The 57325-nt window shown below is 57.6% G+C and carries 54 protein-coding genes (2 of these 54 only partly in view); 19 read left to right on the forward strand and 35 right to left on the reverse strand.

Going from position 1 to position 57325, the window contains the following annotated elements; all coding sequences use genetic code 11:
* The 4 genes from ACR0JG_RS00835 to ACR0JG_RS00850 form a co-directional block, all read right to left on the reverse strand.
* Nucleotides 1-633 carry the 5' portion of an NnrU family protein gene (locus tag ACR0JG_RS00835; RefSeq protein ID WP_480567212.1) on the reverse strand. It extends 33 nt beyond the left edge of the window, so 633 of the gene's 666 nt are visible here — the first part of the coding sequence; the start codon lies at nucleotides 631-633; its stop codon lies beyond the left edge, outside the window.
* Nucleotides 634-738: 105 nt separating this feature from the next.
* Nucleotides 739-2802 carry an ABC transporter permease subunit gene (locus ACR0JG_RS00840; protein WP_170625267.1) on the reverse strand — a complete coding sequence of 688 codons (2064 nt, stop codon included), beginning with the start codon at nucleotides 2800-2802 and terminating at the stop codon, nucleotides 739-741.
* A complete protein-coding gene (locus ACR0JG_RS00845) occupies nucleotides 2799-3848 on the reverse strand; it encodes a betaine/proline/choline family ABC transporter ATP-binding protein (RefSeq protein ID WP_170401466.1) in 1050 nt (349 codons plus the stop codon). The genes ACR0JG_RS00840 and ACR0JG_RS00845 overlap by 4 nt, the downstream gene beginning before the upstream one ends.
* A gap of 10 nt (nucleotides 3849-3858) precedes the next feature.
* On the reverse strand, nucleotides 3859-4809 hold the full coding sequence (locus ACR0JG_RS00850; protein WP_170392106.1) for an ABC transporter substrate-binding protein: 951 nt from the start codon (nucleotides 4807-4809) through the stop codon (nucleotides 3859-3861).
* Nucleotides 4810-5143: 334 nt separating this feature from the next.
* Between ACR0JG_RS00850 and ACR0JG_RS00855 the strand changes: the two genes are divergently transcribed.
* Together ACR0JG_RS00855 and ACR0JG_RS00860 are read left to right on the forward strand one after the other, a co-directional pair.
* Nucleotides 5144-5806: a DNA-3-methyladenine glycosylase I gene (locus tag ACR0JG_RS00855; protein ID WP_480567213.1), complete on the forward strand. Its 663-nt coding sequence runs from the start codon at nucleotides 5144-5146 to the stop codon at nucleotides 5804-5806.
* 42 nt (nucleotides 5807-5848) lie between these two features.
* On the forward strand, nucleotides 5849-6535 hold the full coding sequence (locus ACR0JG_RS00860; RefSeq protein ID WP_170635994.1) for a hypothetical protein: 687 nt from the start codon (nucleotides 5849-5851) through the stop codon (nucleotides 6533-6535).
* 5 nt (nucleotides 6536-6540) lie between these two features.
* On the opposite strand, the gene ACR0JG_RS00865 is transcribed toward ACR0JG_RS00860, so the two are convergent.
* Nucleotides 6541-6948: a c-type cytochrome gene (locus tag ACR0JG_RS00865; protein WP_170392112.1), complete on the reverse strand. Its 408-nt coding sequence runs from the start codon at nucleotides 6946-6948 to the stop codon at nucleotides 6541-6543.
* Between the two features lie 97 nt (nucleotides 6949-7045).
* Here ACR0JG_RS00865 and ACR0JG_RS00870 point away from each other — a divergent pair, with 97 nt between their 5' ends.
* Nucleotides 7046-7483, forward strand: a complete 438-nt coding sequence (locus tag ACR0JG_RS00870) for a DMT family transporter (protein ID WP_170818768.1) — start codon at nucleotides 7046-7048, stop codon at nucleotides 7481-7483.
* On the opposite strand, the gene ACR0JG_RS00875 is transcribed toward ACR0JG_RS00870, so the two are convergent.
* Both ACR0JG_RS00875 and ACR0JG_RS00880 read right to left on the reverse strand, forming a co-directional pair.
* Nucleotides 7467-8153 (reverse strand): ABC transporter ATP-binding protein, encoded by a 687-nt coding sequence (locus ACR0JG_RS00875; RefSeq protein WP_170392116.1) that lies wholly within the window; start codon nucleotides 8151-8153, stop codon nucleotides 7467-7469. The genes ACR0JG_RS00870 and ACR0JG_RS00875 overlap by 17 nt on opposite strands.
* Nucleotides 8146-9432, reverse strand: coding sequence for a lipoprotein-releasing ABC transporter permease subunit (locus tag ACR0JG_RS00880; RefSeq protein WP_480567214.1), 1287 nt, complete (start codon nucleotides 9430-9432; stop codon nucleotides 8146-8148). The genes ACR0JG_RS00875 and ACR0JG_RS00880 overlap by 8 nt, the downstream gene beginning before the upstream one ends.
* Before the next feature lie 391 nt (nucleotides 9433-9823).
* On the opposite strand from ACR0JG_RS00880, the gene ACR0JG_RS00885 reads away from it, so the two are divergent.
* Nucleotides 9824-10180 (forward strand): hypothetical protein, encoded by a 357-nt coding sequence (locus ACR0JG_RS00885; protein ID WP_170588431.1) that lies wholly within the window; start codon nucleotides 9824-9826, stop codon nucleotides 10178-10180.
* 30 nt (nucleotides 10181-10210) lie between these two features.
* On the opposite strand, the gene proS is transcribed toward ACR0JG_RS00885, so the two are convergent.
* Nucleotides 10211-11551: a proline--tRNA ligase gene (gene proS, locus ACR0JG_RS00890; protein WP_480567216.1), complete on the reverse strand. Its 1341-nt coding sequence runs from the start codon at nucleotides 11549-11551 to the stop codon at nucleotides 10211-10213.
* A gap of 132 nt (nucleotides 11552-11683) precedes the next feature.
* Here proS and ACR0JG_RS00895 point away from each other — a divergent pair, with 132 nt between their 5' ends.
* From ACR0JG_RS00895 to ACR0JG_RS00915, 5 genes are all read left to right on the forward strand, one after another.
* Entirely contained in the window at nucleotides 11684-13081 is a 1398-nt protein-coding gene (locus tag ACR0JG_RS00895; RefSeq protein WP_480567218.1) for an FAD-dependent oxidoreductase, read from the forward strand.
* The gene (locus tag ACR0JG_RS00900) at nucleotides 13081-14055 is read left to right on the forward strand and encodes an isopenicillin N synthase family dioxygenase (protein WP_480567219.1); all 975 of its coding nucleotides are present in this window, start codon (nucleotides 13081-13083) and stop codon (nucleotides 14053-14055) included. Before ACR0JG_RS00895 ends, ACR0JG_RS00900 begins: the two co-directional genes overlap by 1 nt.
* 90 nt (nucleotides 14056-14145) lie before the next feature.
* Nucleotides 14146-15219 carry an AI-2E family transporter gene (locus ACR0JG_RS00905; RefSeq protein ID WP_170392915.1) on the forward strand — a complete coding sequence of 358 codons (1074 nt, stop codon included), beginning with the start codon at nucleotides 14146-14148 and terminating at the stop codon, nucleotides 15217-15219.
* A complete protein-coding gene (locus ACR0JG_RS00910; RefSeq protein ID WP_170392125.1) occupies nucleotides 15220-15909 on the forward strand; it encodes an HdaA/DnaA family protein in 690 nt (229 codons plus the stop codon).
* A gap of 50 nt (nucleotides 15910-15959) precedes the next feature.
* Nucleotides 15960-17504: a Ppx/GppA family phosphatase gene (locus ACR0JG_RS00915; RefSeq protein ID WP_480567220.1), complete on the forward strand. Its 1545-nt coding sequence runs from the start codon at nucleotides 15960-15962 to the stop codon at nucleotides 17502-17504.
* On the opposite strand, the gene ACR0JG_RS00920 is transcribed toward ACR0JG_RS00915, so the two are convergent.
* The 7 genes from ACR0JG_RS00920 to ACR0JG_RS00950 all read right to left on the reverse strand — a co-directional run bounded on the left by ACR0JG_RS00920 (nucleotide 17505) and on the right by ACR0JG_RS00950 (nucleotide 23771).
* Entirely contained in the window at nucleotides 17505-17876 is a 372-nt protein-coding gene (locus ACR0JG_RS00920) for a hypothetical protein (protein WP_480567222.1), read from the reverse strand.
* 37 nt (nucleotides 17877-17913) lie between these two features.
* Complete coding sequence (locus ACR0JG_RS00925) at nucleotides 17914-18906, reverse strand: endonuclease/exonuclease/phosphatase family protein (protein WP_480567223.1); 993 nt, start codon at nucleotides 18904-18906, stop codon at nucleotides 17914-17916.
* A 3-nt stretch (nucleotides 18907-18909) separates the two neighbouring features.
* On the reverse strand, nucleotides 18910-19590 hold the full coding sequence (locus ACR0JG_RS00930; RefSeq protein ID WP_170392133.1) for a molecular chaperone DjiA: 681 nt from the start codon (nucleotides 19588-19590) through the stop codon (nucleotides 18910-18912).
* Nucleotides 19591-19599: 9 nt separating this feature from the next.
* On the reverse strand, nucleotides 19600-20124 hold the full coding sequence (locus tag ACR0JG_RS00935) for an N-acetyltransferase family protein (protein WP_480562386.1): 525 nt from the start codon (nucleotides 20122-20124) through the stop codon (nucleotides 19600-19602).
* A complete protein-coding gene (locus tag ACR0JG_RS00940) occupies nucleotides 20121-20723 on the reverse strand; it encodes a VOC family protein (protein ID WP_170732941.1) in 603 nt (200 codons plus the stop codon). The genes ACR0JG_RS00935 and ACR0JG_RS00940 overlap by 4 nt, the downstream gene beginning before the upstream one ends.
* A 109-nt stretch (nucleotides 20724-20832) precedes the next feature.
* Entirely contained in the window at nucleotides 20833-22959 is a 2127-nt protein-coding gene (scpA, locus tag ACR0JG_RS00945) for a methylmalonyl-CoA mutase (protein WP_480567224.1), read from the reverse strand.
* Complete coding sequence (locus ACR0JG_RS00950) at nucleotides 22956-23771, reverse strand: hypothetical protein (RefSeq protein WP_480567225.1); 816 nt, start codon at nucleotides 23769-23771, stop codon at nucleotides 22956-22958. The genes scpA and ACR0JG_RS00950 overlap by 4 nt, the downstream gene beginning before the upstream one ends.
* Before the next feature lie 170 nt (nucleotides 23772-23941).
* On the opposite strand from ACR0JG_RS00950, the gene ACR0JG_RS00955 reads away from it, so the two are divergent.
* A complete protein-coding gene (locus tag ACR0JG_RS00955; protein WP_480567226.1) occupies nucleotides 23942-24388 on the forward strand; it encodes a DUF4174 domain-containing protein in 447 nt (148 codons plus the stop codon).
* A gap of 76 nt (nucleotides 24389-24464) precedes the next feature.
* Here the strand turns inward: ACR0JG_RS00955 and ACR0JG_RS00960 are convergent, their stop codons facing one another.
* Both ACR0JG_RS00960 and ACR0JG_RS00965 read right to left on the reverse strand, forming a co-directional pair.
* Nucleotides 24465-26510 (reverse strand): ATP-binding protein, encoded by a 2046-nt coding sequence (locus ACR0JG_RS00960; protein WP_480567227.1) that lies wholly within the window; start codon nucleotides 26508-26510, stop codon nucleotides 24465-24467.
* A gap of 117 nt (nucleotides 26511-26627) precedes the next feature.
* Nucleotides 26628-26831, reverse strand: a complete 204-nt coding sequence (locus ACR0JG_RS00965; protein WP_170392147.1) for a hypothetical protein — start codon at nucleotides 26829-26831, stop codon at nucleotides 26628-26630.
* Nucleotides 26832-27481: 650 nt separating this feature from the next.
* Between ACR0JG_RS00965 and ACR0JG_RS00970 the strand changes: the two genes are divergently transcribed.
* Nucleotides 27482-28633, forward strand: coding sequence for a DcaP family trimeric outer membrane transporter (locus tag ACR0JG_RS00970; protein ID WP_223116802.1), 1152 nt, complete (start codon nucleotides 27482-27484; stop codon nucleotides 28631-28633).
* 86 nt (nucleotides 28634-28719) lie between these two features.
* Here ACR0JG_RS00970 and ACR0JG_RS00975 read toward each other — a convergent pair whose 3' ends face one another.
* The 3 genes from ACR0JG_RS00975 to ACR0JG_RS00985 form a co-directional block, all read right to left on the reverse strand.
* A complete protein-coding gene (locus ACR0JG_RS00975; RefSeq protein ID WP_480567228.1) occupies nucleotides 28720-29073 on the reverse strand; it encodes a hypothetical protein in 354 nt (117 codons plus the stop codon).
* A gap of 136 nt (nucleotides 29074-29209) precedes the next feature.
* Nucleotides 29210-29689, reverse strand: coding sequence for a DUF6497 family protein (locus ACR0JG_RS00980; protein WP_480459624.1), 480 nt, complete (start codon nucleotides 29687-29689; stop codon nucleotides 29210-29212).
* 28 nt (nucleotides 29690-29717) lie between these two features.
* Nucleotides 29718-31250 (reverse strand): acyl-CoA carboxylase subunit beta, encoded by a 1533-nt coding sequence (locus ACR0JG_RS00985; protein WP_480567230.1) that lies wholly within the window; start codon nucleotides 31248-31250, stop codon nucleotides 29718-29720.
* Nucleotides 31251-31431: 181 nt separating this feature from the next.
* Between ACR0JG_RS00985 and ACR0JG_RS00990 the strand changes: the two genes are divergently transcribed.
* Nucleotides 31432-32637 (forward strand): multidrug effflux MFS transporter, encoded by a 1206-nt coding sequence (locus ACR0JG_RS00990; RefSeq protein ID WP_480567232.1) that lies wholly within the window; start codon nucleotides 31432-31434, stop codon nucleotides 32635-32637.
* Between the two features lie 64 nt (nucleotides 32638-32701).
* Nucleotides 32702-34102, forward strand: coding sequence for a helix-turn-helix domain-containing protein (locus ACR0JG_RS00995; protein ID WP_480567234.1), 1401 nt, complete (start codon nucleotides 32702-32704; stop codon nucleotides 34100-34102).
* 56 nt (nucleotides 34103-34158) lie between these two features.
* On the opposite strand, the gene ACR0JG_RS01000 is transcribed toward ACR0JG_RS00995, so the two are convergent.
* The 6 genes from ACR0JG_RS01000 to ACR0JG_RS01025 all read right to left on the reverse strand — a co-directional run bounded on the left by ACR0JG_RS01000 (nucleotide 34159) and on the right by ACR0JG_RS01025 (nucleotide 39986).
* A complete protein-coding gene (locus ACR0JG_RS01000; RefSeq protein WP_170392158.1) occupies nucleotides 34159-34398 on the reverse strand; it encodes an HP1242/YdcH family protein in 240 nt (79 codons plus the stop codon).
* Nucleotides 34399-34531: 133 nt separating this feature from the next.
* The gene (betA, locus tag ACR0JG_RS01005; protein WP_480567236.1) at nucleotides 34532-36190 is read right to left on the reverse strand and encodes a choline dehydrogenase; all 1659 of its coding nucleotides are present in this window, start codon (nucleotides 36188-36190) and stop codon (nucleotides 34532-34534) included.
* Nucleotides 36191-36278: 88 nt separating this feature from the next.
* The gene (gene betC, locus ACR0JG_RS01010) at nucleotides 36279-37787 is read right to left on the reverse strand and encodes a choline-sulfatase (protein ID WP_170401539.1); all 1509 of its coding nucleotides are present in this window, start codon (nucleotides 37785-37787) and stop codon (nucleotides 36279-36281) included.
* On the reverse strand, nucleotides 37784-38356 hold the full coding sequence (betI, locus tag ACR0JG_RS01015) for a choline-binding transcriptional repressor BetI (protein WP_170392164.1): 573 nt from the start codon (nucleotides 38354-38356) through the stop codon (nucleotides 37784-37786). Before betI ends, betC begins: the two co-directional genes overlap by 4 nt.
* Before the next feature lie 57 nt (nucleotides 38357-38413).
* Nucleotides 38414-39346: a DMT family transporter gene (locus ACR0JG_RS01020; protein WP_170401542.1), complete on the reverse strand. Its 933-nt coding sequence runs from the start codon at nucleotides 39344-39346 to the stop codon at nucleotides 38414-38416.
* 40 nt (nucleotides 39347-39386) lie between these two features.
* Nucleotides 39387-39986 carry a LysE/ArgO family amino acid transporter gene (locus tag ACR0JG_RS01025; protein ID WP_170401545.1) on the reverse strand — a complete coding sequence of 200 codons (600 nt, stop codon included), beginning with the start codon at nucleotides 39984-39986 and terminating at the stop codon, nucleotides 39387-39389.
* Between the two features lie 84 nt (nucleotides 39987-40070).
* Between ACR0JG_RS01025 and ACR0JG_RS01030 the strand changes: the two genes are divergently transcribed.
* A complete protein-coding gene (locus tag ACR0JG_RS01030) occupies nucleotides 40071-40964 on the forward strand; it encodes a LysR family transcriptional regulator ArgP (protein WP_480567240.1) in 894 nt (297 codons plus the stop codon).
* On the opposite strand, the gene ACR0JG_RS01035 is transcribed toward ACR0JG_RS01030, so the two are convergent.
* Nucleotides 40961-42235, reverse strand: coding sequence for an MFS transporter (locus ACR0JG_RS01035; RefSeq protein WP_480567242.1), 1275 nt, complete (start codon nucleotides 42233-42235; stop codon nucleotides 40961-40963). The genes ACR0JG_RS01030 and ACR0JG_RS01035 overlap by 4 nt on opposite strands.
* Nucleotides 42236-42407: 172 nt before the next feature.
* Nucleotides 42408-43148, reverse strand: a complete 741-nt coding sequence (locus tag ACR0JG_RS01040) for a YebC/PmpR family DNA-binding transcriptional regulator (RefSeq protein ID WP_170392173.1) — start codon at nucleotides 43146-43148, stop codon at nucleotides 42408-42410.
* A 110-nt stretch (nucleotides 43149-43258) separates the two neighbouring features.
* On the opposite strand from ACR0JG_RS01040, the gene ACR0JG_RS01045 reads away from it, so the two are divergent.
* The 4 genes from ACR0JG_RS01045 to ACR0JG_RS01060 all read left to right on the forward strand — a co-directional run bounded on the left by ACR0JG_RS01045 (nucleotide 43259) and on the right by ACR0JG_RS01060 (nucleotide 48385).
* Nucleotides 43259-45031, forward strand: coding sequence for an SLC13 family permease (locus tag ACR0JG_RS01045; protein ID WP_480567244.1), 1773 nt, complete (start codon nucleotides 43259-43261; stop codon nucleotides 45029-45031).
* 16 nt (nucleotides 45032-45047) lie between these two features.
* Nucleotides 45048-45782: a glutamine amidotransferase gene (locus tag ACR0JG_RS01050; RefSeq protein WP_170563916.1), complete on the forward strand. Its 735-nt coding sequence runs from the start codon at nucleotides 45048-45050 to the stop codon at nucleotides 45780-45782.
* Nucleotides 45783-45854: 72 nt separating this feature from the next.
* Nucleotides 45855-46712 (forward strand): bile acid:sodium symporter family protein, encoded by an 858-nt coding sequence (locus ACR0JG_RS01055; protein ID WP_170401554.1) that lies wholly within the window; start codon nucleotides 45855-45857, stop codon nucleotides 46710-46712.
* Between the two features lie 11 nt (nucleotides 46713-46723).
* Entirely contained in the window at nucleotides 46724-48385 is a 1662-nt protein-coding gene (locus ACR0JG_RS01060; RefSeq protein ID WP_170647944.1) for an FAD-binding dehydrogenase, read from the forward strand.
* Here ACR0JG_RS01060 and ACR0JG_RS01065 read toward each other — a convergent pair whose 3' ends face one another.
* The 5 genes from ACR0JG_RS01065 to mgtE all read right to left on the reverse strand — a co-directional run bounded on the left by ACR0JG_RS01065 (nucleotide 48386) and on the right by mgtE (nucleotide 53981).
* Nucleotides 48386-49132 (reverse strand): YbaY family lipoprotein, encoded by a 747-nt coding sequence (locus tag ACR0JG_RS01065; protein WP_170401560.1) that lies wholly within the window; start codon nucleotides 49130-49132, stop codon nucleotides 48386-48388.
* A gap of 96 nt (nucleotides 49133-49228) precedes the next feature.
* A complete protein-coding gene (locus ACR0JG_RS01070; protein WP_480567246.1) occupies nucleotides 49229-51007 on the reverse strand; it encodes an SLC13 family permease in 1779 nt (592 codons plus the stop codon).
* Nucleotides 51008-51098: 91 nt separating this feature from the next.
* Complete coding sequence (locus tag ACR0JG_RS01075) at nucleotides 51099-51911, reverse strand: TIGR00282 family metallophosphoesterase (protein ID WP_170647938.1); 813 nt, start codon at nucleotides 51909-51911, stop codon at nucleotides 51099-51101.
* A 112-nt stretch (nucleotides 51912-52023) separates the two neighbouring features.
* On the reverse strand, nucleotides 52024-52590 hold the full coding sequence (locus ACR0JG_RS01080; protein WP_170732957.1) for a 5-formyltetrahydrofolate cyclo-ligase: 567 nt from the start codon (nucleotides 52588-52590) through the stop codon (nucleotides 52024-52026).
* Nucleotides 52587-53981 carry a magnesium transporter gene (gene mgtE / locus ACR0JG_RS01085; RefSeq protein WP_480567249.1) on the reverse strand — a complete coding sequence of 465 codons (1395 nt, stop codon included), beginning with the start codon at nucleotides 53979-53981 and terminating at the stop codon, nucleotides 52587-52589. Before mgtE ends, ACR0JG_RS01080 begins: the two co-directional genes overlap by 4 nt.
* 138 nt (nucleotides 53982-54119) lie before the next feature.
* Between mgtE and guaD the strand changes: the two genes are divergently transcribed.
* Complete coding sequence (gene guaD / locus ACR0JG_RS01090) at nucleotides 54120-55409, forward strand: guanine deaminase (RefSeq protein ID WP_480567251.1); 1290 nt, start codon at nucleotides 54120-54122, stop codon at nucleotides 55407-55409.
* Between the two features lie 65 nt (nucleotides 55410-55474).
* On the opposite strand, the gene ACR0JG_RS01095 is transcribed toward guaD, so the two are convergent.
* Nucleotides 55475-56809: an 8-oxoguanine deaminase gene (locus tag ACR0JG_RS01095; RefSeq protein ID WP_480567253.1), complete on the reverse strand. Its 1335-nt coding sequence runs from the start codon at nucleotides 56807-56809 to the stop codon at nucleotides 55475-55477.
* Between the two features lie 114 nt (nucleotides 56810-56923).
* A protein-coding gene (gene hisN, locus ACR0JG_RS01100; RefSeq protein ID WP_170392196.1) for a histidinol-phosphatase crosses the window boundary here: on the reverse strand, nucleotides 56924-57325 show its 3' portion. The gene runs 390 nt beyond the window's last position; only the last 402 of its 792 coding nucleotides appear in the window; its start codon lies beyond the right edge, outside the window; its stop codon occupies nucleotides 56924-56926.

Raw genomic sequence — 57325 nt, forward strand, 5'->3', positions numbered from 1 at the left:
GTGCAGGTGGAGGAGAACCGCGTAAGAAGCCAAAGCAGTCAACCAGACCCAAAGGCTGGGCCAAGGGCGGGGCGCGCTGAGTGACAGGCGCGCGGTATTGCGGGAAAGGCGTACCCATTCCGTCCCCAAATTCCGCGCAGTGCGGTGATCAACGAGCGCCAAGCCCATCAACGCAAAGCCAGCAAACAAGCCGAACAGGATGACATGCGACAGGCTTCCATTGGCCAACAGATGTGCCAAAGCCCATAGCATCAACGCCACAAGTATCGGATGACGCGTCGTGCGCAGGATTCCAGGGTTTTCGGGATCGAACGGACGGTGCCCCAGCCCTCCGAATGAGAACGGGTTCCGGATCGACAGACCCGCAATGGCCAACCAGCAGACTATAGGCATGACCAGCAAAGGCACCCAGCGAAAGATTGGAAGCGGCGGGATCACTTCGACATAGGGTGCATTTGCGGCGGCGATGATCAACCAGGCCAAAACTGCTAGCGAAATCATTGAATAGCTGGCGAAATATGCGCGCTTTCCCATCGTACCGATCAGCCAGCCGCGCACTGCTGGGCGTGCTGGAATCATGTGGCTAAGAAGGAATGTGGCAAGTGCTGCGAGGAAGAGGCCCCAACCAGTCATCGTAATCTCCGAACGTGTTGCGCCCGGTTTAGGCCGTGACAGCGCGCTGGTCTTTGTCCGAAATCAAGTGAGGGCAAAGGGGCGGTTACCCGCCCCTGCCCTGTCTTACAGGCCCAGCGCCTTGCGGCGTTCCTCGGCAAAACCCTGCACCATACGATCAGCGATCAGTGCTAAAATCGCCATGGCGGCACCGGCCGAGATGCCAAGCCCCACATCCGCCTGCCCCAGCGCCAGATAGATCGACTGGCCCAGACCGGTTGTCCCGATCAGTGCCGCAATCACCAGCATGGCGAAGGCATAGAGGATGGTCTGGTTCAGCCCCAGTAGGATGGTCGGTGCGGCATAAGGCGCGCGGACGTCGCGCATGATCTGCCATTCGGTCGCGCCGCTGGAGATTGCGGCTTCCATCATTTCCTCGGGTGTGTTGACCAGCCCGTGTCGCGTGTAGCGGATCATCGGGACGATCGCGTAGGCACAGATCGCCAAGAAGGCCGAGAACTCACCGATCTGAAACACCATCAGAACCGGGATCAGGAACACAAACAGTGGGATCGTCTGCAGCATATCACAGATCGGGCGAACCACTTTCCAGACCGGCCCCCAAACTGCGCTGGCAAGACCGATCAGCCCTCCGACCACTGCGCAGGAAAACACTGCGGCACCGCTGAGGTAGAGCGACAGGAGTGCCCGCTCCCACAGGCCTGAAACGAGGATGGTACACAGCAGCCCAACCGACAGCGCCGCAAGACGCCAGCCACCCGCGACCCAACCCAGCGCAGCCGCGCCCGTCAGGACAAACGGCCAAGGCAGGTTTGATATGCCGGTTTCCAGCATGCCGATCAGGATAAGAACGATCAGACCGCCGGTCAGATGCCCGCGCCACGCCATCAGCAGAGCGATAGCCGCACCGGCGGCGAACAGACCCCAGCTCATGCTCGGGGTCCACTGGAACCCCCAGGTGAACGGTAGTACAGCCTGGTCCAGACCGATCCGCAAGGGCAACAACACATAGAACAGAGAATTGTTCTTGAGTGCGTCCAGCCAAGGCCCGTTAGCCTGCGTAAATGAGGTCAGGCCGGTGTCAATCGCCTCGGCCATCGGGTCCAGAACTGTAAGGTCAGACGGGTTCGGCAACCGGGACCAGAAGGCAGCGGTAAACAGCACTGCAAAGCCCAGCATCGCCCAGACAACGCGGCTGTCATATCGCTTGCGCTCGGTCGCCAAAGTGCCGCTCATCCGGTCGATGATCACTGCGAAGACAACGATGACCAAACCGGCCATGAGGGATTCACCAAACTGCGCCTTGCGCATGGTCAAAAGGACTTCCCAGCCGATGTCGTTGAAGCCGCCGATGACCGCAGCGATGATCACCATCGACAGGGCGGCCATCAGGCATTGGTTCACACCAACCATGATCTGAGTCGTGGCAGCAGGAATTTCGACCTGAAAGAGCTGCTGCCAGCGCGTCCCGCCGGACATGATCGCAGCTTCTTTGATTTCGGGCTCTACCCGTTCCAGCCCCAGCATAACGTTGCGAGCCATAGGTGGCGCGGCGTAGATGGCCGAAGCGATCAGGCCGACCACCGGACCGAAGCCAAACAGAAGCAGCAGCGGCGTCAGATAGGCAAAGGTCGGCACCGTTTGCATGATGTCCAGTACTGCCTGAACAAAGGCCTTCACACGTGGCACTTCATTGGCAAGAATACCGATAGCCCCGCCCATAATCAGCGCCACGGGGACAGATACGGCGACAAGGGCCAGCGTATTCATGCTCTCGGCCCAATAGCCTGAAGCCAGAACGAAGCTGAGGCCAAAGAACCCCAGCGCCGCCATCGGCAGACCGCCCAGATACCAACCCAGCGCAGTGACGACCCCAATCAAGATCGGCCAGGGCGTGCTGCCAAGCACGTAGTTTGCAGCATTCATCGGATAAGTCATCAGGTCCGAAAACAACCGCATCGCCGGTTTAATGCCATTCAGAAACCAGTCGAGAAACGCACCAACCCATTGCGTTGCAGGCAGTTCCCATTCTTTGGGCCATGTGACCAGCCATGGGGCGACGCCTTCCAGCGCAAGGCAAACCGCGCCAACGACAAGGGTAATCAGCGCGGCCTGCGTCCCAGCCGTCAGGCGGGCCTGCCGCGCGGGGATATCCGTCACAGCGGTCATGCTTCATCCACCTGCAAAGCTGCGGCGAGATCGGACGGATGAACCGTACCGACAATATTGCCGTCTGCATCACGGACAGGAACGGGTTCATACAGCTCCATGCAATGCGCGAGCGCCGCGTCGAGCGTCATGGATGTGGTCAGGCCCGGATCATCCGGCCCACGCTCAGCATCATCACGCATGACCGAAGCAACCTTAGCATGCTGGCCTTTGGCGACGTCCTTAGAAAATTCGCGCACGTAGTCGTCTACCGGACGCAGCACGATATCCGTCGGCGTGCCGATCTGAACGATCTTGCCATCGCGCATGATGGCGATGCGGTCTGCCAGTTTCAGCGCCTCTTGAATGTCGTGAGTGATAAAGACAATGGATTTTTTCAACGTCGCCTGGATGCGTAGGAATTCATCCTGCAGCTGGCGGCGGATCAAAGGATCAAGGGCCGAGAACGGCTCGTCCAGAAACCAGATATCGGGATTCACCGCAAGGCTGCGCGCGATCCCCACGCGTTGGCGTTGACCACCCGAAAGCTGCCGGGGAAAGCTATCTTCGCGGCCTTCCAGGCCGACCAGCGAGATTACTTCCTGCGCACGCGCCAAACGTTCCTTTTTGCCGACGCCTTGCACACGTAGCGGATAAGCCACGTTTTCAGCCACGGTCATATGAGGGAACAGGCCAAAATGCTGGAAAACCATGCCCAGCTTCTTGCGCCTTAATTCAGTCAGGGTTTTCTTCGATGCACCGATGACATTCTCGCCATCCACACGGATCTCGCCGCCCGTACCGGGCAGAAGTTGCGAAATGCAACGAATCAGCGTCGATTTGCCCGAGCCGGACAAACCCATGATGACAAAAAGCTCGCCTTCTTTGACCTCGAAATTGGCATCCTGAACAGCAGGGATAAACCCCAGTTCGCGCAAATCGGCGGCGGCTTTGTCAGCGTCACTCCCTGACCGAGACAGCGCGTCGGTCAGAGCTTTGTCGGCACCTTGGCCAAACACCTGCCAGAGATTCTGGCAGGCGATGGCTGGCGTATTCGCTTCAGTCACTTAAGCGGACTCACTGCGTTGCCGCGTCAACGACGGGGCGCCATTTGTCTTCATTCTCGGCCATCCATGCCGCGACGACTTCTTCGACCGCGCCACCATCTACGTCGATCGCCCCCATCATTGGCTGCTGGTCTTCGACCGAAAGCTGATAGTTAGTCAGGATTTCATAGGCAGCGGGCCACTTGTCTGCCATGCCGCTCCAACCGGCCTTGAAGATACGTGACGGCGAGAAATCGCAATCATTCACTGCGTTGGGGTTCGGGCCCCAAGACGGATCGTTAAAGCACGCCTCTTCGCCTGCAGGCAGTTCGACAAACTGTACGTCATATGCCGACATCGCCCAATGTGGCTGCCAGAAGGTGATCAGCAACGGCGACTTGCGCTCGGTCGAGGCGCGCAATTCGGCGATCAAAGCGCCCTCGGAACCCGCGGGGACCGCTTTGAACGGCAATTCAAGACCGGTCATACGATCCGCGCCGGGCGTACCCCAATCCGCTGGGTAATCGACCAGACGGCCACCGGGCAGAGTTTCAGCCGTAGCAAAAACTTGCGCACACTCTTTCAGCGCTTCCCACGCAGGCAGGCCCGGGCACAGCTCCGCTACATGTGCCGGGTAGGCAATGCCTTCCTTGGCATCAAGCCCTAGATCGCCGATTTCAACAACGGTGCCTTCGTCAATCTTCTTGGCATATTCGTCGGACACGTTGGACGACCAAATTTCCAATGTCGCGTCAATGTCCCCATCGGCCAACGCCTGGAACTGATTCATCATCCCGGCGGTCACGTATTCTACGTTATAACCGGCGGCCTTCAGCATCTCACCTGCCACATGGGTGGTCACATGTTGACCGGTCCATTCGTTGATCGCCAGCTTGATCGGTTCATCGACCGCGCCCATATCTGCGGCATGGGCCGCCCCGGCCACTGCGATAGCCAAAAAGCTTACGCTTAGCTTTTTCATAACAACAACTCCCTGTTTTTTACGTTTGCCCCATGGCGATATCGAGCCCGCCCAGGATCATTTGTGGTCACAGCACATTTCGCAACATGCACAAGTTTAGCCGAAAAAGGAAAGGGAACAGTTGTTCCGGGTCCGACGCGCTTCATCAAGCGTGAAAACACGACCCATCCCTGCTGCTCCACTCGGCAATACACACACTTAACACCGTCAGTTCGGAACCGTCAAAGATATTGATTGACTAGTCAATATAAAACACGCGCTTCATCTCAAGATCTGATTTGCCTTGTCAAATCTTCTTAATAAGGCAGCATCTGGATAAGGGAGGGTCTGGGAAATGCGTCACTTTGAAAAGATCTACCAGATATCGGCTGATCGCCACGGCGGCCCCGCCGAACTGGAAAGCAAGCTAAGCAAGCCTAAACCAATCGCCGAATTGGTGGCGATGTCAGATGATCGCTGGTTATCGCTTATTACGAAAACCGTGTTCCAGGCAGGGTTTAACTGGAAAGTGATCGAATCGAAGTGGGACGGATTCGAAACGGCATTTGACGGCTTCGACATTGGACGCTGCGCATTCATGGATGACGAGAAATTCGACGCACTGCTGCAGGACACCCGCATTGTCCGCAACGGAACTAAGATTGCCACAGTGCGCGACAATGCCGCGTTTCTGCTGGAACTCCGCGCGGAAGGTGGCGTCGGGCAAATTCTGGGCGGGTGGCCATCACAGGATTATGTCGGCTTGCTACAGATGCTCGCCAAGCGCGGATCGCGGCTTGGCGGTGCTTCGGCGCAGTATGCTATGCGATTTGCCGGTCGGGACAGCTTTATTCTGTCCCAAGATGTAACAGCTCGTCTGATCGCTGAGGGCGTTATCGACAAACCTGCAACCTCCAAAAAAGCAATGGCCGTGGTGCAGGCCGCGTTCAATACATGGATGGGGCAATCCGGGCGATCGCTGACGGAAATCAGCCGGGTTCTGGCGATGAGCCTTTGAAAACGACTTGCAGCGCCGAGCTGCCGCATTAGGCTTAATGCCATGATCCGCCCCCTGTTGATTTCATTGCTGTTTCTATTTGTAGCCTGTGGTCGACCTCTAACCGATCACGAGCGCGCATTTGTCAGTAAAATCCACGGAGACACATTGAATCTGGATCGTGTGCGATTGGTAGAGGGTGCCCCCGTCGCAGCGGTTACATTTACCCGCAAAGCCCGCCCTCGGGTTGCCTGCCGTGAACGAATCTTACCACCTGTCAAAGAGGAAACCGTGACCGGCAAACCCGCGGGCGTTGCGCTGTTCAATCATGTATACTTCACGAAGGACTGGTATCTGGACGACTACATGAGCCAGTACCCCGATCAGGTGAACCTGATCGGGGCAATGTTGCTTGCGCATGAATTAACCCATGTCTGGCAGTGGCAAAATCGCAAGACAACTGGTTATCACCCGTTCCGCGCTGCGGCAGAGCATGGCCGGAAGGACGATCCTTACCTGTTCGACCTTGATACTTCGCCCGATTTTCTGGCCTATGGCTACGAACAGCAGGGCGCCATCGTCGAGGAATATGTTTGCTGCCGGGCGCTCGACCCCGACGCACCTCGAACCAAGCGTCTGCACGATATGCTAAGCGCCCAATTCGAAGTCTCGAAATTGCCCGGTAACAGGCGCGAAAGCTCCGTCCTGATACCCTGGGCGGGCGCAGAGATTAATGGCATCTGTCGCTGAGCTTGTTAGTTTACTTGCAGGGTCTTCAGGTAAGCCACTAGATCCACGATTGGCTTGCTGGTCAGGATTGGCTGCCCTTCCGGCGTTTTGATCGCGGTGTCGTTACCTTCGAAATAGGGGCCATAAACCGGCATCGGGCTGCCATGGCTGACCAACGGTTCGCGCCCGTCAATCCGCGCCACGACGCGCGCTGTCGGAAATACACCATTTGCATCGGCCAGCGTTCTCAGGTTTGTCGGCTGGATCACCAGCACCCCCGCCATTGGCCCATGCCCCGTTGCATCCAGCCCATGACAGGTAGCGCAATAGTGCTGATACAGCTCGGCCCCGGTCTCCACGTCCTGAGCTGAAGAGGCCTGTGGTATCATGGTAAGTACAGTCAGCGCGCCCGCGCCAAGTATTGATCGGATCATCACTTTTCTCCCTCCTGCCTGGCAAATCGAGACTTGCCGGGAGTTCACGCTGGCGCAATGATCCAGATCAACGAAATAGGCGCAGGGACAAAAGGCAATGACACAATACGCAGCCATCATGCTGGCCGCCGGGATCGGCGTTCCCATCCTCGCCGCTCTGAATGCAGCCTTGGGCAGGTTGATCGGCTCACCCAATGCGGCCGCCGTCGTCCTGTTCGCGATCGCCTTTGTCGCTTCAGCGCTGGCGCTGTTGTTACTCGGTGGATCCGATGCCTTTGCCAAACTCACCCAAGCCCCCAAACATCTGCTGCTGGGCGGCGTATTAATCGCCTTCTATGTGCTATCAATCACCCATGTGGCCCCACATTTTGGCGTGGGCAATGCGGTGTTTTTCGTCTTGCTCGGCCAGTTGATCAGCACAGCTGCGATTGACCATTTCGGTCTGTTCGGCGCTCAGGTTACGCCGCTGACATTCATGCGGGCAGGAGGCATTGCAGTAATGGCAATCGGGGTCGCCATCACTCAGCTGGCCTGAGCACGCCCCCTTCCAGCCGCAACATCCGGTCCATCCGCGCCGCCAGATCAAGGTTATGCGTCGCGATCAGCGCCGAAAGCCCTTCATCCCGCACCAGCGCCATAAGGGCCGCAAACACCTGATCCGAGGTATCGGGGTCCAGATTGCCGGTTGGCTCATCCGCCAGCAGCACACGTGGCTGATTTGCCAGTGCCCGGCAGAAGGCCACGCGCTGTTGCTCTCCGCCCGACAAGGCTGCTGGCCGGTGATCTGCGCGCGGAGCGACGCCAACGCGATCAAGCAACTGCATCGCACGGGCTTGCGCTGCTTTCTCGGAAGCACCGTTTGCCAGTTGCGGCAACACGATGTTCTCCAGCGCCGTAAACTCAGGCAACAGATGGTGGAACTGATAGACGAAGCCAACATCGCGCCGACGGATCGCTGTGCGCGTGCGATCCCCTTTGCCCGTCGCGCCCTGCCCTGCGACTTCGACTTCGCCGGTATCTGGGATATCCAGCAGGCCCGCGATATGCAGCAGGGTCGACTTGCCCGCCCCGGATGGCGCAACCAATGCCACAGCCTCACCCGCGCGCAGCTCCAGATCGGCACCGCGCAGAACCTGCACCTCTCCTGGGGTGCCTTGCAGATAGGTCTTGGTCAGACCGCTGAGCCTTAAAGTCACATCACTCATAGCGCAGCGCCTCAACCGGGTTCAGCCGCGCTGCGCGACGAGCCGGGAAATAGGTGACAAGGAAAGACAGGCCAAGTGACAGACCCACCGCTTTCATGACGTCAGACAGGTGCAATTCGGCGGGCAATGCGTAGATGCCGCGAATGGACGGGTCCCAGACGCCGCCACCCATGACGTAGTTCACGAAGGAAAAAATCGGATCGATATAGATAGCGAAGAGGCAGCCCAGTACGACGCCCATCGCTGTTCCGATGATTCCCGTAAAGGCCCCGCAAATGAAGAACACCCGCAGCACTGATCCTTCGCTGAGCCCGATGGTGCGTAAGATACCGATGTCGCGCCCTTTGTTCTTCACCAGCATGATCAACCCCGAGACGATGTTCATTGCTGCAATCAGCACGAGGATCGACAGGATGATGAACATCACATTGTCTTCGACCTCCAGCGCCCGCAGGAATCCTCCCGAGGCATCCTGCCAAGTCCATATCTGGCTGCGCTCACCTGCGGCCTCAAGGATCGGAATCAGGATCGGGGTCAGCTCTTCGGGGCGCTCGACCATCACTTCGATCTCGTCCGCCACGCCCTCACGGTTGAAAAAGCTTTGCGCCTCGGCAAACGGCATGTAGACGCGCGTGCGGTCGATGTCATAGCGCCCGGCAGAAAAGACATAGACCACCTCATAAGCGTTCACGCGGGGAGATGTGCCAAATGCGGTTTTGACACCGTTGGGCGAGGTCAGTTTGACCCGATCCCCCACCGTTGCCCCGATGGCCCGCGCCACGCCCGAGCCGATGGCGATGCCGTCCGGGAACCGGGACAGGTCACCATAGGCCTCTTCGCTTTCTGCAATACCGGGCAACTCGGCCAGATCGTCGGGGCGAATGCCAAAGACCTGCACGCCCGAGCTGCGGTCCGCTTTGGTGATCAGCACCTGACCTTTGACAAGTGGCGCTGCGCGCTCGACCCCCGGCACCTGCGCGATCCGCTCGGCCATACCATCAAATTCCGCGATGGTGCGATCCAGCCGCCCCTGCGCGTCGATTTCTCCGGCGGAAAACACGGTGACATGCGCGTTGGCCCCAAGAATGGTGCCTACAAACTCTGACCGGAATCCGGACCGGACAGCCAGCGTGGCGATCAGAGCAAACACAGCAAGCGTAATCCCGATCAGCGAGATCCAGGTCATCACGCTAACGCCCCCTTCGGCCCTACGGGCGCGGAGGTATCGCCAGGCGATTTTCCATTCGAAAGGGGCAAAGGGCGGGGGAGATTTGGACATTCCTGCCTCGGGTTCAGATTTTTCGCGACCCTTTCGACATTTCACCGGATGGTCAAGCCAGTTATCGTGCGTACACCCGTTCGGCGTTACTGCGCCCGTTAAAGAGCGAAAAGAACGGTTTGAAACGAATCATTTGCCCCATGTGCCAAATCTTCACTGGCAACGCGAGAAATCGCTTTCTGCAAATTATACCAATGGTTGTGAACCCCTTCACAGACAAGGGCTTATTGTTTCAGTTATGAAGTCAATGTGAGATATCAGCACCCGACTGAGTCACAATCGCAACATTCAGGTGCGAAATATTGTTTCACAAATTGATTAGTGTGAGAAACTTTGTCACCCTATTTGTGTGGGGGACACATTTTAAGAGTTTAAGGGCGGAGGCACGCTCATGGGTATTCAAGAACATATGGAAGGTACGGGCCCCATTATTGCCCGTTCAGCAGCTACTGAACTAGATTGCGAAAGCGCCGCATTGTTGCGGGCAGCGATCAGGCCAGTTTTCACAAGCGCAGCAAGCTGGGCTGGTTTGGCCGACATACTGCGGGACAAAGGCTATCGCCTTGCTTTCCGGCAGGGGCGGCTGTGCATCACGGATCGCGCCACTGACGAACGCGTCTGTGGATTGCGGTTTCTGGGCTTCGAACTGGCGGAACTTGTACGCCGCTTTGGTCGCCCGATCGTGGTCGCACGCGGCAGCGAAGCGGACGGCGATTTCCTGACCGCACGTCCGACCTCAGCTTCCTGAGCTAAACCGCCGAAGGTTGCACCGCCTTGTTCAGGCGATGCCCTCATAGATTTCTGCGATCTTGGTGACGGCCGCTTCGGGGCTGAGTTCCTCACTTTCGCCGGTACGGCGGCTGGTGAGTTCGACCACACCGTTCTTCAGACCACGCGGGCCCACTGTGATGCGCCACGGCAGACCGATCAGGTCCATGGTGGCAAACTTGCCTCCTGCCCGTTCATTCCGATCATCATAAAGCGGCTCAAGCCCCAACGCAGTCAACGCGCTGTAGAGTTTATCGCACGCCGGGTCCGCCTCTTCATCACCTTGCTTCAAGTTCACAATGCCGCAATGGAATGGAGTCACGCCTTCGGGCCAAATGATGCCCTTATCGTCATGGCTGGCTTCGATGATCGCACCGATCAGGCGGCTAACGCCGATGCCGTGGCTGCCCATATGCACCGGAACCGGCTTGCCATCGGGGCCTTGCACAGTCGCTCCAAGAGCTTCGGAATACTGGGTGCCAAAATAAAAGATCTGCCCCACTTCGATACCACGCGCCACGCGGCGGCGGTTTTCGGGGATTTGGTCAAACAGGGCTTCGTCGTGGGTTTCGTCCGTTCGGGCGTATTTAGAAGTGAACTCTTCGAGGATCGCCTGACACTGTTCGCGGTTATCATAGTCGATCTCACGATCGCCGAAGGTCAGATCTGTGACCGCGCTGTCATAAAAGACCTCGGATTCGCCAGTATCGGCCAGTACGAGGAACTCATGCGTGTAGTCACCGCCGATAGGTCCAGAATCAGCGCGCATCGGGATGGCTTGCAGACCCATCCGCTCATAAGTACGCAGATAGCTGACCAAGTGGCGGTTATAGGCGTGCAGCGCGTCTTCTTTGGTCAGATCGAAATTGTATCCGTCCTTCATGTAGAACTCGCGCCCCCGCATCACGCCGAAACGTGGGCGGATTTCATCGCGGAACTTCCACTGAATCTGATAGAGCGTCAGCGGAAGGTCTTTGTAGCTGCTCACGTGGCCGCGGAAGATGTCGGTCACCAGTTCCTCGGCGGTTGGCGTGTACAGCATATCGCGACCGTGGCGGTCCTGCATGCGCAGCATTTCCTGGCCATAATCGTCATAACGACCGGATTCGCGCCACAGGTCGGCTGATTGCAGAATCGGCATCTGGATCGCGATGTGCCCAGCCCGCGCCTGTTCTTCATGCACAATGTTCTCCAGCTTGCGCAGAACCTTGAAGCCCAATGGCAACCAAGAATAAATCCCGGCGGCGGCCTGTTTGATCATCCCGGCACGCAGCATCAGCCGGTGGCTGACGATCTGAGCCTCCGAGGGGTTTTCCTTAAGAACGGGCAGAAAGTAACGGCTGAGGCGCATAACGTAACCTTACGGGTGAGAATTTCGCTGCAAGGTGATTATTCCAAAGCCTAGCCGGGGGCAATCGCACATCGGTGTTTTGCGACCCATGCGCAGTCGGTTTTTTGATTGACCCGAGCGTTGGGGTTTTCAATGTTGGCGCAAACGTTAAACCGCGAGGCAGCAATGCAAACAATCACCGAACCCGCCCGCCAGATCCCCGTTGTTCATCAGACAGACGTATTGGTTGTCGGCTCGGGCCCCGCTGGATTGTCAGCAGCGCTGGCTGCCGCACGCGCTGGGGCCGAAGTTTCCTTGATGGATAGATTCGGTTGCATGGGTGGGAATATTACGGCAGTCGGCGTCGAAGGCTTTGCCTGGTATCGCCACGAACAAACTGTCGAGGCCGGAGGCATCGGCATGGAATTCGAAACCCGCGCCAAAGAGATGGGTGCAGCAGTGCCTGAAAGCCAATCGCTCAGCTACGAACTGGACAGCGAGGGTTTCAAGCTGGTGGCCGACAAGCTGGTCGAAGAGGCCGGCGTTCACCCGATGCTGCACCGTCAATTCGTTGCCCCAATCATGGAAGGGGATCGCATCACTGGGGTGATTACCGAATCCAAAGCGGGGCGTGAGGCGATCTTGGCCAAGGTTGTCATCGACGCCACAGGGGATGCAGATGTAGCGCATCGCGCGGGCGCCCCGACGCACAAGACGCCGCGTGAGGACATGATGGCAGCCTCGGTCATGTTCCATCTGGCCGGTGTCGACAAACGGGCGTTTATGGAAGGCATCAAAGCCGATCCGCAGACCTACAAGGACTGGGGCGGCGGTGGCGAATGGAATATCGAGACCTCTGGCAAAGAGGACGACATGTTCTCACCCTTCGTCAAGAAACCCTTCCAGCAGGCGATTGATGAGGGCCTGATCCCGGCGCATCTGAACACGATTGCAGGCACGTGGGGAGCGATGCACGATACCGGAGAGCTGACTTATATGAACCTGATTCATATGGACCAGATCGATGGAACCGACCCCGAAAGCCTGACCTTTGGTGAAATCGAAGGCCGCCGACAGGCGATGCTGGCCATTGATGCCCTCCGCCGTTTCATGCCGGGGTGCGAAAACGCACGTCTACGCAATTTCGGAATGACCATCGGCATTCGGGATACGCGCAAGATCGATGCCGTCTACAACATGACCGAAACCGATGCCCGACATCAGGGCCGGTTCGAGGATTCCATCGGTATCTACCCTGAATTCATCGATGGCTACGGCATTCTGATCTTGCCGACCACGGGGCGATATATGCAGATTCCGTATCGCTCGATGCTTCCCAAAGGGATCAAGGGCCTGTTGGTTGCGGGCCGGTCCCATGGCGCGGATCGGGTCGCTCACGCCGCGACGCGCAACATGTCCTGCTGCGCAGTGATGGGTCAGGGCGCAGGGATCGCGGCGGCCTTATCGCTGAAAAGCAATCAGGAGCTCGACAGTATGAACCTTGCTCCTGTGCATAAGGAACTGGAACGGCAAGGCGTGAGAATTACCTAATGGAGCATATTCCGACCATAGATATCAGCCCGCTGACTGATCCTTCTAGTCCGCTGTATCAAGCAACGGTCGCGCAGATCATGGATGCCTGCACCAGCATCGGGTTTCTGTCGATCACAGGGACAGGCATCGCGCCTGAGCACATCGAGCAGGTGCGCGAGTGTGTCAGTGCGATCTTTGATATCGACGAGGCCCGAAAATGGGATCAGGCCATCACCCGCGATAACTATCGCGGATACATTCCGATGGGGTTCTTCACGCCCAATGACGGCTCGGGCGCGGCGGATAAGTACGAAGGGTACAAGCTGCATTTCGAAGCAGCCGAAGATGCGCCGATCCGGGTTGAATGCGCACTTTACGGCCCGAATATCTGGCCCCGAGAAGTGCCCCAGGCCCGCGCGGTAATACTGGATTACTGGCTACAGCTTGATGGCGTGACAGATCTTTTGCTGGGTGCATTGGAAGTGGGGTTAAAAATCCCGCCCAACAAACTACGCGACGCCTTCCGCGACCCGATGACCAACATGACCCTGCTACACTATCCGCCACAATCCCCGGATGAGCTTGGCTATGGAATTCATCCGCATAAGGACACCGACGCGCTGACAATAATCGCTCCCGATCCGGTCGGAGGACTTGAGGTGCAGACCCGCACCGGCGGCTGGATCACACCGGACTGCCCGCCCGGCGGCTTCGTGGTCAATATCGGCGACATGCTGGAACTGTGGTCGGGCGGGCGGTTGAAATCGACCCCGCATCGCGTGGTTAATCGATCCGGGCGTGAACGCTATTCCTTCCCTTATTTCGCCGTTCCGCGCCACGATGTGGTGGTTGCGCCACTGCTGCCTGCCCTGCCCGGCTTTGATCGCCCGAAGGTACATTGCGGACACTGGTCGGCGGAAATCTGGCGCACCAACTGGCCTGATGAAATGGCCACAGGTGAGACACCGGAACTGGGTACTCTGACAGACTAGGGTATAAAAACCGCGCGCCATGAACCGCTTGCATCGCCGGGCGTCATGGGCCAAGAACACGGCAATGCTGTGCAAACGAGGGATTGCGCCATGGCCTTGCCGGTGAAGGATCAGCTTAGATACTGGGGCATTGCCGCCGCTGTTTTCGTGCTGCTTTTGTACCTGTTGGGCGATGTCTTGCTGCCCTTTGTGATCGGTGGTGCGATTGCATATTTCCTTGATCCCGTTGCGGACCGCCTGGAAACACTCGGCCTTTCGCGCATGGCTGCGACCGGGATCATTACCGTTGTCGGCGTGTTTGGTTTTGTTTTGATGATTCTTATGGTTGTGCCCGCGTTGATCACACAGCTACTGGATCTGATTGATGTTTTGCCAAGCCTTTTTAAAGAACTGCGCGCCTTTATTGAGAAACAATTCCCGGCTTTGCTCGATCGCGAATCAAATACCCACCAGATGCTGGTGTCATTTGGCGAGACGCTGAAATCAAAAACCGGCGATGTGCTGCAAACCGTTCTGGCCTCATTGGGTTCAGCAATAAATGTCGTCGTCCTGCTGGTTATCGTACCGGTTGTCGCGGTTTATCTGCTGATGGATTGGGATCGCATGATCACCCGGATCGGAGAGCTCTTGCCGCGTGATCACGCCCCCACGATCAAACGACTTGCTGGTGAAATCGACGCCGTTCTTGCCTCATTCGTGCGTGGAATGGGTACCGTCTGCCTGATCCTCGGCACCTACTATGCTGTCGCATTGATGCTGGTCGGTCTGCAATTCGGCCTGATCGTCGGCTTCATTGCAGGACTGGTAACCTTCATCCCCTATTTGGGCGCCCTGATCGGAGGCACCCTGGCCATAGGCCTGGCCCTGTTTCAGTTCTGGGGGGATTGGGCACATATCGGTTTGGTCGCCGGTATTTTTGCTATCGGACAGGTGACCGAGGGCAACTTCCTGACGCCCAAACTCGTCGGTAGTTCGGTGGGCCTGCACCCGGTCTGGCTGCTGCTGGCCTTGTCGGTCTTCGGCGCGCTGTTCGGCTTTGTTGGAATGCTGATCGCAGTACCTGTAGCGGCTGCCTTGGGCGTGCTGGCACGGTTTGCGACCGAGCAGTATCTGCACAGCCGCCTATATACCGGGCTTGAAGGGCTCAATCAGGAAGACGAATAAATGGCCATGCAGCTCAGCTTTGATCTGCCGTCCAAGACTGCCTTGGGCCGCGAAGACTTTTTCGTCTCGCCTGCTAATGCGCTAGCTGTTGCGATGATCTCTGCCACCTCATGGCCTGGCAACAAACTGGTGCTGAGCGGCCCTGCAGGATCGGGCAAGACCCATCTGGCGCATGTCTGGGCCGGCGAGACCGGCGGTCGAATCGTACAAGCCGCCGCGCTTCGATATGACGACGTGCCGGACCTGGCGCGCGGTCCGGTGGCGGTCGAAGATGTGCCAGTAATCGCGGCGGACGTCGAGCAGCAGAAAACACTGTTCCATTTGCACAATCTGGTTCTGGCCGAGGGCCACGCCTTGCTGATGACCGGGCGCACGACGCCGAAACTGTGGCATCTGCCGCTGGCCGATCTGCAAAGCCGGGCCGAAGGTGCGCATCATGTGTCGCTTGAAGGACCGGACGATGCGTTGCTGGGCGCAGTGCTGGCGAAGCTATTCACCGACCGGCAGCTCAATCCGGGGCCTGATGTCATAGCCTATCTGGTCAAGCACATGAATCGCAGCTTTGAAACCGCCGCCCGCGTCGTCGAACAGCTGGACGAAATTGCGCTGACCGAAAAACGCGACATCACCCGTGCGCTGGCGGTGCGTCTATTGAACACAGAAGCCGAACAATCGGATGCCTGCAATTGACCGGACAAGGGTGATCTCGCATCCTGTCGCGCAAAAGACCTGGGGACACCATGACCAAGATTGCCGAGACTGATTTCCCGGATCACGGGCTGTTCGGAAGGCCGCTGTTCGAAGATCCGGGCGCCCGTGCACTTTCCCGGGTCGGGGTTGTCGATATCGGATCGAACTCGGTCCGGATGGTGATTTTTGACGGCGCGGCGCGCTCACCGGCCTATTTCTACAATGAAAAGGTGATGTGCGAACTGGGCGCCGGCCTGTCAGAGACCGGCCGACTGAACCCTGAAGGTCGCAAACGGGCGCTGGCTGCCTTGCACAGGTTTCAGCATCTTGCCAGAGACCTCGGCCTGCCCGCCCTGCACGCGGTCGCCACCGCTGCGGTGCGCGAGGCCAGCGATGGACCGGATTTCTGCGCGCAGGCAAAAGCCGAAACCGGCCTGATCATCAACGTTGTCGATGGCGAGGAAGAAGCACGGCTCTCAGCTCAGGGCGTGCTGCTGGGTTGGCCCGGAGCTTATGGGCTGATCTGCGACATCGGTGGCTCGTCCGTCGAACTCGCTGAGATCGGAGGCGGCAAGGTCGGACGTCGCATGACTTCGCCCCTGGGGCCGCTCAAGCTGCGCGATATCAAAGGCGGTCGCCGGGCGCGTAAGGAGCATATCAAGAAGACGCTGGAAGAGATGCGCGACCGGATGGGCCCTCAACGTGATCGGCTGTTTCTGGTCGGCGGCAGTTGGCGCGCCTTCGCACGTCTGGACATGTTGCGCCGAGGCTATCCGCTGAACGTGCTGCACGAATACCGCATGACACAAAGTCAGGTACGCGAGACCATCAAGTTCATCGAACAGAATGATCCTGATGAATTGCGCGCATTGGCCGGTGTGTCGGGATCGCGTATGGCATTGATCCCCTATGCAATGGATGTGCTTTCACGCCTGATCCGCACGTTCAAACCAAAGGACATCGCGATTTCAAGCTACGGCATCCGCGAAGGATTGCTGTATGAACAGATGCCGCAACGCCTGCGCGACCGGGATCCTTTGATCGAAGCCTGCCGGTTTGCCGAAGCGAAAGACGCGCGCTTGCCCGGTTTCGGCAAACACCTGTTCGATTTTGTCATGCCCTTGTTCCGTTCGGCGCCGGAACCGATGCTGCGCCTGATCAAGGCAGCTTGTCTGCTGCACGACGTCAGTTGGCGTGCGCATCCAGATTACCGGGCCGAGGCTTGTTTCGAATATGTCACCCGCGCCAACATGAGCGGGATCAAACATTCCGAGCGGATCTTTATCGGGCTCGCTTTGCAACACCGATATCGCAACAAACGTGAAGGGAGCCGCTTTACCGAGCTTTACGAACTGCTCGACGAACGCGGTCAGGAACAGGCCGAAATCCTGGGCAAAGCACTACGGTTCGGAGCGATGCTTTGGATGCAGCACGACGCAGCCATGGGCAAGATGCGTTACTATCCCAAAAAACAAAAGCTCGAACTGCGTCTACCCAAGTCTGCGGGTCCTCTGTTCACCGAGGTTGCCGAGGCGCGCTATAACTCGCTGGCTGCCGCGCTTAAATCAGAACCCAAAGTGATCATTCGAGGATAATCAGATTTCGGTGTAACCGTCAGAGTGTTCTTCCTCTGGCCCCACCTCTTCTTGTTGATCCTTGGGCTTTTTGCGGATGATGATGTCGCCGTTTGGTAACATCTCGGGCGCTTCATATGCGCTCCAATCCTGCACCTGAGCAGCCAAATCAGCCAGCGCCGGACCCATTTCCCGCATGAAAGACTGCAAAGCCGGACCAAATTGGTCCGCAAATCCACGCAGGTCTTCGATCGTGGGCTCCATCTCTTGCCGCAAGCCTTCCAGAAACAACTCGGCACCCCGCTCCATCAGCGACTTACCTGAATCGTCCTGTGCTTGGGCAGGCAGGGCCAAGGCGGTACATACAGCGCTGATCAGCATGAGACGTAGCATAGCTTGAATATAAGTGAGCGTGCCGAGTGTTGAAAGGTCAGAGGTCGATATCCAACGTCACCGGGAAGTGGTCGGATGCGGTTAGCAAGGCATCCCTCAGCTCGGGGTTGCACCAGCAGGCGGCATCGCGAAACGGATGCCAGATGCGCCAGTTCGGGCGGTGGGCGCGCAAATCCTCGCTAATCATGATGTAGTCCAACAACGCCTCAAGATATCGTCCCTCACTAGGCCGCGCAAATCGTGCAGTTGCTGGGACGGAACCGGGGCGCAGTTCCAATGCCCTTGCTGCATGAGGATCATAGAGCCCCGCCTGCAACAATATCTCGACCGACGATCGACCGAAGAGGTGTTCGAACTCATCCAGTCCGGGTCCGTCATTGAGATCGCCCAGCAAAATCACCGGCTCTCGCTCCGTCAAATGATGTCGGACCCGTCGACCCAGCCATACCGCCTGCGCCAACTGCTTACGGCGATTGGCAATCGAAATTCGTATCATCTCATCCCGCGACGCAGCGCCATGGGGCGCTTTGGACTTCAGATGCGCCCCGATCAGTCGAAACTCCTGCCCTGAGGTTGTTTGGATCGCCAATTCCATCGGAGGCTTTGAAAACCGAACAAGATCCTCGGTCGCATCCACATCCAGGTCGATCCGGAACTCGGCATTGAAACGCGGCGCGTTCTCAGCCTCCCTTGCGTCGTGTTTGGCTGTAAGAATTTCGGGATCATAAAGCAGGGCCAATTCCTGATGTGTATCATTGGGAAATCCCATGATTGCATGACTTGTACGCAGACCGAACGCCTCGGCAAATCGCTGCAAGGCACGGACGGTATTCTGAGACTTGCCTGTGTTGGGGGCTTCGACGATCAGCATCGCATCGGCATCAATCGCCGTCAGCACCTTTGCGATCGCCTCAACCTGCCGGGCCTTGGTCACATCGTGACGCCCTGACCAGCTGTCATCGACAATCAGGCTGTCATTGCGATCAAACAGGTTGGCGAACCATTCGATATTGTAGGTCGCCAACCGCACGGATCAGACCCGAGCGCCATTGATTTCATCCCAGGCGCGGTTGATATCGATCATCTTTTTCTCGGCCAGCCGTACCGCCTCTTCCGGAACGCCGCGTGCCAACATCGCATCGGGGTGAGTTTCTCGCACCAGTTGCCGCCAAACCTTGCGAATTTCGGTCAGAGGAGCGTCGCGGGGAACGCCCAGAACCGTATAGGGGTCTTTCGGCGCATCCGGTACGAAACGCGCGCGCAGGGCCATGAACTGAGCGTCGGTCTGGCCGAAAATGCGGCTGACTTCTTCCAAAAACTCGTTTTCGTTCGGGTGGTAGAACCCGTCCGCCATGGCAATGTGAAACAGCCCTTCCATCAAATCGCACAGGGTGGTGCTATCTTCGGCGAACATGCGGGCAATCCGGCGGGCATAGTCCTGATATCCAGCGACGTCTGTCCGCGCCATGTCAAAGACCTTGGCCGCCCCATCTTCATCTTCGGGCGCGATCTGGAACACTTCACGGAAAGCCGTCACCTCATCCCGCGTCACCTGACCGTCGGCCTTGGCCATCTTGGCGCCAAGCGCCACGACAGCAATCGCAAAGGCCACCGAACGTTCTGGCGGCGTGCGCAGTTTCTCAAACACCGCAGTCAGGCTTTCGCCCTGGGCAAGCGCGTTCAGCGCGTCGGCTATTCTGGACCAGATCGACATGGGCGCACCCTAGCGTGCCTTGTCACGACTGTCAGGTGCGACAGATGACTGCGGGCCGAGTATTTTCTGCATCAGGACAAGATCCAGCCGCTGCCCCCATTTGAACCCCACTTCAGGCATGCGTCCCACCTGCTTGAAGCCAATTGCCTTATGGAAGGCGATGGCTGCGGGGTTGGCCGATGAAATGCCCGCCACCAAGACATGCACGTTATCCTCCCGCGCGATGGCTTCAAGAGCCTCCATCAACGAACGGCCAACATTCTGGCCTCTGGCTTCGGGTGCCAACTGTATCGAATGTTCGCGGCACTGCGCATATCCCGGTCCCGAGCGGAAGGTGCCATAGGTCGCAAACCCCTCGACGGCACCACTGCGCTCGGCGACCAAGAAGGCGGGACCTCTGGTTTCGATCTCTGCCACCACGCTTTCAACGCTGCGTTCATCGGTGGTGAAAGTGACCAGCGTATCACGGATAATCACGTTTGCTATCGCCGCAATCGCGGATGCATCGTGGGCTCTGGCCTGCCGGATGTTCATTCCAGCACGCGCAACCCGTGCGGTGTTTCGATTTCAGCGCGCAATGCAGCCGGGCCGCTGTCAAACGCGACATACTCCAACGCCCCCAAACCTTTGGCTAAGTCGATTGCATCCGGATGGCACACTATAAGGCGGCGTAACCGGCAGCCACTGTCCTGAAGCATTTGCGCCGGATGCAGATCACCCTGCCACTCGATAAGCGCCGGAAAGAGGTTGTCAAATGGCAGACGTCCATTTGGGGGGACTGCCATACGCCAGCGCAGCGCGCCTCGGTTCAGATCGATAGGTTGTCCGACGCCGTCGGGGAAAACGGTCAGTGACGCTTCGATATCCGGAACCCGGCAAATCCAGTTGGTCAGGCGGGGTGATCCGGTGAACCGGTCCAGATCGAACCAGCGCGTCCTTTGCGGTTTGGAGGCTTCGGGGTCGATCGCAATCGCCTCCAGATAGAGCCCATCCCGCAAGCCCAGAAGTCGATTATACGTACCGAATTTTTCGTGCTTGCCGCCGTCCTGAAGCCGCACGCCCAGCGCCTGTTCGATATGGTCAGAAGCTTCTTCAAGCGTTTCGCCCGCAACAGCCAGATGATCCAGTAACATGAAGACGCCTCCTGATGACAAACGACCAGACCATTTGGGTCTGGTCGCATGTTTTCCGCAAAGGGGCGAAATCACAAGATTTTTCGTACGAAAAATCTTGGCGCCGGCGTCAGGTTTTGGCTTCGCCGATCAAACGCAAGATGTCTTGGGCCGCTTCAGGGATGTTCGTTCCCGGACCAAAGATCGCCTTCACACCGTGATCGTAAAGGAACTGGTAATCCTGTTGCGGAATGACCCCACCGCAGATGACTATGATGTCTTCCGCCCCGGCCTTTTTCAGCTCCTCGACCAACTGGGGTGCCAATGTCTTGTGCCCTGCAGCCTGCGAAGAGATCCCGATCACATGCACATCGTTGTCCACCGCGTCCTGTGCGGCTTCTGCAGGCGTCTGAAACAGAGGGCCGACATCCACGTCAAACCCGATATCGGCAAAGGCGGTGGCAATCACCTTGGCGCCCCGGTCGTGGCCGTCCTGCCCCATCTTGACCACCAGCAGACGCGGGCGGCGGCCCTCGGCCTCGGCGAACTTTTCTATGGAATTCTGAATCGCGGCAAAACCTTCGTCACCCTCATAGGCCGCCCCATAAACACCGGCCAGGGTCTTCACTTCGGCGCGGTGACGACCGAACTCTTTCTCCATTGCCATGCTGATCTCTCCTACGGATGCGCGGGCTCGGGCGGCCTCGACGGCGGCGGCCAGCAGGTTGCCTCCCTCGCGGGCGGTTGTTGTCAGGGCGTCCAGCGCCTGTTGGCAAGCCGCCTCGTCGCGCGTTGCACGGATACGCTCCAGCCGCGCGACCTGAGCTTCACGCACGGCCACGTTATCGACGTCCAGAATATCGATCGGGTCTTCTTGCTCTTTGCGATACTTGTTGACACCAACGATGACCTCTTCGCCCCGGTCGATCATGGCCTGACGGCGCGCAGCGCTTTCCTCGATCCGCAGCTTGGGCATGCCACTGGCAACGGCCTTGGTCATACCGCCCATTTCCTCGACCTCTTCCATAAGAGCCCAGGCTTTTTCGACCAGCTCGTTGGTCAGGCTTTCGACGTAGTAAGAGCCCGCCAGCGGATCGACCACATCGGTCACGCCGGTTTCCTCTTGCAACACCAGCTGCGTGTTTCGCGCGATACGTGCCGAGAAATCGGTTGGCAGCGCGATCGCCTCGTCCAGTGCGTTGGTATGCAGTGACTGTGTGCCGCCCAGAACCGCGCTCATGGCCTCATAGGCGGTGCGGACCACGTTGTTATAGGGGTCCTGTTCCTGCAGCGACACGCCCGAGGTCTGGCAATGAGTTCGCAGCATTTTCGACCGTTCGGATTTCGCCCCAAACTCGGTCATTACCTGATGCCAAAGGGTGCGCGCGGCGCGCAGTTTCGCGATCTCCATGAAGAAATTCATGCCAATGGCGAAGAAGAACGACAGACGACCCGCGAACTTATCCACGTCCATGCCTGATTCCGTCGCAGCGCGCACATATTCGCGCCCATCGGCCAGCGTATAAGCCAGTTCCTGCACCAGGTTCGCCCCGGCCTCTTGCATGTGATAGCCCGAGATCGAGATCGAGTTGAACTTGGGCATCTCATTCGAAGTGTAATCGATGATGTCCGAGATGATCTTCATCGAAGGCTCGGGCGGGTAGATATAGGTGTTGCGCACCATGAACTCTTTCAGAATGTCGTTCTGAATGGTGCCTGAGAGCACGGCCTTGTCATGCCCCTGCTCTTCACCTGCAACGATGAAGCTGGCCAGAACCGGGATCACCGCCCCGTTCATCGTCATTGAGACCGAAACCTTGTCCAGCGGGATACCGTCGAACAGGATTTTCATATCCTCAACGCTGTCGATGGCCACACCGGCTTTGCCGACATCGCCCACCACACGGGGATGGTCACTGTCATAACCCCGGTGAGTCGCCAGATCGAAGGCGACCGAGACACCTTGCTGGCCGGCCGCCAGATTGCGGCGGTAAAATGCATTCGATTCTTCAGCCGTCGAGAAGCCTGCATATTGACGGATCGTCCAAGGGCGCCCTGCATACATTGTCGCCTTTACGCCGCGCGTAAACGGACCGAAGCCCGGAAGCGAGCCCATATGCGGCAGATCAGCCGTGTCTTCCTGAGTATAAAGCGGTTTGACGTCGATGCCTTCCAGCGTCTCTTTGGTCAGATCGCCCAAAGGTCGGCCGCGCAGCTCTTTTTCAGCCAGCACCTGCCAGTCGTTGGTGTCGGTCATGTCGATTTCCTCTGTTCAATTCTGGTTTCGGCGGGGGCGACCCCACGTGCATTGCTATCTGTCCGGCAGATCAGTTCAGCCCTCCCATCGGCGCCCGAGGCAAGCCATTCCAGATCATTGGCATAATCAGCCCAAAGCTGCATCGCCTGTTCAGCGGTCAGACCATGGGGCGCGGGTTTGGGCGCAGCATTCAACGCAAGGCCATCGCTGAATTCGGGCGCGGTGCGACCCGTCAGCGCCTGAAGCTGCGCCTGTTGATGACCCGCAAATTCCTCAAACGGCAAAACGAGCAATGGGACGCCCGGGAAGGCTTGGCTAATGTCGGTGATGACGTCTCGCCAGCTCCGCTTGCTTTGCGCGATGCGTGTCCACTTTGTGGGCTCTATTGGGGCGCTGCCACGTTTGAACTTATAGGCGGCCACGGAAGACCAATACATATCCAACGCGCGTATATTCAAAGCAATTTTGGTGACTCTTCCATCAAATGCCCTTGCCAAAAACTGCCCACGTTCCTGCATACCTGGATAGAGCGAGGCAAAGGCAATATTGCGCTCCATCGAGCCCACGAAATTCTCTTGGCTGACCAATAGCTGCGTCGCGCCGTCTTGCTGACATGCGTCCAACTCGCGGCGTAATCCATCACAGACCTCAAGCGTCAATTTATTCAAGCTGTTGAGGCCATTGGAGCGTGTTCGCTCCGGCCCCCAATACGCCAGACCTTGATCTGCAAGGAGCTGCACGTTCCGGCTCAGATAGTTCTGGAAACTGGTGCTTGCACATCGATGTGCGCCGCAATGCAGGATCACTTCCATCGGCCTACTCTCCCAACGCGAAGGCCGCGGGAACGGCGCGTTTTGTAGGCAAATTGATAAGTACGCATGGGTGGGTGCGGCGTCCACGAAGCAAATTTTTGGTGATCACACGCATTTCGTCAGTCGCATTCGCCCCAGCAGAGGCTATATTCATCACAACAGGAGGCCTCATGACACGCACGCTTGCCTTTGTTTTCTCGGCACTATTCCCGTTGGCCGCCTTGGCCGCCGACGCGACTGCCCCTGCGGATGACAGCTTTGTTCGTCCAGTAGCTGACAACGATCTAAGCGATTTTCTCTGGACGCATCGCCCGATCGTCGTTTTTGCCGATACCCCGGCAGACCCAAGATTCCAGCAACAGATTGACATGTTACTCGAAGGCGAGGACGCAATGCGGGATCGCGACGTGATTGTCTTGACCGATACTGATCCGGCGGCGCGATCATCGATCCGATCAAAACTGCGACCGCGTGGTTTCCAGATGGTGTTTGTCGACAAGGATGGTGTCGTCAAACTGCGCAAACCCAGCCCATGGAGCGTGCGTGAGATTGGCCGATCCATTGACAAGACGCCTTTGCGCGAACGCGAAATCCGCGAACGACGTGAGGGCGGCTGAGCACCTGCGACATGCCTCAAGATCCCGGCGGAAGCCGCTGGGAACCTTGAAAGATATGTCGCAGGTGCGCGCATCATCACTCGAACTCGATGATCACATCGTCAACGGCCAGACTGTCGCCGGGGCCCGCGTTGATCTTGGAGACAACGCCCTTTTTCTCGGCGCGCAGGATGTTCTCCATCTTCATCGCCTCAACGGTACAAAGTGCCTGACCTTCCTGCACCTCCTGACCTACTTCCACATCAATCTTCACGATCAAGCCCGGCATTGGGCAGAGCAGCATTTTCGATGTATCAGGCGGCAGCTTCTCGGGCATCAGGCGGGCCAGTTCGGCCTGACGCGGGGTGCGCACATGTACCTTGAGGTCAGCCCCTCGGTTTCGGATACGGAACCCGCCCGATACCTTTCCAACCTTCAAGACCAACGGGCTGCCATCCACGTCCAACACCGCAAGTTGGTCACCCGGCGTCCAGTCAGAGGACACACGCAGAGCTGACCCGTCTTTGAATTTGACAGTCGCGCCCTGTTTGTCAGCCTTAACCTTGACTCTGAAATCCTGCCCTTGCAGAGCGACATTCCAACGTTTGCCGACTTTCCGTTCATGGTTGTCCATCCGGCCTGATACGCGGGTGCGTCGGATTTCGGCAACCCGGTGCATGGCAGCGCACGAGGCTGCGATGCGACGCAGATCTTCTTCGGGAAGGTCGACGCCTTCAAACCCGTCCGGATACTCCTCGGCGATGAAAGCGGTCGTCATGTCACCACTTACAAATTTCGGGTGATCCATGACCGCTGACAGGAATGGCAAATTGTGACCGATGCCTTCGACTTCGAAACTGTCCAGCGCCACGCGCATCGCCTCAATCGCCTGTTCGCGGGTCGATGCCCAGGTACACAGCTTGGCGATCATCGGGTCGTAATACATGCTGATCTCGCCGCCCTCATAGACGCCGGTATCGTTACGCACAGCGCTATCCCCTTTAGGCGCATCACCTTGCCATTTGTCATTCACAAGCAGCGGGCCTGCTGCGACCTCCTGCGGCGGGCGATAACGGGTAAGGCGGCCAATCGAGGGTAAGAAGCCACGATACGGGTCCTCTGCATAAAGACGGTTTTCAATCGCCCAGCCTGTCAGGGTGACGTCATCCTGCGTGATCGACAGTTTTTCACCAGCGGCCACACGGATCATCTGTTCGACAAGATCGACACCAGTGATCAGTTCGGTCACCGGGTGTTCCACCTGCAGGCGGGTGTTCATTTCGAGGAAGTAGAAGTTCTTTTCGCCATCCACGATGAACTCGACCGTACCGGCGCTGGCATAGTTCACAGCCTTGGCCAACGCGACCGCCTGTTCGCCCATCGCCTTGCGGGTTTCAGGGTCAAGGAACGGCGATGGCGCCTCTTCCACAACTTTCTGGTTCCGGCGCTGGATCGAGCATTCGCGTTCCCCGAGATAGATGCCATTGCCGTGACTGTCACAGAGCACCTGAATCTCGATGTGGCGCGGCTGAGTCACAAATTTCTCGATGAAAATCCGGTCGTCGCCGAAGGAGTTCGCGGCCTCGTTCTTGGATGACTGGAAACCTTCCCGCGCCTCTTCGTCATTCCACGCAATCCGCATGCCCTTGCCACCGCCGCCAGCGCTGGCCTTGATCATCACCGGATAGCCAATGTCGTTCGAAATCTTCACTGCCTCATCGGCGTCTTCGATCAGGCCCATGTAACCGGGCACCGTCGAAACCCCGGCCTCCTGCGCGATCTTCTTCGAGGTGATCTTGTCCCCCATGCTTTCGATCGCACCGACCGGGGGGCCGACAAAGGCGACGCCTTCGGCATCCAGCGCCTCGGCGAATTTGGAGTTCTCGGACAGAAAGCCATAACCGGGATGGACCGCCTGCGCGCCGCTTTTACGGATGGCATCCATCACCTTGTCGATGACGATGTATGACTGGTTGGCGGGCGGCGGGCCGATATGCACGGCCTCATCCGCCATTGAAACATGCAGGGCGTTCTTGTCAGCATCTGAATAGATGGCAACCGTGCCAATGCCCATCTTGCGGGCGGTCTTGATGACCCGGCAGGCAATCTCGCCCCGGTTTGCGATCAGGATCTTGTTGAACATGGAACGTCCTTTGGCTTGATGTTCTGGAAACGCAAAACGCCGCCGCGGGGCGTTGACCCCGCGACGGCGTGATGCGCAATGACGGACGGGACTTTTCCAGCCCCGTTAAATTCAGCTTTAGTTACAGTTGTTCTGGGTCTTGCAGTAAAGCACGTTGCCCGCAGCCCCGACTGCCGCCCCAAGCAGCGGATCTGCACTGAGGACCGCCGCCCCCAGAGCCCCCGCACCGCCGCCAAGGATCGCCTGTTCACCGGTCGAGCCACCGCAGGCCGCCAAACCCGCGCAGGTTGCCAACGCAAGGGAAATTCGTTTGATTCGCATGGTTTCTGCCCTTCTAAATTTTTTGCAGTCTTTGAGAGCAGATGCCGATTTCGCGCCTTGTTATGCAATAACACGGACCACAAACTTGCGAATTGCGCAGGTTTTTGCCGCTTTTTGTCCAAACCTGACAAAAAGAAAACCGCGGACAGAACTCTGTGGGGAACACAAGCCTGCCCGCGGAAGGAAGGGGTACGGAATAGTAGGTGCTTGTGCGACGCAGGCAAAGTAGAGCCGCACGGCCCAATCACTGTGCACAGCACAATTCTGGCCGCCAACCAGTTATTGTTTCCATCTGAGATTCCGGCTGAAACCTGCCCATCCAGCGTGGCACCACGCAGATTTGCGCCGACGTCGTAATCGCCCGGACAGCGACGACTACGTCTGAAATCCGTCACGTTCCTGTTACAAATCGAAGACTTGTAGCGAGGCAGTGCGCGAGGCACCTCACGCAACATTACTACAAACTCACGCAAAAATCCTTCCGGTGACAGTAACTTAGATTCCGGTTTCACCGCAGCGTGAAACGTCACATGTCTACCGACACTTTTGCTTGAAAAATTGAGAGCATCTTCTCTCAACTTGGTGATTTCCCAAGAATTCAGTTGCGTGGAACGGTGCCCCTGCACACTCGCACACAAGGAACTATCCATATGATAACAAAGGGTAAAACTGCTAGCCTGCTTGCTGCCAGCGCGCTTTCCGTGACCGGTATGCAAGCCTTGGCGCAAGATGCACAAACTCAGGCTGAACTGGATGCACTGCGCGCCCGGGTCGAAGCGCTGGAATCCTCCAATCCCGGGTCTGGCACTGGGGATCTGCAGATCGGCAACACCACTCTGGACGTCTACGGTTATGTCAAAGCCGACTTCTTCTATGACTTCGAATACGATCAGGGCGACACCGCATTCGTAAACGTGATTGGTGAACCCTCGGCCGAGACAGATGGTACGTTTGGCGCCACAGTCCGTCAGTCTCGTATCGGCCTGCGCACCAGCACGCCTTCGGGAATCGGTGACATTCAGGGCCAGATCGAAGTCGATGCCTTCGGCTCGGACGGAACCGCCGAATTCCGAATTCGTCATGCCAATATCCGAATTGGGGAACAATGGCTGATCGGACAATACTGGACCAATTTCCAACCTCTGGACACCTACCCGACCTCGGTGGAATTTAACGGGCCGGTCGGGATCGCTTTCGCGCGCGTTCCGCAGGTGCGCTACACCAACAATATCGGATCGAATACCACCTTCGCCGTTTCCGTTGAAGAAAACGTCGGCGGCTCGGATTCGGATGATCCCGTGCTGACTGGTTCGGTCGAATACAACGATGGCAAATACATCGCTCGTGCCTCGGCGCTCTACGGCAAGGCGCAATCCGGCGACGTCGAGGTCGATCAGACCGGTTTCTCTTTGTCGGGCTCGATCCGACCGTGGGAAGGAGGGTTGTTTCAGGTCAACTATGTCAACGGCGAGGCACTTGGCCCCTACCTGATCGGCTTGGGCGATGCAATCGTCGGGGGTCAGGCCAACGATGTTGATGGCTACACCATCGAATTCCGTCAGGACCTGAGTTCCAAATGGAACGTCGGCATCGCCTATGGCAAGGAAGACTACGACCTGCCTACATCGACCGGTACTTTGTCGTTCACCGAGCTTGAGACGATCCACGTCAATGCCTTTTACAAGGCGACAGACAACCTGACGCTCAGCGCCGAATACATCTATGGAGAGCGGAACGACACAATTTCCGGCGACACATTCGACGGCAATCGTGTCCAGTTGGCCGCGCAACTCAACTTCTGATGAAAACAGCCTACCCTGCCCATTAGCGGGCAGGGTTCCAGTGTCACTGATCATCTGAGTGTTATGTGCGGCAGCCCCGGTCACAATCAGCGCGCTCCGTCGAACACGTCAGGGAAAGATAGGCGCGCGGCGTCCAGATTGATCACCAGCAGAGCATCATAGCTTGCAGGATCAAACGGGTCTTCGGCGGCGACAACCTCACGCCCGAACAGCCAACTTAGACGGCCCGCGTCCAGATTGCCCCGCTCAAAGGGTTGATCACCAAAATGCGCCCATAACGCCTCGATAAACGCGACATCTGCGCGCTTGTCGGCGGGTTTGCGATCGCGAAAGCGTTCTCGCTGGGTCAGCGGCGTAACGCCCTTGGGATTGGCCCGCCGAATGGTGAACTGGAAGTCTGTTCCGGGCAAACGTCCGGGGAAACCGCGATGTTTCAGCATTGCGAAACCTCAACGGACAAGTTCCAGATATGGCAGGCCATCGGACATGCCTGCGGGATTGAAGTGATCATGCGAACCTCCAGAGCTGCATCACTGTATCGGGACACTCTGAGACCGTGACATTGTTGGTTCATGGTCAGAGCCCCTCCCAGATACACCGGGATTGATCCAGCCGGTAGGCTTCGAAGAACTGCGTTGCGTCAGGTTCGGAGGTGCCGAACGCTACCGGTCTGTCCGAAAACGAAATCACAATCCGGGCAGGCTGCAATTCGTGCTGGGCCACATAAGGCACCGCCAGTGTTTCACACAAATGCTCCATGTCGACTACGGCGACATCATATGTGATACGACCTGCAGTCGATCCGATCTTGGGTGCAATGAACCGAAACCGCACCCAAAGCTCACCCGGATTGGTGTCCAGAAGCACATCGCTAAGCTCGACCGGTTGACCCGATGGCACGGGCAGCAGGTTTGAGGCCAGCGCCGAACCTACTCCGACCAGCAACGTAAAAACCCCGGCGCATCCCCGGATCCGCCAGCGGCGGTTTCCTTCCTCCGAGGGAGCGTGCAGAGCTGTTGCAACCTGCGCGGTCTTATGTCCGGTCAATCGGGGCATTTACGGCTCGGGCCTCCTCGGCGGGCATTTACAGCGGGATATTGTCGTGCTTTTTCCAAGGGTTCTTCAGTTGCTTGCCGCGCAGGCTCGCAAATGCACGTGATACACGGCGGCGGGTCGATTGTGGCATGATCACCTCGTCGATAAAGCCGCGCTCGGCCGCGACGAAGGGATTTGCGAACCGGTCCTCGTAGTCCTGAGTGTGTTTCGCAATCTTGTCGGCGTCGCCCAGATCGGCGCGGTGGATGATTTCGGTCGCGCCCTTTGCGCCCATCACCGCGATCTCAGCCGTGGGCCACGCATAGTTGAAGTCGCCGCGCAGGTGTTTGGAGGCCATAACATCATACGCGCCACCGTAGGCCTTACGCGTGATTACGGTGACCTTTGGCACGGTCGCTTCGCCATAAGCAAATAGCAGTTTCGCGCCGTGCTTGATCACGCCGCCATACTCCTGCGAAGTGCCCGGCAGAAAGCCCGGAACATCAACAAGCGTCAGGATCGGGATTTCAAAGCAATCACAGAACCGCACGAACCGGGCCGCTTTTCGGGAACTATCGATGTCCAAACATCCTGCCAATACCATGGGTTGGTTGGCCACGACGCCCACAGTCTGCCCTTCAAGCCGGATAAAACCGGTGATGATGTTCTTAGCGTAGTTTTCCTGAATCTCGTAAAAATCACCCTCATCCGCCACTTTGGTGATCAGTTCCTTCATGTCGTACGGCGTGTTCGGATTGTCCGGGATCAGCGTATCCAGCGATGTCTCGACCCGGTCAGGGCTGTCAAAAAACGGACGAACCGGCGGTTTCTCGCGATTGTTGAGCGGAAGGAAGTCGACAAGACGGCGCACCTCGGCCAGCGCCTCCACATCGTTTTCAAACGCGCCATCAGCGACCGACGACTTTTTGGTGTGGGTCGAAGCCCCTCCCAGTTCCTCCGCCGTCACGACCTCATTGGTGACGGTCTTCACAACGTCTGGGCCGGTCACGAACATGTACGAGGTGTCTTTGACCATGAAGATGAAGTCGGTCATTGCAGGACTGTAAACCGCACCACCTGCACACGGCCCCATTATCACGCTGATCTGTGGCACGACGCCTGAGGCCATGATGTTACGCTGGAACACCTCAGCATATCCGGCCAATGAAGCGACGCCCTCCTGAATCCGCGCCCCGCCTGAATCGTTGATCCCGATCACCGGCGCACCGTTTTGAACTGCCATATCCATTATCTTGCAAATCTTCTGCGCATGGGTTTCGGACAGCGATCCACCGAACACGGTGAAATCCTGACTGAAGACATAGACCATGCGGCCATTGATCGTACCCCAGCCGGTCACGACCCCATCACCCGCAGGCTTTTGTTTTTCCATTCCGAAATCGGTGCAACGGTGGCTGACAAACATGTCAAACTCTTCAAAGCTGCCTTCGTCTACCAGCAACTCGATCCGTTCGCGTGCCGTTAGCTTTCCGCGGGCATGTTGTGCGTCGATGCGTTTTTGCCCACCGCCCAATCGCGCGTTGTTGCGACGGCCTTCGAGCTCGGAAAGGATGTCTTTCATGTCGATAGTCTCCCAAGAGAATTTGCGCGACCATAACGAGTGGGGTACAGCGGCTAAAGAAGTTTTCGGCAAATTTGCAAATTTTTGGCAATGCTATTTTAGATAACTGCAAATCTGTTAATTAACACAACAAGTCAAACTGCCGATGGCATTTCGCGCCATCAGGGTCTAAAGGTAAACCATGCAGTTCAGTTCGCCTTCTGTCAGCCGCACACCCCCCACGCTTGCAACACTTGTTTTGTTGTCGGGACTATCAGCGCTGAGCATGAATCTGTACCTGCCCAGCCTTCCCTTTATGGCGACCTATTTTCAGACTGACTACAAGGTGATGCAGCTTTCGATCGCCCTGTATCTTCTGGTGAATGCGGCCCTGCAAATCCTGATCGGACCCATAGCCGACAAAGCCGGGCGTCGGCCTGTACTGTTGTGGGGACTCGCCCTGTTTCTGCTTGCAACACTGGGGTGTATTTACGCCTCAAATGTCGAGATGTTTCTGGCCTTCAGAATGTGTCAGGCGGTCATTGTCGTTGGTATTGTCCTTAGCCGTGCGGCTGTGCGGGATATGTACGAACAGGACCAGGCGGCCTCGATGCTTGGCTATGTCACCATGGGGATGGCGGTCGTTCCGATGATTGGTCCTGCGGTCGGCGGGCTTCTTGAAGAATCCTTTGGCTGGAAAGCCAATTTCTGGCTACCGTTTGCCCTTGCGGCGCTAGCGTTGGTGCTGACCTACCAAGATTTTGGCGAAACCGCTGCCGCAAGTGGCAAAACGCTGATGCAGCAATTTCGCGAATACCCAGAGCTGCTGACTTCGCCGCGTTTCTGGGGCTATTCCCTGTCCTCGGCTTTCTCTTCGGGCGCGTTCTTTGCCTATCTCGGGGGCGCACCCTTTATCGGGACCGAGGTGTTTGGCATGACTGCTGCCGAGGTCGGCATCTATTTCGGCGCGCCCGCGATTGGTTATTTCTTTGGCAACTTCATCAGCGGCCGGTTCTCGGTTCGCTTCGGCGTCAACCGTATGGTCCGCTGGGGGTGCTGGTTGAATGCCATCGGCGTGGCCTTGTCGGCCCTACTGTTTCTGGTGGACCTCGGAACGGCGCTCAGCTTCTTTGGCCTGATGACCTTTGTCGGTTTGGGCAACGGCATGGCGATCCCGAATGCAACCGCCGGTTCGCTTTCGGTCCGCCCACATCTGGCGGCCACAGCCTCGGGTCTGAGCGGTGCAATCATGTTGGGAGGCGGCGCGGCACTCAGCGCTCTGGCAGGCGCATTGCTGACGCATGAAACTGGCGCGATGCCACTGCTGTGGCTGATGCTGGCAACCGCCGCGCTGGCAATCTGCGCGATCAGCGTTGTTATTTGGCGCGAACGGCAATTGGGCCTGTAGGCGGCTTGCGCGACCGGGTTTGCAAAGTTAGCCTGCAGAGTCAGTAAAGCTGCAAAGAACCGCCATGGCCACTCAGAAACTATACGCTGGCGCCAAGCTGCGCGAGATGCGCACACGCCTGACCCTCACGCAGAAGGATTTCGCCGCAAAACTGGGCGTTTCACTGCCCTATCTGAATCAGATGGAGAACAATAACCGCCCGATCTCGACGACGGTTGTTCTGGCACTGGCGCAAGAGTTTGGTATGGATGTGACCGAACTCAGCACAGGGGATAGCGAACGATTGGTTTCGGACATGCGCGAAGCACTGGCCGATCCGGTGTTTGCCGAAACAGTACCCCCTCTGGCTGATCTCAGGCTCACCGCTTCAAATGCGCCCGCGCTTGCACGCGCGTTCATCGAGTTACACCGCGCCTATCGTCAGACCCATGAACGCCTCGCCTCGCTCGACGAGGCATTGGGCCGCGAGGATGCCCGTATTCAGGCCAGCCCATGGGAAGAGGTGCGCGATTTCTTTCACTACTGCGACAATTATATTGACGCCGTTGACCGCGCCGCCGAACGCTTCGCCAGCCGTGCCGATGAAACCAGCGATATTCGGCAAGTCGCCCTGAACAGCCTGTCAGAACGCGGCATTCACGTCACTTTCGCCGACACAGAAACCTTACGCAGCTACTATGCTGGTGACAAAACCCTGCGCCTTTCCTCGCGCGCCGCACCACAAACGCAGGTCTTCCAACTGCTGCTGCAGGTGGCGTTGATCAGTCAGGATAAGCTGCTTGAAGCAACGCTGGATTTCGCCCGTTTCCAAAGCGATGAGGCCCGCGCCATCGCCAAAATTGGCCTCGCCAACTATTTTGCCGGGGCTTCGCTGATGCCTTACGGCGCTTTCCTGTCCGCAGCGCAAGACTATCGGCATGATTTGGAGCTGCTCAGCAACCGGTTCGGGGCATCGATTGAACAGGTGGCGCACCGCCTGTCCACGCTACAGCGCCCCGGCGCAAAGGGGATTCCGTTCTTTTTTGTCCGTGTCGATCAGGCCGGAACGATCACCAAACGCCATTCAGCTACGCGCTTGCAATTTGCCCGTTTCGGCGGTGCCTGCCCACTCTGGAATGTCCACCGGGCATTCGAGACCCCGGGTCATTTCCTGCAACAGCTAGCCGAGACACCGGATGGCGTCCGCTATATCTCATTGGCTCGTGATGTTTCAAAATCCGGAGGCTCGTTCGGTGCTCCTGTCCGCCGCTATGCCATCGCCTTGGGATGTGAGGTTCGTCATGCCGAAGCATTGGTCTACGCCGATAATCTCGACATAAACAACGCGAGCGCTTACGAGCCCATCGGCATATCCTGCCGCATCTGCGAGCGCCAGACCTGCCACCAAAGATCGGTCCCACCGTTAGAGCGCCGCCTGACCATCGACGCCCATAGCCGCGGCACCCTGCCTTATGAGGTCACCTGATCTTCATCTGGCCATATATATCCTGCGAGTCCGGGGGCAGAGCCCCCGCCTAATCCTTAGCTTTTTGACAAGATCGCCCAGATCTCGTCCTTGAGCGCCGCGCGTTTCTTGCGCAAATCAACCTCGGCCAATTCCTCCATCGGCTCAACATTGGTTTCAGCCCGATGCACGGTGCGGTTGACCTCATGATACTCATCCGCAAGTCGGGCAAAATGCGCATCCGTTTGCTTGAGCTGGCTCATCACTTCGAGCTTGTCGGGGAACTCTTCAGCCAGTTCATGCGGGGTATGAGACATCCAGTTGGCTCCTTGTTTCAGCGTTACATCCCAAGGCTAAACATGACTGTCGCACTCCGCTTTGACGCCGATCAAATTCTGAGCGCAATCAACCAGCTTTCAGGATAAATGCACACCGTGGGTTTTGGATGTGTCAGCGCTGTGCCGTTGCCCATCTCGGACTTATCCAGGGCTGGTCGTTCGCTTTGGGCAGAGGGTCTTTCTGCAGCAAATGGTCCGACATCTTTTCACCCACCATGATCGACGGCGCGTTCAGATTGCCATTGGTGATTTGCGGGAAAATCGAGCTATCGGCGACGCGCAATCCATCCACCCCAATCACACGCCCCTGCGGGTCGACAACGGCATCCTTGTCATCCGCACGTCCCATGCGGCAAGTCCCGCAAGGGTGATAGGCGCTTTCGGCATGCTCGGCGATAAAGGCATCTAGCTCATCGTCCGACTGAACCTCCGCCCCCGGTTGGATCTCTTTACCGGCAAAGGGTTTGAACGCCTGCTGTCCAAAGATCTCTCGGGTCAAGCGAATGCAGGTTCTGAAGTCTTCCCAATCCGCGTCATGGCTCATGTAGTTGAAGCGGATCACCGGCGCGTCTTCGGCTTTGGCGGATCGCAGAGTCACAGCGCCGCGCGAGGGCGACCGCATTGGCCCCACATGCGCCTGGAATCCGTGCCCTTCGGCTGCCGCCTGCCCATCATAGCGAACCGCCATCGGCAGAAAATGATATTGTATGTCAGGATATTCCACACCCGGTTTCGAACGCACAAAGGCGGCGCTTTCAAACTGGTTCGATGCGCCAAGGCCTGTTTTGGTAAACAGCCATTGCGCTCCGATCATCCCCTTACTGATCAGGTTCCAATGCTTGTAAAGCGTGATCGGCTGGATCGAGGCCTGCTGAATATAAAGCTCTAGGTGATCCTGCAGATTGGCGCCGACGCCAGTGCGGTCGGCGACCACTTTGATACCGTGCTCGGCCAGGTGCGCCGCAGGTCCAACCCCCGAAAGCATCAGCAGTTTAGGCGAATTGATCGACGAAGCTGCCAACACAACCTCACGCCGTGCCGTGATCACTTCCCGTTTGCCACCCCGGATCAATTCGACCCCGGATGCGCGCCCGGATTCAATAATCACGCGCGCCGCAAGACCCCGGATGATTTCGCAGTTTTGCCGCTTGAGCGCTGGCCTAAGGTACGCATTCGCCGCCGACCAGCGCCGTCCTTTCCAGACGGTCTGCTCCATCGGCCCAAAACCTTCTTGTTTCTCACCGTTGTAGTCGCCAGTGACCTCATATCCAGCCTGCTGACCTGCATCGACGAACGCCTTAAACAGCGGATTTTCACGAGGCCCTCGCGACACGTGCAGAGGTCCATCCGTGCCTCTCCAGGTGTGATCACCGCCATGACCACCATCATGCCAGGTTTCCATGCGTTTGTAGTACGGCAGCACATCTGCGTAAGACCATCCATCTGCGCCCATCTCGGCCCAGGTGTCAAAATCTCGCGCGTGACCGCGCACATAGACCATGCCATTGATCGAAGAAGACCCTCCGATCACCTTGCCCCGAGGGCAAGCAAGTTGACGATTGTTCAGATGTGGTTCGGGTTCGGATTTGTAGCCCCAGTCATATCGCGACATATTCATCGGATAGCTTAGGGCGGCAGGCATTTGGATGAAGGGTCCGGCGTCTGTGCCGCCATGCTCGATCACCAGAACCGAGGCTCCGGCCTCACTCAGACGGTAAGCCATCGCGCAACCAGCAGAACCGGCGCCAACAATGACAAAATCTGCTTCCATATTCGTGTCTCCGTTCACCTTCGGGGCAAGATTTTTCGACGAAAAATCTCTGCACTTCCGACGGGTGCAATTTCAAAAATGTAAAGGATTACTCGCCACGCGGATAACGCTGGCTATCCTCGACATCGTTCAGGTCCATATGATTGCGCATGTACCGTTCAGACGCTTTCTGAAGAGGCTGATAATCCCAAGGATAATAGCCACCCTGCCGCAGTGCCTCATAAACCACCCAGCGCCGGGCTTGGCTGGCCCTCACATCGGCGTCAAAGCGATCCAAATCCCATCGCGCCTCGGATTTAGCACGCAGTGTTTGCAAGGTGCCTGCATGTTCGGGCAGGCCAGCGAGATTTTCCATCTCATGCGGATCAGCCTCGAGATCGAACAGTTGATCGGGGTCCAATGTACAGCGATTGTATTTCCACTTGCCATAACGCAAAGAAACTAAAGGAGCGTATGAGGCCTCGGCGGCATATTCCATTGCAACCGGCGCGGTTCGGTCTGTGCCCTTTGCCAAAGGCACAAGATCCTCACCATCCGTCCAAGGTGAGATTTCAGCCATATCGACGCCCGCCAACGTACCAAGCGTCGGTGTCACGTCGATCGTCGAAACTGGTGTATCGATGCGACCAACTGGAAGATCGGGGGCCGAAATCATGAGCGGCACGCGGGAAGAGCCTTCGAAGAAAGTCATCTTGAACCACAACCCGCGCTCACCCAGCATGTCGCCGTGGTCGGACACGAACAGTATGATCGCCTCTTGACGCGTCGTTTCCAGAACCTCCAGTATCTCACCGATCTTGTCATCCAGATATGAGATATTGGCGAAATAGGCGCGACGGGATTTGCGAATATCCTCGGTCGTTATGTCGAAGCTGCGCCAGTCATTGGCATCGAAAATACGTTTGGAATGCGGGTCCTGATTGTCATATCCCAGATCCGCGATCTGTGGCTCAAGATGCTCACAATCTTTATACAGATCCCAGTACTTGCGTCGCGCCACGTAAGGATCGTGTGGGTGCGTGAAGCTGACGGTCACACACCAGGGGCGATCATCCTTGCCGCGTGCAAGGTCATATAGCTTGGCCTTGGCGTTATATGCGACCTCGTCATCATATTCCATCTGGTTGGAAATCTCGGCAATGCCTGCCCCAGTGACCGAGCCCATATTGTGATACCACCAGTCGATGCGCTCACCGGGTTTACGATAATCCGGCGTCCAACCGAAATCTGCCGGGTAGATATCAGTAGTCAGACGATCTTCGAACCCGTGCAACTGGTCTGGGCCAACAAAGTGCATCTTGCCGGACAAGCAGGTGTAATATCCTGCACGACGAAGGTGGTGGGCATAGGTCGGGATATCGCTGCTGAACTCGGCGGCGTTGTCATAGACGCCAGTGCGCGATGGCAGTTGACCCGACATAAAGCTCGCACGTCCCGGAGCACAGAGCGGCGAAGCAGTGTATGCATTTGCGAAACGCGTTGATCTTGCCGCCAGCTTCTTCAGGTTCGGCGCATGCAACCATTCTGCAGGACCGTCGGGGAAGAGGGTCCCGTTGAGCTGATCCACCATCAGGATCAGAATATTCGGCTTTGTCATTTTTCGGCCTCTAGGAAAACTCTCAGTACCCGCAGCGCATGGGTGACTGCCCGCTGCGGCTCTTGTGGGGAATTCAGTGCAGAGTGGATGTACAACCCATCGATCAGCGCGATCATACCTTCGGCAGCCTCGCTCGGGTCACTCATATGTGGACGCAACGCATGGATCAGGTTCGAGCGGATGCGCGCCTGATAGATTTGCCAGAGCCTCAGCGCATCATCGTTGGTTTGCGCCAAAACATAAAAAGTCATCCAAGCTGCGATAACATCCGGTGTGAAACATGATGGCGCGAAACAGGCACGAATGATGGCCTGTGCGCGCTCTTCCGGATCTGCCGTGCTGAGTTGTGCGCGCGCTTCAGATCCAAAATCCGTCAGGATACGCCGCATCGCGGCTAGGAATATCTGTTCTTTGCCCCCAAAGTAATGATGCGCCAATGCACTGGACATCCCTGCGCGTTTGGCGATCTGGCTAACGGTGACATCAAGGGATTTTTGCGCGCCAAGCTCGGCGATCGTCGCCTTGACGATCGCGTCCCGCCGGATCGGCTCCATTCCGAGTTTTGGCATCTTCGCCTCTTCGCCATACCTGAGTGCAAGGAAGGCTAAGCGGTTTTTATTGACTCGTCAATCAATAACGGTTCTTGGTTTCGCCGGTGGGGTCTCAGAACCTTGCGGCGGTGTGCCGCCACGGCTCAGCACGGCTTCACGCCAGGTGATGAAGCTGACGGCAGCCAGGATCAGAGTGCCTCCTGCAATTACCCAAATGTCGATGCGTTCATGGAAGGCCAAAGCGCCGAGCAAAGTGGCCCAGATCAGCTGCAGGAACGTCACTGGCTGGGTCACTGCCACCGGGGCAGCCTGCAATGCAAGCGTCATGAAATAGTGCCCCGCAGTCGCAAAGCTGGCGACGATGAAAAGTATACCAAGATCGCGCAGGCTGGGCGGCTCCCAAACCGCGACGGCGAAAGGGATAAGCGCGATTGTGACCCATATCGAAAGATGGGCAACAACGGCTGAGGGACGGATATCACGGACCATGACTTTGGCCAGCAGATAGGAACCACCAAGCGCTAGTGCAGCCCCTAGCATCGCTATGTGGCCGGGCAAAATTTCGCGAAAGCCCGGGCGCAGGATGATCACTACTCCAATCACAGCAACACCAATCGCGGCGATACGACGAAAAGCTAGCTTTTCACCCAAGAACACTGCCGCACCCACCGTGACGTAGATAGGTGTCATGTAATTCATCGCGGTCACCTCGGCGAGGGGGATGCGCGTCATCGCAAAAAACCAAAGCATGACGGCGATGGCGTGGACCATTCCGCGTAGTCCAAACAGCGTTAGATTGCGCGGGGTCAATGGAGTTCCGAGGATCGCCCGGATTGCGGGCAAAAGAAACACCAGACCCAGGACATAGCGCAAGAATGCCGCTTGAATGGGGTTCATGCTGGTTCCCAGCACCTTCACCAGCGCATTCATGCCCACAAAGGACAGCCCGGCCGCAAGCATCCAAAACATGCCAACAAGCGGGCGGTGCTGATCATTAGGTGAGGTCATACAAACGGTTGAACACCGAATTCTGATCCGGGACAACCCTTCACATGATAACAAGTTTCAATGCGATCATAAGCATCGCGATTCCGATGATAAAATCAAGAATCTGCCATGCGCGCGGGCGTGCAAAAATCGGTGAAAGCACTCTGGCACCGTAGCCGAGCGAAAAGAAGAAAACGAAACTCGAAGTCATCGCCCCTATCGCAAACCCCATGCGATCTGAATATTGGGCCGATATCGACCCGATCAATACGACCGTATCCAGATATACATGGGGGTTGAGCCAAGTGAAGGCCAGCACAGTTAGCATGGCCGCACGCAGGCTGGTGCGCTGCCCTGTTGCGGTATCCATCACCGCCCCTCCCTGCCAGGCAGACCAAAAACTTCGTAGGGCGTACCAAATCAGAAACACCGCCCCACCATAGCGCATCACCGTTTCAAACCACGGCGCGGCCTGAGCCAGGGTGCCGAACCCTGCAACACCCGCCCCGATCAGTATCGCGTCAGACACTGCGCAGGTCAGACACAGTGCAAAGACGTGCTCGCGCCGCAGGCCTTGGCGCAGAACAAAGGCGTTCTGAGCGCCTATCGCCAATATAAGGCTAAAACTCAGGGCAAACCCGGCAATCATTGATGGGAACATGCAGCCTCCTGTCGATGCTCGTTGACTACATGGCCAGTGTGAATCTATCAAATTAATGATGATTACCCAGATTAAGTAACTCTAATGCTCCTCGACCCTCATCAGCTCTCAGCATTGGCGGCGATCTTGCGACACGGCAGCTTTGAGGCCGCAGCCGCAGAGCTATCCGTCACCCCGTCGGCTATTTCGCAGAGGATCAAGGCGTTGGAGGATCGTGTTGGTGCGGCCCTTATTCATCGCGGCACCCCATGCATCGGCACTCCGGCGGGTCTGCGGATCGCCCGTCATGCCGAAGATATCGGTCTGTTGGAGGCAAAGCTGGCGCGAGAGCTGACTTTGGATCAGCGTGAAGGTCCGGTACGGGTTCGCGTCGCGCTACCGGCTGACAGTCTGGCCACATGGTTTATCGACGCGATGGCGCGCGCCGAAGACATACTGTTCGACCTTGTAATTGACGATCAGGACCATTCGGCTGACTGGCTGCGGCGTGGCGACGTAAGTGCGGCGATAACGGTGGGTGGTCAGAACATTACCGGATGCGATGCCATTGCGTTGGGCACTTTGCGCTATTTGCCGACCGCGAGCCCTGGCTTCATGCAACGGTGGTTTTCTGATGGGGTTTCCGCCAAATCCCTGGCACAGGCCCCCTGCTTGACCTTTAACCGCAAGGATAATCTGCAGAAATCCTGGATATATGCCCAGACAGGCAGCCGTCTTTCACCACCGTCTCACTTTCTGCCGTCCACAAATGCCTTTGTTGACGCGGCAATCGCCGGATTAGGATGGGGTATGAACCCCGAAAGCCTTGTAAGAAGAGCGATCGCAAATGGGCAGATCTGCGAAGTAATCCCCGATGCGCCGCTCGATATCGAACTGACCTGGCAGATCGGGCGCGTCCTTGCCCCCGCCCTTGCACCCTTGACCCAAGCGGTACGCCGCGCGGCAACGCAGCAACTGATCACACCGGCGGCACATTAGGCCTGCGACTCTGAAGCCTTTTGCGGTTTCGCGATGCGGTAACAGCTAAATGCCGCCCAGATGCTGGCCAGCACGATAAACACGATGGCAGCTGCAACCTCGTGCATATGTGCAACCGCGGCCAAAATTGCGGACAGTGCAACGGCAGCGAGTCTGCAGATGGATTTGATGGCTGCTGCGACCTGAATACGTTGTTCCTTGGGCGCAACGTCTAAAAAATAAAGCTGGCGCGCACTGGAAATTCCAGTTGTCGCCACCGAGACGACAAACAGAGCAATGGCGTGCAAGTGAACTTCGTGATCGATACCGGCATAGTGGAACGCCAACAAAACGATCCCTGTCACTGCGACCAACAAGTTGCCCGCGACCATCACGGTACGGTGTGATTTCATGTTCACCAGTTGCCACAAGGGTGCCGAGACCAGATAGCCGGACGCGGATGAGATGATCATGGCCGTCAAACCCTTGGCCGAGTTGTGATGTGCCTCGGCAGCGATGAGCGCAAAAAACGGAACCGACAGCGACACGACAACCAAAGGAAGCCGCAGAGCCATATAGCGCCGGAACCATGGCTGTTCGAACATACTTACGATTCCGGAGATGATGTTCTGCAGCGATTGACGTCCTGCACCTTTAGGTTTTCCATTACAGGACTCATCGGGGGCGATCTCGGCCATGCCGAGAATGCATAATGCTGAAAACAAGAAAAACACGACCGAGGCCGCAATCACCGCGGAATGCCGCGAGAATGGCGGGTACTCTTTCGTGATCTCGTGTATCAGCAATACCAAGCCGATGGCACAAAGACCTCCCGCGCCCAATTGGAGATAACGGATAACCATCCGGGATTTCGATTTCAGATGATCGCCCAACAAGTCAGACAGCATCAGGGATTGGCTTTCTTCAATAAGCCCAATCATGAAAAAGGCGATCACAAAGGCAATGGCCGTCAATGAGACACTGCCGGTGGCCGCGATCAAAAGGGCCATCAGAAGGCAACCACCAATTCCGATCTCGGTCAGGGCAATCCCGCGTTTCTTCCGCGCCTGCGCAGCAATGGAGCGGGCGAAAAACACGTCCGAGATCATGCTGCCAACCATGCGGATCGACACCAATGCACCGGCAAGGAACATCGGTAACTCCAGCGAGACCGCAAGGAATGGCAATACGATAGACGGGCTGCCCAAAGTCCACGCCACTTGGGAAAGGATACTTTGGCTAGCCAGAACCGGGACATTTCGTCGGGCCGGATCAGTCGATTTACTCGCCATTTGCGATGCTCTGCATGATGTGCCTACGGTTGCCTTTCAGGTCCTTCAGCCTCAATGATCTGAGTTTAATCGCAAGAGGCTGCAGGACCAAGGCTTGTGTAAGACGCGCAACTGCAACAGAAAAACCCGGCCGCTGGGCCGGGTTTGTTTCATCTGGCGTTTGTCCGGTACATCAGAGCTGCGCCATAACCTCGTCGGTCGCTTCGAAGTTAGTGGTCACGCGCTGAACGTCGTCGTCGTCTTCCAATGCATCCACCAACTTCATCAGCTTTTGCATGTCTTCCAGACCCAACTCGGTCGTCGTTGTCGGCTTCCAGACCAGCTTGGTGGATTCGGATTCGCCCAGCGCCTCTTCTAGCGCGTTCGACACATCGTTCAGGTCCGTATCTGCACACCAGATGATGTGACCGTCATCCGAGCTTTCGACATCCTCTGCCCCGGCCTCGATCGCGGCTTCGAAAATCGTATCCGCATCGCCTGCGTCTGCCTGATACACAACTTCGCCCTTGCGGTCGAACATGAACCCGACCGAGCCGGTTTCACCCAAGTTTCCACCATTCTTCGAAAAGGTCGAACGAACAGTCGAGGCGGTACGGTTCCGATTATCGGTCATCGTTTCAACAATCACGGCCACACCGTTGGGACCATAGCCCTCATACCGGATTTCTTCGTATTCATCGCCCTCGCCTGCTACGGACTTCTTGATCGCACGGTCGATCACGTCCTTGGGCACCGAATTCGACTTGGCCTCTTTCACCGCCAGACGCAGGCGCGGGTTCTTGTCGGGATCGGGGTCGCCCATCTTGGCGGCGACCGTGATCTCTTTCGACAGCTTGGAAAACAGTTTGGACCGCGCGGCGTCCTGACGTCCCTTGCGGTGTTGGATATTGGCCCATTTGGAGTGGCCTGCCATGGTGCGTCCTCGTCATCGTGATTGCGTGTTTGGCGCTCATATAGACGTTTGCGGGGCAAAGGATCAAGAGAGCGGCTTGCCCTGTCTTCGCCCGTGACTATGGTGGCGGTATGACGACAGATCAGATCATTCTTTTTTCCCTTTTCATCGCCGTTTTCGGAATGCTGCTCTGGGGGCGTTTCCGCTATGACCTTGTAGCATTTACCGCCTTGATGATCGCGGTCACGCTGGGTGTGGTGCCCGTTGACAATGCCTTTGCCGGGTTCGGGCACCCGGCCACGATCATCGTGGCGTTGGTGCTGGTGGTTTCTGCCGGTCTGGTGCGCTCGGGTGCAGTGTTCATGATCACGCGCACGCTGGTCGATGCATCGCGCGGATTGGGCGCGCATATCGCGCTAATGGGCGGCATCGGGGCGATCCTATCGGCCTTCATGAACAACGTCGCGGCGCTGGCGCTACTGATGCCAGTCGATATCCAGACCGCGCGCAAAGCGGGGCGCCCGGTCGGCCTTAGCCTGATGCCGCTCAGCTTTGCGACGATCCTGGGAGGGATGGCCACGCTGATTGGTACGCCGCCAAATATCATCATCGCCTCGATCAGGGCTGAAACACTGGGCGAACCGTTTCACATGTTCGATTTCGCACCGGTGGGCGGATTGGCTGCAATTGCGGGGCTGGCGTTCGTCGCGCTGATCGGCTGGCGCCTCATCCCCAATCGCGGCGCGCAGGAAGAAACCTCGGAAGTTTTGGCCGAATACATCGCCGAACTGACGATCCCGCCTGAATCGCCCCATATCGGGAAACGGGTCAGTGAGCTCTATGAGGCCGCCGAGAAATCTGACGTCGCTATCATCGGCCTGATCCGGGACGGAAAGCGACGCTATGGTCGATCAACCCACGCAACCCTGCATGAAGGCGATGCGCTTGTTCTGGAAGCACGCCCCGAAGCGCTGGATGAGTTCCGCGCCGCGCTCAATCTGGATTTCTCGGACGCCCGTCGGCAGGAGGTTTTGACTGCCGAAGGCGAAGGGCTGGAAGTGGTTGAAGTCGTTGTCCCCGAAAGCGCGCGCATCACTGGGCGAACTGCGCAGGCGTTAGGACTGGCCTGGCGACAGAGTACAGTCCTGATGGGCATTTCACGCCAAGGGCGCCGGATCACCAGTCAGGTTCGCAAAACCGAGGTCGAGCCCGGCGACATCTTATTGCTGCTGTGCCCGCGCGACCGAGCACCCGATGTCACCGAGTGGCTCGGCTGCCTGCCCTTGGCCGAGCGCGGCTTGAATGTAACCGCGAATGAGAAAGCCTGGCTTGCCATCGGCCTGTTTGCGGCAGCCGTGTTGGCGGCCAGTATCGGGCTGATCTATCTGCCGATCGCACTGGGGTTCGTGATCGTAGCCTATGTGCTGACTAAGATCATGCCGATTGCGGATATCTACAACCACATCGAATGGCCAGTGGTTGTATTGCTGGGGTCAATGATCCCATTGGGCAGCGCGCTTGAAACCTCGGGCGGAACCGAGTTGATCGCCAACGCCTTGATTCAGCTGACCAACGGCCTGCCCGCCTGGGCAATCCTGACCGTACTGATGGTCGTGACGATGACCCTGTCCGATGTGTTGAACAACACAGCCACCGCCATTGTCGCGGCCCCTGTTGGCATTCAGATGGCGCGCACGCTTGAGGTGTCGCCAGATCCGTTTCTGATGACGGTGGCCGTTGCGGCGTCTGCCGCGTTTCTGACGCCCATTGGGCACAAGAACAATACGCTGGTGCTTGGTCCCGGAGGATACCGCTTTGGCGATTACTGGCGCATGGGACTGCCGCTGGAAATCCTGATCATCGCGGTCTCGATCCCCGCGATCCTTGTGTTCTGGCCGCTTTGATGGCTAAAGGCTGCCTATGAAACGCTTTCTGATCCTGCAACTGCGCCCGGAAACCGATGCATCGGATGCCGAATATGCCTCGATACTGGACAAAACCGGGCTGAGCCCTGCGCAAACTCATCGCATCCGGCTGGATTGCGAAGACCTGCCCGAAGGGCTGGATGTCGTCGATTACGCTGGTGTCATCGTGGGTGGGGGTCCCGGCTGCGTCAGTGACGATCCGACCACCAAATCCGCGCTGGATGCAAAGATCGAAGGCGCGATCATGAGACTGATGCCCCAGATCACTGCGAAAGATCACCCGTTCATGGGCTGCTGCTATGGCTTGGGTATTCTCGCCGTACATTTGGGCGGAGATGTCAGCAAACGGCAATTTGGCGAACCGGTCGGACCGTCCGACTGCCGTCTGACAGAGGATGGCACCCAAGACCCCTTGACCGCAGGCCTAAAGCCGAAATTCGAAGCGTTTGTGGGACATAAGGAAGCCGTACAGTTACTGCCGGATGGCTGCGTTCATCTGGTAGCGTCTGACCCCTGCCCGTTTCAGATGATCCGCTGGGGGCAGAATGTCTATGCCACCCAATTCCACCCCGAAGCGGACGCCAAAGATTTTGAGCAGCGGATTAACATCTACAAGGACCACGGCTATTTTCCGCCGGAGGATGCGCAAAGCTTGATCGATATGTGCCATGCCGCAGACGTTACGGAGCCGGGTGAAATCCTGCGCCGGTTTGCTCAACGCTACGGGTGACCCAACGGCGTTGTTGCCTGATCTACGACCCCTCGCATAGGCTGGCCCGAATGACTTTGGGAGGAGTTGTTCTTGGACCTGCTTATCAACGTTGGCCTGCCCATTTCGCTGGCTATTATCATGTTGTCACTGGGGATCGGGCTAGAAGCCGCCGATTTCCGCCGGGTTTTGGCGCGGGGGTACCCCTTCGCCATCGGCGCCATCAGTCAAGTTGTGCTGATACCAATGGCTGCCTTCGCGACGGTCACTCTGTTCGGACTGCCCGCTGAAATCGCCGTGGGTGTCATGCTTTTAAGCTTTTGCCCCGGTGGGGTCACCAGCAACATCCTCGCAAAATTTGCCAAAGGTGATGTGGCGCTGTCGGTCAGCCTGACAGCGGTGATCAGCCTGCTGTCCATCGTGACCGTCCCCATTCTGGCCGCATGGTCCATAGATCATTTCATGGGCGAGGCCGCACCCAAAGTTTCGATCAGCGCATTAGCCACCGCGCTGTTCCTGATCACGACCCTACCAGTCGCAATTGGTGTCGCCATACGTCACTTTGCAAGGGGGTTCGCCATTCGGGTCGACGGCCCGCTTTCGACGCTCGCATCGATACTGTTCGTGCTGATCGTCGCGGCGGCACTGGCCGGAAACTGGCAGTTCTTCATCCAAAACCTCAGCTCGATTGGGGCAGCTCTGATCGCGTTGAACGTTGCGCTGTTGCTGATCGGTCTGGGGCTGGCGCGCATCGCCAATCTGACATGGAGTGAGGCGAAAACGATCTCGGTCGAGACTGGCATTCAGAATTCGGCGATGGGAATTACGCTGGCAGCTTTGATCACCGGCACCACGACCGGCTTCAGCCCACTTGCCGTTCCCGCCGCCGTTTATGGTATCACGATGTATGTGGTCGTAACCCCCTTCATCCTTTGGTTCCGCAGCCGCTGAAAGGACATTCGATGACCAATAACACCGCAGATGCGATCGTGATCGGAGGCGGCCTTGCGGGCCTCTCGGCGGCGGCCGAATTGGGCGACCGGGGCAAGCGGGTGATCGTGCTGGATCAGGAGCCAGAGCATTTTCTGGGTGGACAGGCGTTTTGGAGCCTCGGCGGCCTGTTCATGGTCGACACCCCCGAGCAACGTCGCATGGGCATCCGCGACAGCCACGATCTGGCGCTGCGCGACTGGATGGGCAGCGCGCAGTTTGACCGCGACGAAGACAACTGGCCCCGCAAATGGGCTGAAGCCTATGTCGAGTTCGCCGCAGGTGAAATGCGTCCCTGGCTGCATGACATGGGGCTGCGCTGGTTTCCCGTCGTGGGCTGGGCCGAACGCGGAGGGTCTTATGCGGACGGCCATGGCAACTCGGTCCCGCGCTTTCACATCACTTGGGGAACCGGCCCAGGTGTACTTGAGCATTTTATTCGCCGCGTCCGCGCGCATGTCGACGCCGGGTTGATCCAATTGAAGTTCCGTCACCAAGTCAGCCACATCATTATGCAAAATGGTTCTGCCAAAGGCGTGTCAGGGGAGGTCCTGGCCGATGACGGCATTCAAAGAGGTGGCAAGACCAACCGGGACGAAGTAGGCGAATTCGAAGTCTATGCCCCTTCGGTTATTGTCACCTCTGGTGGGATCGGTGGGAATTTCGAGATGGTGAGACAGAACTGGCCCCGCGACCGGCTGGGTGAACCGCCCAAAGATATGGTGGCTGGCGTTCCGTTTCATGTCGATGGCCGCATGATCCCGATCAGCGAGAAAGCTGGCGGACATGTCATCAACGGCGACAGAATGTGGCATTACACTGAAGGTGTGCGCAATTGGGATCCGATCTGGCCCGCGCACGGTATACGTATTCTACCCGGCCCAAGTTCGATGTGGTTCGATGCGCGCGGCAATCGCCTGCAACCCCCTTGCCTACCGGGGTTCGATACGCTGGGAACGCTGAAAGAGATCCTGAAAACCGGATATGAATACAGCTGGTTCGTTCTGACCCAGAAGATCATCAAAAAGGAATTTGCACTATCGGGGTCCGAGCAGAACCCGGATTTCACTTCGGGCAGCTGGAAAGAGGTGATCCGTCAGCGCATCCTGTCTGGCACCAAGGCGACCGGCCCGGTCGAGGCGTTCAAGGAAAAGGGCGAGGATTTCGTCGTCGCCAACACGCTGACTGAATTGGTCAGCGGCATGAACCAATTAGGCGGAGGTCTGATAGACGAGACGCATCTGCGCACCCAGATCGAGGCACGGGATTCTCAGGTCGACAATCCGTTTTCCAAAGACGCCCAGATGATGGCCATCCTTGCGGCACGCAATTATCGGGGCGACAAGCTGATCCGGACGGCCAAACCGCACAAGTTCCTCGATCCATCAAACGGCCCGCTAATCGCGGTCAAGCTGCACGTACTGACCCGCAAGACACTGGGCGGGCTGCAGACCAATCTGGACAGTCAGATGATCGGCGCCAATGGACAAATCGTCCCCGGCTTGTTTGCAGCCGGAGAGGTCGCTGGCTTTGGCGGTGGCGGCTATCACGGGTACAACGCGCTAGAGGGCACGTTTCTGGGCGGTTGCATCTTCTCGGGTCGCAACGCAGGAAGGTCCCGCGCAGTGGCCTGATTACTGGGTGCGCACGAATTTCAGTATCGGCTCACCTGCAGCATCGAGCAAAACCATGCTGTCGCCGGCAACGGCATAGTTCGTCACGTTTTGCAGGGCAGCAAAGAACTGATCCTCGACCTCGTCCAGTTCTGGCGGGCACGCCATTAAAGTCGCGGCCATATTGTCTGGAAACTCAAGGCTGTTGCCGGTGATCTCGGCTTGCCCAGAAAACCGGTTGCAACCGCCCGTGCCACCGAACGCACCACCTTGAGCGAAGGAAAGTTGGGGCGGCCGTTTTGTGTCGAGCACGGTTCCACCGATACCGATGGCTGTCCACTCGGTCCCTTCCAGGGTCGCGGGGCTCTGAGCACCGGCCTGCACCAGCACAAGATCAGCCGAATTGCCTTCGCCGTTGGTCAGCACGGGATGGACCGTATCCGTCGTAAACAACAGCTCACCCCCGCGATAGATCGACCCGCGTACGGCATAGGTCATCCCCTCGCGGATCAGCGCGTCATCAAAAGTCAGTTCAAATTCCGAGGGCACTCCGTTCAACGCATAGCGTTGCGCCGCCAGCGTGACCGCTGCCGCATCGGCCCGAGAGATATCCTGCAATTCGACAAATAGCGTCGCATCCGGTGGCAGGGCGATCCGTTCACGGTAGGTTGCCGTGCCAGTGACTGTTCCTGCCGAGCTTTGGCTGCCCAGCAAAGCCAATACGATTGCTCCGGCCACAATGGCCTGCCCGAGTTTTGGAAAAGGCATGATCCCATCCTTTCACATTCATCTTAGGCAAAAAGATTGTGACGATATCGACATTTACAAGCCCCGAAACACCAAGTCGGCGAATCCGTGCCAGTGTTAGAGCGGCCAGATGAACGGAATAAGAAGCGACGCCAGCAGACCCACAGTCAGGTTCAGCGGCACACCAACTTTCAGAAAATCGGTGAATCTGTACCCACCCGGGCCATACACCATCATGTTGGTCTGATAGCCTATGGGCGTCGCGAAGGATGCCGATGCCGCCACCATCACCGCGACCACCAGCGGGCGCGGATCAATTCCTACGGCCTGAGCCAGAGAGATCGCGATCGGTGTGACCACCACTGCCACGGCGTTGTTCGAAACCAATTCGGTTAGCACCGAGGTCAACAGATATACGGCCCATATGATCAAGAAAGGCGGCAGCATGCCCAGCGCCGGTGCGACCGCTTCGACAATCAGTGTAACCGCGCCCGATTTATCGAGCGCAGCCCCAATTGCGAGCATGGAGAAGATCAGGGCTAGCAATCGGCCTTCGACAAATGAGAACGCCTCATCCGCGTCGATACATCGGGTCAGCAAAACCACAGCAACGGCGATGATCGACAACAGCAAAATCGGTGCCACGCCCAACCCCGCCAGGGCGACGATCCCGACCAGCGCACCGATGGCTATGGGCGCATGGCTGCGGCGAAACGCTCGTGCCGAAGGTTGCGTAACATCGACCATATCCATATCGGCGGCCAGCTTCTGGATATCCGCAGGCGAGCCCTCTAACAGCAGCGTATCCCCGACACGCACGGTCAAAGCATCCAACTGACGCCCGATATTCTGGTTCCTGCGATGAACCGCCAGGACGTAGACACCATATCGGCGACGTAACCGCATCGCACCCAGCGTTCGACCAACCATGCGGCAGCCCGGCGTGATCAGAACCTCAACTGTCTTGGTCTCAACGGCTGAGACCTGATCCACGCGCTTGAGTTCCTTGTTGCTTTGAAGACTCAGCAATTCGGTCATCTCGGTGCGCAAAACTACCCTGTCGCCCACTTGCAGCGTCACCCCCTTGAGGTTCCGCCGCAGTGAATCATCGCCTCGGATGACGTCGATCAGGCGCACACCGGGGCGCTTGAACAGCTGAACACCGGTCACTTCGCGGTCGATCAGATTGCTGTCGGGTGGAATGACCGCCTCGGTAAAAAATTTCATCTTGGAGCGGTCGCTGAGCATCTCGGCCATGCTGTCACGCTCGGGTAGCAGTCGTGGCGCAATGAAGCGCAGGTACACCATACCGTAGATCACCAGCGCGATGCCCAGCGGGGTAACCTCGAAGATTGAAAACGCCGCCATACCCTGTGCGCGGGCCACACCATCGACCAACAGGTTAGTCGAGGTGCCAATCAGCGTCAGCGTACCCCCAAGGATCGCCGCATAGCTGAGCGGGATCAACAATTTGGACGCCGAAACGTTCAGCGTGCGGGCGATCTGGATAAAGACCGGGATCATTACAACGACAACCGGTGTGTTCGACACCACCGCCGAAGCGACGACGACAAACGCCATCAATAACCCGATGGCAAACCGAGGGTTCACCTGCGCCTGCTTCTGCGCGAGCGAGGTGAAGGCATCAAGCGCTCCGGTGCGCACCAAGGCACCCATGATGATGAACATCGCGCCGATGGTCCACGGCGCGGGATTCGAAAGGACTGCAAGCGCACTTTGATAGGGCAGGATACCGGTTGCCAGCATCAGGGCCGCCCCGCCGATGGCGACAACTTCGGTCGGATAGACCTCGCGCAGAAACATGATGAACATGCCCGCTACGATCATCAGCGCCAGAATTGCGCTGCCCATCTCTGTCAGTTGAAGGAATTGCATTCTTGGTATTCTGTCCGAACCCTGATCTGGCACACGCGCCTAATAGGTAGTTTCACGTATTGCGTGCGGCGGGGCAAGTCTGACGTGCTTTTCAGGGTCTAGACTGCTGCAACCGCCCGCCAACACGAATCATCTGCACGGATTTTGCGCTTCCATCGCGGTCATCGGTTTCGACAAAAACTCCGCTCAAGGTCGCCTCACCGGTCGCAGGCGTAAACCGCGCCTTGGGCATCCCGGTTATGAACCGGCGCATCGGTTCCTGCTTGTCCATTCCGATGACCGAGTCATAGTCGCCGCACATCCCGGCATCGGTCAGATATCCTGTACCGCCCGGCAATACCTGCGCATCTGCCGTTGGAACGTGCGTATGCGTCCCAACCACAAGACTCGCGCGTTTGTCGCAATAATGGCCCATCGCCATCTTCTCGGACGTTGCCTCGCAATGCATGTCGACGATGATCGCCTGCGCCTGGCCGCCGCGTGGGTGCGATTTCAGGATCGGTTCAATGGCCGAAAAGGGATCGTCAAAGGGGCGTTTCATGAAGACCTGCCCTAACACCTGCACCACCAGAACCTTGCGACCGCCCGGCGCGGTGAACAGTCGATGCCCCCGCCCCGGTGCCCCTTTGGCATAATTCAACGGACGCACGATGCGAGGTTCTTTCTCAATAAACTGCAGCATGTCTTTCTGGTCGAAAGCATGATCGCCCAAGGTGATACAATCGGCCCCCGCGTCCAAAAGCAGCTTGGCGTGGTCCCCGCTCAGCCCCATTCCGTTCGAGGAGTTCTCGCCGTTGACAACGACAAAATCCAGCCGCCATTCGTCACGCAGGCGTGGCAGATGCTGCTGGATGGCGGCGCGACCCGAGCGCCCCATGACGTCACCAAGAAACAAAATCCTCATGATTGCGGTCCTAGGGGCTGGAAGTGGCAATAACAAGGCAGAAGCAAACAATCACTCAGCCTGAAGCCTGCCAATGTAAAGGAAATCGCGATCGCGCATAGCGAGGGATAACTTAGAAAGTTAGCACCCGGCTTTCAGTAATCACCATATCGAGTGCTTGATCGGTCGGCTCCAGCGGCAGATGTTCGGCTTCCTGCGCATCAAACGCAAATCCTATGGCAAGCGTCGGGCGCTTGGCGCGCAACCCTTCAAGCGTGCGATCATAGAAGCCGCCGCCATAGCCCAAGCGGCCACCCTTCGCATCAAACGCAACCAGTGGCACGATCAGGATTTCCGGGTCGAAATAGTCATCGATCTCGGGCACTTTCGCGCCGAAGGGTCCATCTTTCAGTATGCCCTCAGGCGTCCATCGAGAGAAGCGCAACGCCTGCCCTGCGGCCTGAATGGCAGGCACGCCCACTGGACCATATGCAGAAGCCTCGGCCATTGCAGGCAGCGGGTCGATTTCGGTGCGGATCGGCATGTAGCCAGACATGGGAACACCGCGATGACCCGCCAGAACCTCGGACAAGCGCCCGGCCGCGCCCGGGATGCGCATATCAAACGCTACCTTGCGTCGCGCGAATGCCGCCTTGCGCGCTGCGGCCTTGATTTCGGTCAGATCGGTTGTCTCGTTCACAATAGCACCACGCTGGCAAGCCCCAGAAAGATGAAGAACCCCATGACATCCGTTGTCGTGGTCACAAAGGTTCCTGACGCCAGCGCCGGGTCAACACCCAGACGGTCCAGCACGACCGGTACTACCGTACCAGCAAAGCCCGCGATGATCATGTTCACGACCAGCGCAGATCCGATCACGACACCCAGCAGCGGGGAGTCGAACCACATCATCCCGACGGTTCCCAACACGACAGCGAAACACAGCCCGTTGAGCATTCCCACCAGCAGTTCTCGCCGGATCACGCGCCCTACGTTCGAGCCGGTCAGGTCGCGTGTTGCCAACGCCCGCACTGCAACGGTAAGTGATTGGGTCCCGGCATTGCCCCCCATCGAGGCGACGATCGGCATCAGAATCGCGAGCGCCACCAGTTGATCAATCGCGGCCTCAAACTGAGAAATCACCAGCGATCCGCAAATCGCCGTAACCAGATTGACACCAAGCCAAGGCAAGCGGCGCCTACTGGTTGCCGCCACACTATCGGACAGAGAGCTTTCGTCCGAGACGCCCGCAAGACGCAGCATATCCTCTTCGTATTCTTCGTCCAGGACCACCATCGCATCGTCGATAGTGATAACACCGACCAAACGACCGTCGCCATCCACGACCGGAGCCGAAATCAGGTGATACTGATTGAACGCATAGGCCACGTCCTCTTCATCCTGTTCGACGGGGATGGTGTGGAATTCATCTTCGGCAATGTCCTGCAGCGGCACCTCGCGCCGGGTTGCCATCAACTTGCCCAGCGTGACCTGAGCAACCGGTTTCAATCGCGGGTCAACAAGTATGACGTGATAAAACTGTTCCGGCAAATCGTCGTTGGCACGCATGAAATCGATGGCCTGCCCCACGGTCCAGTGATCGGGCGCCATGACCACCTCGCGCTGCATAAGGCGGCCAGCAGAGTTTTCTGGATAAGATAGGGCTTGCTCTGCCGCGACGCGTTCGGAGTCTTCAAGCGCGCCCAGGATGGTTTCTTGCTGCGGCTCTTCAAGGTCTTCCAGAAGGTCAACAACGTCATCACTTTCCATATCCCGAACGGCTTCGGCCAGAACGTCCGGTTTCAGGACATTGATCACTTCTTCCCGAACTGACTCGTCGAGCTCCGACAGGATATCGCCGTCGAACTCTTTGTCATACAGCCGGATCAGGCGCGCACGGTCGTAAGGATTGATCTGTTCCAGAAGGTCAGCGATATCGGCCGCGTGTAGCGGCTCCATCAGCTCAATCAGCTTGGCACGGTCTTCGACATCAACCGCATAAAGGATGGCCGCAACGGTTCGCGGGTCCAGCGCATAGGCGTCCTCATCGCGGGGCTGATCGGGTCTGGCTTCGTCGTTGCCTGTCGTCATGCGCTGCCCCTCTTTCTTGTCGATTGCCCCTAGATAGAAGAAGCAGCTACCGGAAAACAATGACAATGGTCCAATTTACCCGCATCTTTCGCGCCCCTATGCTGGTTGGCGGTCCAAAACAGGCGGAGAACAGAACAAATGGCGCAAAAGACGCTTCTGAAGGGACGTGTGCTTAGCTTCAACGGATCACCGTTCGAAGGTGAGCCCACCGATGCGACCAAAATTCACCAAGCCGTCCTGATCGAAGATGGCCGCATCGCGGCACTGGGCCAGGCGTCCGACCTGTCTGACGCGCATCCCGAAGCCAACATTAAGGATTATGGCGATCAGCTGATCATGGCGGGATTTGTGGATTCTCATGTCCACTATCCGCAGACGGCAATGATCGCGAGCTGGGGAAAGCGGCTGATCGATTGGCTGAACAGCTACACGTTCCCTGAAGAGATGAAGTTTGACGACCCCGCCTATGCCGCTGAAATTGCAAACAGATATCTAGACCTGACCGCAGCCCATGGCACCACAACCATGTGCAGCTTTTGCACCATTCATCCAGAGAGTGTTGATGCCTTCTTTACCGCCGCGCAGGCGCGTGGGCAGCGGGTCGTCGCGGGTAAAACCTGCATGGATCGCAATGCGCCTGAGGGGCTGCGGGATACTGCACAAACCGGGTACGACCAGTCCAAAGCTCTGCTTGAAACGTGGCATGGGGTTGATCGCATATCTTACGCCATCACTCCACGATTTTCGCCGACATCGACGCCAGAACAGCTGGAGGCGATGGGCGCGCTTTGGGCCGAGCATCCCGACTGCCTGATGCAAACCCATCTGAGCGAACAGACCGATGAGATCGAATGGGTCCGATCCCTGTTCCCCGACGCGCGCGACTATCTGGACACCTATGAGCAGTTTGGATTGCTGGGCGGAAATGGCCTTTATGGGCACGCAATCCATCTGGAAGACCGAGAGCGGGATCGTCTGCGCGAGGTAGATGCAGCTCTGATCCACTGCCCCACATCAAACACGTTTATCGGCTCTGGCCTGTTTGACATGAATGGTCTGATCCACTCAGGGCACCGCGTGGGCTTGGCCACCGACACCGGAGGCGGCTCAAGTTTTTCAATGCTGCGCACAATGGCTGCGGCCTATGAGATTGGTCAATTGCGGGGCCAACCCTTGCACCCGTCGCAATTGCTTTGGCTTGGAACGGTGGGATCGGCTCGTACCCTGCGGATGGATGACCGAATTGGAAACATCGCCGTGGGCATGGAAGCCGATCTGGCGGTGCTGAACCTCGCATCGACGCCTGCTATCGCCCAGCGCGAAGCTCATGCTGATGATCTTTGGGAAGCGGTGTTCCCGACCATTATGATGGGTGATGACCGTGCCGTAATCGATACCTGGATCGCCGGACGAGCCGTTTCTGATTGATAGGAATGGGCCTATGGCCCATGTCTCCGGCGGAGGTATTTTTAGCCAGATGAAGAGCGGATCCGCTATTCTGCCAGCGCGCGTGCCAGAAGATTCTGGGTTTCTATGACCCTTGGCAGGTCGATCGTGGCGATCTGACTGTTACGAACAATCTGGCGTCCCTCGACAAAGAGGTGTTTGACACGCGTCGGTCCGGCCAGAAGGAGCGCAGCGGGGTCCCAACTGCCTGCACTTTCAATTCCTTGCACGTCCCAAATGGCAATATCAGCTCGTTTACCGGGCATAAGCCGGCCGCAATCGGGCCGATTCAACACATCCGCCCCGCCTCGGGTGGCGATCTCAAGCGCCTCACGGGCCGACATGGCGTCAGCGCCGTTTGCGACTCGTTGCAGCAGCATAGACTGGCGCGCCTCGGCCATCAGATTGCCGCTGTCGTTGCTGGCTGATCCATCCACACCCAACCCGACTGGCACGCCTTGATCACGCATTTTTCGGACTGGCGCGATACCTGAACCAAGACGACAATTGGAACATGGACAGTGCGCAACGCCGGTTCGGCTACGTGCAAACAGGTCAATCTCGGCGCTATCCAGCTTGACACAATGAGCGTGCCAGACATCTGAACCGGTCCAGCCCAATTCTTCGGCGTATTGGCCGGGTCTGCATCCGAACTGATCTTGAGAATAGGCTATATCCTCATCGTTCTCCGCCAGATGCGTGTGCAGCATCACACCTTTGTCGCGCGCTAACAGCGCGGCATCGCGCATCAGGTCCCGACTAACCGAGAACGGCGAACATGGCGCCAAACCAACGCGACACATCGAACCCTCAGATGGGTCGTGATAGGCATCTACTACGCGGATCATATCCTCCAGAATAGCCTGCTCGGATTCGACCAAAGCATCAGGAGGCAGTCCACCATCACTTTCGCCAATGCTCATAGCTCCACGCGTGGGATGAAAACGCAGCCCCAGCTCTGACGCTGCATGGATCGTGTGTTCAAGCCGCGCGCCATTTGGATATAGGTAAAGGTGGTCAGAGCTAAGCGAGCAGCCGGACAGTGCCATCTCGGCCAATCCGATCTGGGCAGATATAAACATCTCGTCAGGACCAAAGCGGGACCAGATGGGATAGAGCGTTCGCAACCAACCAAACAACAATGCGTCCTGCCCGCCGGGAACCGCGCGGGTGAGCGTTTGGTAGAGATGGTGATGGGTGTTCACCAGACCGGGGGTCACAACACACCCATTTGCATCATGTATTTCGCCATCGCTCGTAAGGCGCTGGCCAATCTGGGCAATCTTACCATCCCGAACCAGCAGATCAGCGCCTGCAAGCTCTTGCCGATCATCATCCATCGTCAGGATCATATCGGCGTTACGGATCAGAAATTCTGTCATTTTCGCACTCCCGCATACTGCCCGTCTCATGCATGGAGTGATGGGCTGGTGGAAAACGGGCGTAAGAACCAGCCGTGATCAGTTTAAAGTCGCAAAGAAGGGTCGGCAACCCGTTTAGTATTGCTTCAGAATTTCTAGCGCTGCCGCATGAATCTCAGTATTGGCTGCAGCGAGCGCACGCCCACCATTATGAGCCGGATTGCCCTGCCAATCCGTCACAATACCACCCGCGGCCTCGATCACCGCGATTGGAGCCTGGATATCGTAGGAATTCAATCCGGCCTCGACCACTAGATCGGTTTGACCTGCAGCGAGCAACGCGTAGGCATAACAATCCATCCCATAGCGTGTCAGCTTCGTTTTCTGAGAAACCGCCTTGAATGCGGCGGCCTCGACCGCGCTGCCAACCTCCGGGAAAGTGGTGAAGATGATCGCCTGGTCCAGAGATCGAGTGTCACGCGTCCCAAGTTCTGTGCGTCCCAAAGGGCCTTTGACAAATGCGTGCTCTTTATCTCC

The sequence above is a fragment of the Ruegeria sp. AD5 genome (genome assembly GCF_056542345.1).

Bases quoted from the DNA above. Each gene is read 5' to 3' on its own strand.
- ACR0JG_RS00840 (WP_170625267.1), bottom strand. From the start codon at position 2,802: ATGACCGCTGTGACGGATATCCCCGCGCGGCAGGCCCGCCTGACGGCT.
- ACR0JG_RS00885 (WP_170588431.1), top strand. From the start codon at position 9,824: ATGGGTATTCAAGAACATATGGAAGGTACGGGCCCCATTATTGCCCGT.
- ACR0JG_RS00995 (WP_480567234.1), top strand. From the start codon at position 32,702: ATGGCCACTCAGAAACTATACGCTGGCGCCAAGCTGCGCGAGATGCGC.
- betI (WP_170392164.1), bottom strand. From the start codon at position 38,356: ATGCCAAAACTCGGAATGGAGCCGATCCGGCGGGACGCGATCGTCAAG.
- ACR0JG_RS00895 (WP_480567218.1), top strand. From the start codon at position 11,684: ATGTTGGCGCAAACGTTAAACCGCGAGGCAGCAATGCAAACAATCACC.
- ACR0JG_RS00990 (WP_480567232.1), top strand. From the start codon at position 31,432: ATGCAGTTCAGTTCGCCTTCTGTCAGCCGCACACCCCCCACGCTTGCA.
- guaD (WP_480567251.1), top strand. From the start codon at position 54,120: ATGGCGCAAAAGACGCTTCTGAAGGGACGTGTGCTTAGCTTCAACGGA.
- ACR0JG_RS01045 (WP_480567244.1), top strand. From the start codon at position 43,259: ATGACGACAGATCAGATCATTCTTTTTTCCCTTTTCATCGCCGTTTTC.
- ACR0JG_RS00855 (WP_480567213.1), top strand. From the start codon at position 5,144: ATGCGTCACTTTGAAAAGATCTACCAGATATCGGCTGATCGCCACGGC.
- ACR0JG_RS00865 (WP_170392112.1), bottom strand. From the start codon at position 6,948: ATGATCCGATCAATACTTGGCGCGGGCGCGCTGACTGTACTTACCATG.
- ACR0JG_RS00930 (WP_170392133.1), bottom strand. From the start codon at position 19,590: ATGTCGATCTGGTCCAGAATAGCCGACGCGCTGAACGCGCTTGCCCAG.
- proS (WP_480567216.1), bottom strand. From the start codon at position 11,551: ATGCGCCTCAGCCGTTACTTTCTGCCCGTTCTTAAGGAAAACCCCTCG.
- ACR0JG_RS00940 (WP_170732941.1), bottom strand. From the start codon at position 20,723: ATGTTACTGGATCATCTGGCTGTTGCGGGCGAAACGCTTGAAGAAGCT.
- ACR0JG_RS00935 (WP_480562386.1), bottom strand. From the start codon at position 20,124: ATGAACATCCGGCAGGCCAGAGCCCACGATGCATCCGCGATTGCGGCG.
- ACR0JG_RS01095 (WP_480567253.1), bottom strand. From the start codon at position 56,809: ATGACAGAATTTCTGATCCGTAACGCCGATATGATCCTGACGATGGAT.
- ACR0JG_RS00900 (WP_480567219.1), top strand. From the start codon at position 13,081: ATGGAGCATATTCCGACCATAGATATCAGCCCGCTGACTGATCCTTCT.
- ACR0JG_RS01065 (WP_170401560.1), bottom strand. From the start codon at position 49,132: ATGCCTTTTCCAAAACTCGGGCAGGCCATTGTGGCCGGAGCAATCGTA.
- ACR0JG_RS00875 (WP_170392116.1), bottom strand. From the start codon at position 8,153: ATGAGTGATGTGACTTTAAGGCTCAGCGGTCTGACCAAGACCTATCTG.
- ACR0JG_RS00880 (WP_480567214.1), bottom strand. From the start codon at position 9,432: ATGTCCAAATCTCCCCCGCCCTTTGCCCCTTTCGAATGGAAAATCGCC.
- ACR0JG_RS01030 (WP_480567240.1), top strand. From the start codon at position 40,071: ATGCTCCTCGACCCTCATCAGCTCTCAGCATTGGCGGCGATCTTGCGA.
- ACR0JG_RS01075 (WP_170647938.1), bottom strand. From the start codon at position 51,911: ATGAGGATTTTGTTTCTTGGTGACGTCATGGGGCGCTCGGGTCGCGCC.
- ACR0JG_RS01025 (WP_170401545.1), bottom strand. From the start codon at position 39,986: ATGTTCCCATCAATGATTGCCGGGTTTGCCCTGAGTTTTAGCCTTATA.
- ACR0JG_RS00850 (WP_170392106.1), bottom strand. From the start codon at position 4,809: ATGAAAAAGCTAAGCGTAAGCTTTTTGGCTATCGCAGTGGCCGGGGCG.
- ACR0JG_RS01040 (WP_170392173.1), bottom strand. From the start codon at position 43,148: ATGGCAGGCCACTCCAAATGGGCCAATATCCAACACCGCAAGGGACGT.
- betA (WP_480567236.1), bottom strand. From the start codon at position 36,190: ATGGAAGCAGATTTTGTCATTGTTGGCGCCGGTTCTGCTGGTTGCGCG.
- ACR0JG_RS00955 (WP_480567226.1), top strand. From the start codon at position 23,942: ATGACACGCACGCTTGCCTTTGTTTTCTCGGCACTATTCCCGTTGGCC.
- scpA (WP_480567224.1), bottom strand. From the start codon at position 22,959: ATGACCGACACCAACGACTGGCAGGTGCTGGCTGAAAAAGAGCTGCGC.
- ACR0JG_RS00985 (WP_480567230.1), bottom strand. From the start codon at position 31,250: ATGAAAGACATCCTTTCCGAGCTCGAAGGCCGTCGCAACAACGCGCGA.
- ACR0JG_RS00910 (WP_170392125.1), top strand. From the start codon at position 15,220: ATGGCCATGCAGCTCAGCTTTGATCTGCCGTCCAAGACTGCCTTGGGC.
- ACR0JG_RS01060 (WP_170647944.1), top strand. From the start codon at position 46,724: ATGACCAATAACACCGCAGATGCGATCGTGATCGGAGGCGGCCTTGCG.
- ACR0JG_RS00965 (WP_170392147.1), bottom strand. From the start codon at position 26,831: ATGCGAATCAAACGAATTTCCCTTGCGTTGGCAACCTGCGCGGGTTTG.
- ACR0JG_RS00920 (WP_480567222.1), bottom strand. From the start codon at position 17,876: ATGCTACGTCTCATGCTGATCAGCGCTGTATGTACCGCCTTGGCCCTG.
- ACR0JG_RS00870 (WP_170818768.1), top strand. From the start codon at position 7,046: ATGACACAATACGCAGCCATCATGCTGGCCGCCGGGATCGGCGTTCCC.
- ACR0JG_RS01070 (WP_480567246.1), bottom strand. From the start codon at position 51,007: ATGCAATTCCTTCAACTGACAGAGATGGGCAGCGCAATTCTGGCGCTG.
- ACR0JG_RS00905 (WP_170392915.1), top strand. From the start codon at position 14,146: ATGGCCTTGCCGGTGAAGGATCAGCTTAGATACTGGGGCATTGCCGCC.
- ACR0JG_RS00915 (WP_480567220.1), top strand. From the start codon at position 15,960: ATGACCAAGATTGCCGAGACTGATTTCCCGGATCACGGGCTGTTCGGA.
- betC (WP_170401539.1), bottom strand. From the start codon at position 37,787: ATGACAAAGCCGAATATTCTGATCCTGATGGTGGATCAGCTCAACGGG.
- ACR0JG_RS01020 (WP_170401542.1), bottom strand. From the start codon at position 39,346: ATGACCTCACCTAATGATCAGCACCGCCCGCTTGTTGGCATGTTTTGG.
- ACR0JG_RS01050 (WP_170563916.1), top strand. From the start codon at position 45,048: ATGAAACGCTTTCTGATCCTGCAACTGCGCCCGGAAACCGATGCATCG.
- ACR0JG_RS00950 (WP_480567225.1), bottom strand. From the start codon at position 23,771: ATGGAAGTGATCCTGCATTGCGGCGCACATCGATGTGCAAGCACCAGT.
- ACR0JG_RS00970 (WP_223116802.1), top strand. From the start codon at position 27,482: ATGATAACAAAGGGTAAAACTGCTAGCCTGCTTGCTGCCAGCGCGCTT.
- ACR0JG_RS01035 (WP_480567242.1), bottom strand. From the start codon at position 42,235: ATGGCGAGTAAATCGACTGATCCGGCCCGACGAAATGTCCCGGTTCTG.
- ACR0JG_RS00860 (WP_170635994.1), top strand. From the start codon at position 5,849: ATGATCCGCCCCCTGTTGATTTCATTGCTGTTTCTATTTGTAGCCTGT.
- mgtE (WP_480567249.1), bottom strand. From the start codon at position 53,981: ATGACGACAGGCAACGACGAAGCCAGACCCGATCAGCCCCGCGATGAG.
- ACR0JG_RS00980 (WP_480459624.1), bottom strand. From the start codon at position 29,689: ATGCCCCGATTGACCGGACATAAGACCGCGCAGGTTGCAACAGCTCTG.
- ACR0JG_RS00975 (WP_480567228.1), bottom strand. From the start codon at position 29,073: ATGCTGAAACATCGCGGTTTCCCCGGACGTTTGCCCGGAACAGACTTC.
- ACR0JG_RS00960 (WP_480567227.1), bottom strand. From the start codon at position 26,510: ATGTTCAACAAGATCCTGATCGCAAACCGGGGCGAGATTGCCTGCCGG.
- ACR0JG_RS01000 (WP_170392158.1), bottom strand. From the start codon at position 34,398: ATGTCTCATACCCCGCATGAACTGGCTGAAGAGTTCCCCGACAAGCTC.